The sequence below is a fragment of the Lysinibacillus sp. BF-4 genome (assembly GCF_000743635.1).
In the GTDB taxonomy this organism is placed as follows: Bacteria; Bacillota; Bacilli; order Bacillales_A; family Planococcaceae; genus Metalysinibacillus; species Metalysinibacillus saudimassiliensis.
On sequence record NZ_JPUW01000022.1, the window covers coordinates 1 to 42,540 of the forward strand.

The following is a 42,540-nucleotide window of genomic DNA, read 5'->3' on the forward strand; positions in this document are numbered from 1 at the left end:
ATTTACGTGTCGCTTTCAATCGACCACGCTTATGTTTGATATGGCGACCATTAAAGAATGTTGTTTTGCCTTTACTATCATAGCTAGTGGCTAGAAAATTAATCCCTAAATCAATACCAACAACGTTAGTAACATCTTGCTCCTTTAATAGAGGGATGCCTTTTGTCATGGGGATATGCAAAAACCACTTATTGAACTTGTACACAAGTTTCGCTGTGCCAAATTTCCAATCGTCATTGAAGTATTTTTGCATCCCTTTTAATTCGAAGGGTAATTTAATACGACCAGCTAACGTGTTGACACTAAAAAGTCGCTCGTTTAAAGAATAGTCACGATGCCATACTACATCATAGCTAGGGTGCTTGTAGTGAACAAGCGACCATGCCTCTCCGACTTATGCTTTGCGTTGAAGTCGGAGAGGCATGGTCGCAAATCTGATGAAGATTTGAAGATAGGAAATATAACTTCATGCTTTTTGGCAAACGATTGTAAAAAATAGTGAGCTGTTCGGCAGTATAGTGGTTAAGACTGAGTTTATCTGCAGAGCGCTTTACAAAGTAGTCGCGAATAGGATTAATAAATACTAGCATAAGACCAACGACAAATAATAAAATAATCCCAATATTGATTAATTTGTTTTTCATTTATCGCTAAATAATACACCTGCAACACCGTAATTTTCTTTAGACATTTCTTCGATGAACACCGTAATATTTTCTTTTGGTGCGTTTACGGTTTTAGATACAGCAGCCGTTACTTCTTCTACTAATGCACGCTTTTGTTCGGCTGTGCGGCCCTCAATCATTTTAACTGTAATGTATGGCATTGTTCATTTCCTCCTTAAACGTGTATAGTTTAACTATAGCATGAAATGGAGGAGAAGTGAGAATGACAAACTCAGAAAAACCTAAACAAAAGATGGGCTTTACCATCATTAAAAATAACCCAACAGACGGGCATAAGGGCTTTGGTATTGGCTCATTATCATTAGAAAATATTTCGCCTGTATTTGTTGATGTAGAGGAAGAACGTGCCTTTGTGGATATTGGTGCAATGCATGCGCGTAGTGACGTAGAGCGTGGTATTAAGTTTACTATGGACCGTGCAGACTCTGAGGGAGGCAAGCCTTACTGGTTAGTGTGGGTAACAATTGATCATCGCGAAGTAGGTCCTTATTACGCGGGAGTGACAGCTTGTGAGATGGTTGTAAACCGCGAAAAACGTCGTGGTTATAAGATTTTAGCCGACCATGTTAACCGCATGGATAAATCAATGAAGCGCCACATCATGGTAGACATGATGGATGATTCGTCAAAAAAGGTGCTTGCTGATTTTTTACAAACGCACAATGAACAGCTTTGGCTTAACAGTGAGGCTGAGCTACGTCAAGCGCTATTAAGCGAGTAAATGAACATTATGTGACAAATGAAAAACCGTTCTATATGTAGTTGAAACTACTTCGAAAAAAAAGTAAACTACAAGTAGAGCTTATAATAGTAAGCTAGGACATTTGGCGAAAAAAGCAAAGCGCGAATGCAATCTGGACCATTGCTGGTGCGCTTTGCTTCGTTTGTCAAAAAGAAAAGTCATCTATTCCTATGGAACTTAAGATTCCAAGGAATAGATGACTTTTTTTAATGCATAAAATAATAGGACGTAGTTGTATTAATTAGGTTGCAGCTTACTGCTTTGGTGGTGCACCTAAAATAGAAGACGGTAAGGAATCAAAGAAGCTGTCCCACGTGTTTACATCAAAAATATCAAACTTAATACAACGCTCTGTTGGCACATCATTATTTTTGACGAAAACGGTAGCTTGTTTGTCGCAAGAGCGTGATGCGAGTTTACCTGATTTAATTTCGACTTTTACCTCGCTAATACCTTTTGGCTTTTTAAAACTTTGCTTTTTGCCAGCGTTGACACGCTCCATAAAATCGAGCCAAATGTATTTAGTAACGCCGCCATCTAGATTTTTGCCTTGATCATAGCCATTCCAAACCCCAGCCGTAATGGAAGGTGAGTAACCTACAATCCATTGGTCACTATTTGTAGTACCTGTTTTAGCGGCATAGCTATCTTGTGTTAAGTAAGGTGCAATATCATTACCTGTAACATAGGCATAATCATTGTAATTGGGGTTAAACATAGCTTGCATCATTGTAGTAACTAAAAAGCTATCAGCCTTTGATAGCGCTTGCTCAACTTCTTCTGGTGGCTCGTATTCATAAACGACTTCACCTTTGTTGTTGGTGATGGATAAAATTGTCGTGGGTGTTACGGCTTTACCACTTGAGGCAAGGCGATTATAAGCTGTAGTTAGGCGGTAAAGTGACATTTCTTCGGAGCCAAGCGCAATGCGTGGGCTATTGGCTTTACCAATTGGTAAGTCAAAGCGTTTGCCAATATCACGAAAAGCTTTGTAGCCAATGTCTTCAAGCACTTTAACTGCATAAATATTATCAGAAAGTGCGAGTGCCTGTGTCATGGAAATTTCATGTTCTGCAAATTTGTCGTTGGCATTTTTAGGTGTATACTTTTCGTTGCCATCAAAGGTAAACGTCGTTTGTGGTACATCTAAAAAGGTTAACGGGTTATATCTTTTTTCGAGCGCAGCAGCATATAAAAATGGTTTAAGCGTTGAGCCTGGCTGTCGCTGTGCTTGTGTTGCGCGGTTAAAGGGGCTGTCGCTATAATTGCGCCCACCTACCATAGCAGTTACCGCACCTGTTTTAGGCTCAATGCTAACAAAGCTTACTTGGAGCTCGCCCTCTGGCATGCGGTTAGCTACCGCAAAATCAGCCGCTTCTTGATGCTTTTGGTTAAGTGTAGTTTTTACCACCCAACCGCCTTCACTAATATCCATTTGTTTTTTGCGCAAAATTTCACTTGCTTCTTGCCAAGCTACATCTAAAAAATACGGCGCGCTATTTTTATCTTGAAAGGCATCATTTTTCAATGCGATTTCTTGTGTTTGCGCGGCTGTTTTATCCGCTTCTGTAATTTTTTCATTCTCTACCATTAGTGCAAGTATGATAGCCTGGCGTTCTTTGGATTTATCAATATCTACAATAGGGGAGTAAATACTTGGTCCCTTAGGAACACCCGCCAGTAAACTTGCTTCAGCTAATGTTAAATCTTTAGCGGCTTTACCAAAGTAGTAGCGACTTGCAGCTTCTACACCATACATACCATGACCAAAATATACGGTATTGAGATAGCCCTCTAAAATATCATCCTTACTATAAAAGATTTCGAGACGGTACGCATAAAGCGCCTCGTGTAATTTACGTGTCCACGTTTTTTCGTGAGATAAATAAAGGTTGCGGGCAAACTGTTGCGTAATGGTACTTGCGCCTTGTGCCTTGCCCCCTGATTTAATATTAGCAATGATAGCACCTGCAATACGCTTTACATTAAAGCCGTTATGTTCATAAAAGGTATGGTCCTCAACAGAGAGGAGGGCATCAATCATAAACGGCGAAACATCCTCAAGCTCAACCCAGTAACGTCGCTCATTAGCGAAGTGGTCGCCGATTTTTTCGCCGTCCTTATCAACAAAGGCTGAGGCACTAGGTACTGTAATTGGTGGTGCGCCTGCCACTTGTGCATAAATTCTAACGCCGCCCCATGTTAAGCCGATGGCGGCAATAAAAATAGCGACCAGCAGCAATAGGCGCTTGCCGTGTCGTTTATGTTTTAATTGACGAAGGTGTTTTTTACGTTTCATCGTCATATCACCTCATTATTTGTTAGTGAGCGTACTCTTAATTATACGTTACTCTAATAAGGAAGGTTTCACTACAGGTTCGTCTTGAAACCTACCTGCCACTTATCCTATAATATAAAGGTTATAGATGAAAGGAGCGAGTTGCGATGAAGCCGATTCAAATCCAACTTACATCCGTTATACGCTCATTTGAGGGCGAGACTGATAAATACGAAATGTGGCTTGAGGGGCAATTGACCGAAAAGCGCGATGCCCATTACATCCGCTACACCGAAGAACAACAGGGCGGTAGCATTAAGACAATCATCAAAATTACGGAGGACGCGGCATTAATTATGCGTAGCGGTGCTGTTACAATGCGGCTACCCTTGCATAGGGAAGTTACACAAACAGGGCATTATAATAGCCCAGCAGGTGAGATGCCACTAGACATTCATACAAAGCAACTCACGCATAATAAAGCAGTAGGCGAGTTTAGCACACAGTATGAGCTAGCGATTAGCGGACAAACTGTCGGATTATATACATTAACGATAAATTATACGGAGGTAGGACAATGAACGCAGTAGAACAAGTACAACAAATGATTAAAGACGCCCTGCAACAAGCAATTCAGCAGGCACAATTAGTAGAGGATGCGAGTGCACTTAACATCCAATTATCACAACCAAAGGATAAAGCAAACGGTGACTACGCATCAAACGTAGCGATGCAATTAACAAAATTGGCTCAAAAGCCACCACGCGCTATTGCAGAAGCAATCGTTGCTAACTTAGTAACAGAGGGCACAGATATCGAAAAAGTTGACATTGCAGGCCCAGGCTTTTTAAACATTACTGTGCGCAAAGATTTCCTAGCAGATGTTGTAGAAGCGGCTTTAGCTCAAGGCGAAAAATTTGGTCAATCTACAGCAGGTGCTGGCGAGAAGGTACAAGTTGAGTTTGTATCAGCTAACCCAACAGGTGACTTACACCTTGGTCACGCACGTGGTGCATCTGTAGGTGATTCACTATGTAACGTACTAGCAGCAGCAGGCTACGACGTATCCCGCGAATACTATATTAACGATGCAGGTAACCAAATTAATAACTTAGCGTATTCATTAGAAGCGCGTTATAAACAAGCATTAGGTCAAGAGGCTGCGATGCCTGAGGATGGCTACAATGGTCAAGATATTATTGATATTGCTAAAAAATTAGCAGATGAGTTTGGCACAACGATTTTAGATAAGCCTGAGGAAGAGCGCTTTGCATTTTTCCGTGAGCACGGTTTAAAATTAGAGTTAGACAAGTTAAAAACAGACTTAGCCAACTTCCGCGTTGATTTTGATGTATGGTACTCAGAGACATCACTTTATAACAATGGAAAAATTGATGTAGCACTGACAAAGCTAAAAGAAAACGGTCATGTGTTTGAAGAAGACGGTGCTACTTGGTTCCGCTCAACAACATTTGGTGATGATAAAGACCGTGTGCTTATTAAAAATGACGGTTCATTTACGTATTTAACACCAGATATTGCTTACCACGAAGATAAAATTAATCGCGGCTTTACGAAATTAATTAATATTTGGGGCGCTGACCACCATGGCTACATTCCACGTATGAAAGCGGCAATTGAGGCGCTTGGTTATAATCGTGATACATTAGAAGTAGAAGTTATCCAAATGGTGCAACTGTATAAAGACGGCGAGAAGTTTAAAATGAGTAAACGTACAGGTAACGCAGTGACAATGCGTGAGCTTGTAGAGGAAGTCGGCTTAGATGCTGTACGTTACTTCTTCGTTAAAACAGCGGGTGACTCACATATGGACTTTGACTTAGATTTAGCTGTATCACAATCTAATGAAAACCCTGTGTACTACGCACAGTATGCTTATGCGCGTATTGCTTCAATTTTACGTCAAGCAACTGAGCAAGGCTTTGAGGCTTCAACAGCTAACTTAGATTTATTAGGCGCAGAAAAAGAAATTGATGTATTGAAAAAGGTGGGCGACTTCCCAACAGTTATCGCAGAAGCGGCTAAGCACCGTACACCTCACCGTATTGCAACATACATTCAAGAGTTAGCAGCGGCATTCCATAGCTTCTATAATGCCGAAAAAGTACTAGATGCAACAAATAAAGAGCGCACAGAAGCACGTCTTGCACTCATTACAGCTGTACGTATTACGCTTGCTAACGCGCTTCGTTTAATTGGCGTAGCCGCACCAGAAAAAATGTAATAGGGAGAGATAGCAGTGAACAAATGGTTAAAGCTCGCAGTCTTAACGCTATTTGCAACATTATTATTAGTAGCATGTAGCACAAAGCCCGAGCCAACAACGAGTGAAACACCTGTACAAGATGATAGTGCTTATCCTGTAGCGATTAAAGATGCCACAGGTAAGGAAATAAGTTTTGATAAGGCACCCGAAAAAATCATTACCACAGCACCAAGTATTACAGAAACATTGTTTGCTTTAGGGTTAAATGATGAAGTGATTGGCGTATCTGATAATGATACGTATCCTAAAGAAGCAACAGAAAAAGAAAAAATTGGCGGCATGACGCTTGACGCAGAAAAAATCGTAGCGCTTGCGCCAGATGTTGTTTTTATTCACGAAACATCAGTAGCTTCATCAGAAGCAGCACTACAACAATTACAGGATGCGGGCGTAACAGCTTTTGTCGTACCTGAGTCAAAAAACTTTGACGAAACATACCAAGCAATTGAGCTAATTGGTAAGGTTGTAGATCACGAAGATGCAGCTAAAATGATTGTTACAACAATGCAAGATAAAGTGAAAAAGGTAGCGGATGATGTAAAGGCGCTTGATGTTGAGCGCTCTGTGTTTATCGAAACATCGGATGCACCTTCGATTTATACAGCGGGTAAGGGTAGCTATGTGCAAGAGATGTTTGATTTACTAGGCGCAACTAATGTTGCGAAAGATGGCGGAGACAATTGGTTTGAGATTGATCCAGAAGCTATTGTTAAAGGTAATCCAGATGTAATTATTGTGCAGTATGACTACGTACCTGATATCATCGAAAAAGTAAAAAAACGTGATGGCTTCTCATCAATTGAAGCTGTGAAAAATGACCGTGTGGTTCAAGTTGATGTTGACTCAACAAGCCGTACAGGTCCGCGTTTAGCAGATGGCTTTGAGGAAATCGCGAAAGCCATTTACCCAGAGGCCTTTCAGTAATGAACAAACATCTCGTCGGCTATAGTTTAGCGCTAGTAAGTTTAGTGGTAGTGACATGGCTGGCTGTAAGCATCGGCTCTGTGCGCGTGCCATTGTCAGTACTTTGGCAACCGTCGTCAGCAGACGCCGCTTCAGCGAATATTATATGGAAAATCCGTATGCCACGTGTAATGCTGGCGGGACTTGTAGGGGCAGCACTTGCGATGGCGGGTGCTGCCTTTCAAGGTTTATTAAAGAACCCATTGGCGGATCCATATACGCTAGGTGTGTCTTCGGGCGCAACAGTCGGTGCTGTAATGACAATGTTTTTTGGTTTAACGACAACTACCTTTGGTTTATTTACGCTACCTGTATTTAGTATGCTAGGCGCGCTAGGTGCATTAATTGCAGTGCTTGGCTTTGCGCGATTAGTAGATCGTAGCATGCGTATGGAAACACTGATTTTAACAGGTATTATTGTCAGCGCCTTTTTAAGTTCCGTCATTTCATTAATGATTGCGTTAACAGGTGAGGAGCTTCGTCAAATTTTACACTGGCTAATGGGCAGTGTATCCATGCGTGGCTGGGCTTATGTGCAACTTGTATGGCCATTTTTAGTAATGGGCGGTGGTCTACTATGGTGGAATCGTATGGAGCTCAATGCTTTATTATTTGGCGAAGAACGCGCGCAGCACTTAGGTGTAAATGTTAAACGGAGTAAATGGCAGATTTTAATTGGCGGCTCGATTTTAACAGGTAGTGCTGTAGCCGTCTCAGGCACAATTGGTTTTGTTGGTTTAGTCGTACCTCATATGACGCGCTTATTATTTGGCACAGACCATCGTCACTTATTGCCCTTGTCTATGATTAATGGTGCCACATTATTAATTGGGTGTGATTTAATTGCACGTACAATAATTGCACCTTCCGAATTGCCAATTGGTGTCATTACATCATTTATTGGTGCACCCGTATTTGCCTATATCTTCTTTAAACAACGAAAGCGAGGTCGTGCATAATGCTACGTGTTGAGCAGGTTAGCGGAGGCTATGATAGCAAATTAATTATAGAAAATGTGTCATTTGAAGTGAAGCCTAACACCATGCTTGGCATACTTGGCCCAAATGGTAGTGGCAAATCCACACTTTTAAAAATGATTAGTGGTATTTTGCCAATGACACAAGGTCATGTATATATTGATGGGATAGAGCGCAGTACGTATAAAAGCAAAGCACTCGCACGCAAGATGGCGGTGTTACCACAATTAAATCCACATGCCTTTTCGCATACTGTGCAGGAAACCGTAGCCCTCGGTCGCTACCCGCACCAATCAGGTATCCTTACGACATGGTCGAGTGATGATGAGGAGGCAGTGCAAACAGCAATGGCGCAAACGAGCATTACCCATTATGCTAAACAGTATTTATCCTACTTATCAGGCGGTGAGCAACAGCGCACCTTTATTGCACAAGCACTTGCACAGCAAGCACCGCTCATTTTGCTTGATGAACCAACCAATCATTTAGATTTGGCTCACCAACAACAGGTTATGGAGTTATTGCGCCGTCAAGTGACACAATGTCAACAAAGCGTTGTGAGTATTTTTCATGATATTAATTTAGCTGCATTATATTGCGACGAGTTATTATTATTAAAAGATGGTAAGGTATACGCACACGGTACGCCTAAGCAAGTCATTACGGAGCAAGCCATACAAGCTGTTTACGAGGTGGATGTAGTAAGCTTCACACATCCACTGCGAGATGTACCGCAAATTGCGCTGAAGCCAATTTTATAAAAATTGTGATACACTTTTGACAAAGGAGGGGTTTGCATGAAGCTTTATACAAAGACAGGGGATAAAGGCAAGACAAGTTTAATTGGTGGGCGTGTAGATAAAGATAGCTTGCGCGTGGAGGCCTACGGTACTGTAGACGAATTAAACTCGTTTATTGGCTATGCGGTTACAGATTTAAATGAAGTAACATGTGCCGACATTATTAAAGATTTAGTTATCATTCAGCACGAGCTGTTTGATTGCGGTGGCGACTTAGCTAATGTGATGAAGGAGCGCCACTATAAATTACAAGAGGCATCTATTACGTATTTAGAGGAGCGTATTGATAGTCTATCAGCTGAAGCACCACCACTCGAAAAATTTATTTTACCTGGTGGTACAAAAGGTGCGGCAGCATTGCATATTGCGCGTACAGTAACGCGACGAGCAGAGCGCCAAATGGTCACATTAATGCGTGAAATTGAAGACGTTCATGGATTAATTCAAATTTATTTAAATCGTCTTTCGGATTATTTCTTTGCAGCAGCACGGGCCGTTAATTTCCGTTTACAAGTTGCCGACGTAGAGTATGAGCGTGGCGGACAAGTATTTAAATAAACTGAAAAATCATGCGATGAGCTAAAATCTTTGCATGATTTTTTTTATGCTATACTTCCTTTCGTAAGGATATTTTGTATAATAGAGAAAATAGATACACTTAGCTAACAACTTTCGTTTTGAAAAAATATTCTATATTTTTCGATTGCTTGTTGACTGAATGCTCATTCATCTTTAAAATGAAGATACGGAATAGGAAACACAAAGATTTGGGGGAATATTTACAAAGGGGGAAGAGTGATGAGTCCATTACTTATTGCAAACTGGGTTTTATTCGGCATCGTTGTGTTATACGGTGTTGGACTATTTTTATATTTACTAAAGACGCGCTACCAGTTCGTAAAGTTAGGGAAGAAGGTAGAGTTTGATAATCGTGTGAAAGAACGATTAGCAAGCGTAGTAGAAAACGTCTTCGGTCAAAAGAAATTATTGAAGGATAAAAAGAGTGGTTTAATTCACGTGTTTTTCTTCTATGGTTTCTTACTTGTACAAGTTGGTGCGATTGATTTAATTTGGAAGGGATTAAAGCCAGGCTCTCATTTACCACTGGGTGGCTTATATAATTTCTTCACCTTTTTCCAAGAGCTAGTTGTATTAATGATTTTAGTTGCCGTTGTTTGGGCATTCTATCGTCGTTACGTCGAAAAACTAACACGCTTAAAACGCGGTTGGAAAAATGGTCTCGTATTAATTTTCATTGGTGGTTTAATGGTATCAACATTAATCGCTAATGGTATGGGTATGATTTGGCACGGTCATGAACCGTCATTATATGAGCCAGTTGCATCTGTAATTGCGATGGCATTTAGCTTCTTACCACAAACTGCAGCAGCAACAGTATTTTTTGTAATGTGGTGGGTGCATTTATTAATTTTATTAACATTCCTAGTTTATGTACCGCAATCAAAACACTTCCACTTAATTGCAGGTCCAGTAAATGTATACTTAGGCCGCTTGGATCGTCGTGGCACATTAGAGCCGATTGATTTTTCAGCATTAGAAGAAATGGACGAGGATGCTGAAGAAATGCCGGCAATTGGTGTAGGTAAAATTCAAGACTTCAAGCAAGATCAATTAATTGACCTTTATGCTTGTGTAGAGTGTGGACGTTGTACCAATATGTGTCCAGCAACAGGCACAGGTAAAATGTTGTCACCAATGGATTTAATTATTAAATTACGCGATCACTTAACTAATACAGGTGCAGTTGTAACGAAACAAAAGCCATGGGTGCCTTTTACCGCATTTAAAGGTACAAAAGGTAACCAACTAGCAATGGCAGCAGGTGCTGAAGGTGCAGTGATTGATGATATTTATAGCCCTTCATTAATTGGCGATGTCATTACAGAAGAAGAAATTTGGGCATGTACGACATGCCGTAACTGTGAAGACCAATGTCCTGTAATGAATGAGCATGTGGATAAAATTATTGACCTGCGTCGTTATTTAACGATGACGGAGGGTAAGGTTAACCCAGATGCACAGCGTGCAATGACAAGCATTGAGCGCCAAGGGAATCCATGGGGACTTAACCGCAAAGAAAAAGAAAACTGGCGTGATCTTGACCCAACAGTTTCAATCCCAACAATTAAAGAGCTTAAAAAGTCGGGAGAAGAAATGGAGTACTTATTCTGGGTTGGCTCAATGGGTGCATTTGATAGCCGTTCACAAAAAATCGCTTTAGATTTTGCGCGCTTAATGAATGCAGCAGGCGTAAAGTTTGCGATTTTAGGTAATAAAGAGAAAAACTCTGGCGATACACCGCGCCGCTTAGGTAATGAGTTTTTATTCCAAGAGCTAGCAACTAATAATATTAGTGAGTTTGAGAAGAATGATGTGACAAAAATTGTGACGATTGACCCTCATGCTTATAATATCTTTAAAAATGAGTATAAAGATTTCGGCTGGAGTGGTGAGGTCTATCACCATACCGAGCTATTAGACCAACTTATTTCTGAAGGTCGCTTGCAAATGAACTACGAAGTCAATGAAACGATTGTCTTCCATGATTCGTGTTATTTAGGCCGCTATAATGATGTATATGATCCACCACGCGAAATTTTACGAGGTATTCCAGGGGTTACGCTTGTTGAGATGGATCGAAACCGCGAAACAGGTATGTGCTGTGGCGCAGGTGGTGGTCTAATGTGGATGGAGGAGCATGTTGGTAATCGTATTAACGTAGCGCGTACAGAGCAAGCACTTGAAACAAATGCTTCGGTTATTTCATCAGGCTGTCCATACTGCTTAACAATGTTATCAGATGGTACTAAAGCTAAAGAAGTCGAGGATCAAGTAGGCACATACGATGTAGCAGAGTTACTTGCACGCTCAGTATTTGGTACAGTAAAACCTGTCATTGAAGAAGAAGTAATTGAAGAGGTTCAACCAGTAGAATAAAAGCTAATAAAAAATCGTCCAAGCAATTGGGCGATTTTTTTTATTTACTATTCTCTTTTATCCGTTAATTTGATATGATAATGAAAATCATTATCATTTAAAGGGGAATACTATCAAATGAAACCGTCGATATTTACACGTAGTGTGGCAACAGTAGTTACGAGTGTGATGTTAACAACATCTCTATTACCAATGGCAGCGTCAGCGGAGGGAATTACTGCTCAAGAAACACCGCAACAAGATACTATTCAACAACTCATACAGGCAATTGACAAATTACCTGCGCCTTCAGCTGTACATGTCATTAATGAGCAAGCAATAAATGAAGCTCAGCAACAAGTAGCAATGTTAACAGAGGAACAACGTTTAGCATTGCCTAACTATACTAAATTACAAGCTTTGATTGCAGCACTAGCAACCGTGAAGGTAATGGATAGTATTGATAAGCTACCTGCTGTAAGTTTAGCAAATGCAACAGAAATCCTACAGGTTGAAGCTGCCTATAATGCATTAGCTGATAAGCAAGCTGTGAAAAATGCGGCTAAATTACAAGAAGCGCTAACGCAACTCGCAACAACGCAAAAACCGATTACAGCGTTTGAGCAAGCACTTGCCAAATTTACGGATGCTTCCATTACCAAAGAGGTATTGCTTAAGCTTGAAGAAAGCTACAACGCCTTAAATGAAACGCAACGCCAATATGTTGATCACAACCAGTTAAAACACTGGGCTGAGCTACTTGAGCAAAACCATAAGGCATTAATAACAGCGATTGCAACACTTCCTAAGCCACAGCAAATTACGGTAGCTCATCGTGCACAAATTGAGGAGCTTATGACAACCTTTCATGCATTATCACTCGAACAGCAACAAACGATACCTAATATTTTTATGTTGCTTGCGGCAGATGCAGCGCTAGAAGCAGTAGAGAAATCTTTAGACGTAACAGCCGAACTGGTACAAATGAAAATTGCGCTGTTACCAACTACACCAAGTGTTAAAGACCGTGAGTTGATACTACAAGCGAGAGCATTATATGAGCAATTAACGACGCGTCAAAAGCATGCGGTAAGTAACTACCCAAGATTACTTGAGGCAGAACATGCGTTATTAACACAAGGTGATGCCGTAAGTACATTAGTAGCAGCAATTGCAAAACTTCCAGCTTTAACAAAGCTCAGCATAAAAGAGCAAGCGCTTGTTGAGCAATTAAAGAAAAACTATAATGCATTATCTGCAGCTCAAAAATTAGAGGTAACAAACGCGGCAATTTTATTAGCAGCCGAGCAAAAAATGCAAACGTTAATGGACGCAGATAAAAAAGATAAAATTAAGCCAATCAATGATGCCATTGATAAGATTATTCAAAAAAGCCAACTCACATTAGCTGATGAAGGTAAGATTGCAGATATTCGGAGCGCATTAAGTAGTTTAACGAGCGAACAACTAATACAAGTTAAAAATCTTGATAAATTTAAAAAGCTTGAGGAGCAAATGGTTAGCACTAAAACAAAAATCCGTAAAATTATAGCAGATATTGCGGCACTGCCAGCTGTCGAAAAAATTACAGTGAAAGATGATGCCACAGTACAGGCCATTCGTAAATCACTAGGTGGGCTATCTACTGTACAACGTGAGGATATTTGGAATTATACAAAACTTGTGGCAATTGAAGATGCCATTCATATTTTAAAAATGACACCACAAGCTCAACACGTATTTCAAGCAATTGAAAAACTACCAGTTGTAGGGCAAATTCGTTTGGTGGACGAATCGCAAGTATTAGCAGTTCAATCAGATTATGAGCAACTTGCCTTAGGTGAGCGCATTATGATTACGAACTACCAAAAGCTATTAGAAGCGGGCAAGCAAATTATTACGTTAAAACAACAGCAAGCGCCTAAAGGCTTTGAGCATGCTTTTACGACATCTAAGGGGATTTCGTCTTTAAAGGAAATTGCAGAAACACATACCTTATATTTAACGACGAGCGCTTTAAAAACGATTGATATTGCTTTAGCGCCAGAGTTTATTGCAGCAGTGAAGGCACATAATTATGAGCAAGTAAGCATCACGACAGCAACAGGTGTGGTGATTGATGTGCCACTAGCTGTATTTCGTAGCCAGTTGCGTAAAACATCTACACTATTAATTACTAAAAAAGAAACCGTAGTAGCTAATCGTCCAGCTGTAATGATTGAGTTAAGTGAACGTACACAAAGTGGTAAAGTAGAGCCGCTCAACTTAGCCAATAAAGCGATTAAGGTACGCGTACCATTAGCAGTGTTCCAAACATTTAATCAAAATGGGGCGTTATTAATGGTTAAGGAAGATGGCTTTGTACCTGTTATGCATCGTGTAGTGAATGATGTTGTAGAAATCCAGCTACAAGCAAATGGACATTACATTTATTCGACAGAGTGGGTGAGCTTCCATGATGTAGCGCAACATCCTGATGCGATAGCAGTCGAAAAATTAGCTACGCGTCATATTATTAAAGGTGTAACACCAGCTACCTTTGCACCTAATAAAAAAATTACACGAGCGCAGTTTGGCGCGATGATTGCCAGAGCGCTGCATTTAACAGCCCATGAGCAAACGGTTTATGAAGATGTAAAGGGGCAATGGTATGAGCGTGATATTCAAGCATTATATGAAGCGGGCATTACGAAGTCTACGGGTGATTATCAGCCTAATGCTTTATTAACACGACAACATGCGGCAGTGTTTATGGCGCGTGTATTAGCTTATACAGGGCAACAAATCGAGGCTAAGCAGTCTTCAAGTTATATTGACCAGCAAGCGATTGGTAAAGATTATGTAGCCGCAGTTGCACTATTAAAAGAGTTAAATATTATGGGTGGTCGTCCTGACAATACATTTGGTCCGCAAGAAAACCTCACACGCATTCAAATGGCGAAGATTTTATACCGCACAATGCTAGAGGCAAAACTCTTATAAGTAGTAAGCACAGCACATCATGGATGCTGTGCTTTTTTTGTGCAAATTATTAGAAAATACTATACAAGGTGATTAAAGACGTATAAAATGACGCTAGTGAGAAGTATTTGTATTTAATGAAGAATATTTGCATTGCATTCGTAGAATAACTTCGGTAAAATGAGATATAGGCTAGTTGAGCGAGCGTTCAGTCGTGCTAGCTAACAGCATTATTAATAGACAAGGGGTGGGAGATTTGGGTAAAACAGTTATTGTTGATGGAGCGCGTACAGCATTCGGCAAGATGGGTGGCGCACTAAGCTCTTTAACAGCAAGTGATTTAGGTGCAGCAGCAATTAAAGGGGCATTACATAAAGCAAATGTTGAAGCGAAGGATGTTGGCGAGGTCATTATTGGTACTGTGTTACAGGCAGGGCAAGGGCAAATCCCGTCACGTCAAGCAGCAACAAAGGCGGGTATTCCGTGGGAAGTAAAAACAGAAACAATTAATAAAGTATGTGCATCAGGCTTACGTAGTGTAACGCTAGCAGACCAAATTATTCGTTTAGGCGAAGAAGAAGTTATTGTAGCTGGCGGCATGGAGTCAATGTCAAATGCACCGTACTACTCACTGAATGCGCGTCAAGGCTTACGAATGGGCGATGCAACACTAGTAGACGGCATGATTTATGATGGGCTTTCTTGTTCATTTAGTCCACAACGTGTGCATATGGGCACATATGGCAACTCGACAGCCACAAAATTTGATTTAACTCGTGAAGCACAGGATGAGTGGGCAGTACGTAGTCATAAGTTAGCACATGAGGCGATTACGACAGGTAAATTTGCTGAAGAAATTATTAAAGTAGAAGTGCCACAGCGTAAAGGTGACCCTGTAATTGTAGAGCAGGATGAGGCAGTGCGACCTACAACAACTGTAGAGACGCTAGCAAAATTGCGCCCAGCTTTTGATAAGGACGGCACAATTACAGCGGGTAACGCACCAGGGGTAAATGATGGTGCAGCAGCACTTGTATTAATGAGTGAGGAGCGTGCTAAAGCAGAGGGACGTGCACCACTTGCTTATATTGTAGGGCATGCTGAAGTTGGCGTAGCGCCTGAAGATTTCCCGCAGACGCCAGGTCTTGTTATTAACGAGCTTTTACAAAAGACTGACACTACGATTGAGGACATTGAGCTTGTTGAGATTAATGAGGCTTTTGCGGCAGTAGCGCTTGTAAGTAATCAAATTGCAGGCTTACCAGCAGACAAAGTTAATGTTAACGGCGGCGCAGTAGCACTAGGTCATCCGATTGGTGCATCAGGGGCACGTATTATTTTAACTTTAGCTTATGAGTTACAACGTCGAGGCGGCGGTAAAGGGATCGCAGCCATTTGTTCTGGGGGAGGACAAGGCGACGCAATTATGATTGAAGTACCACAAGGGGGAGCACAATGAATATACAAAAAGTGATGGTTATCGGAGCAGGACAAATGGGGGCAGGTATTGCGCAAGTATGTGCGCAAGCTGGGTTTGATGTGAAGCTGAACGATATGAAACAAGAGTTTTATGAGCGCGGCATTGGCGTTATTACAAAAAACTTAACGCGTGACGTGGAAAAAGGTCGCAAAACTGAGGAAGAAAAAGCGGCCGTATTAGGACGCATCACAATGTCACTTGATATAAAGGATGCACATGATGTGGATATTATTATTGAAGCGGCTGTAGAAAATATGGAGATTAAACAATCCATCTTTAAACAGTTAGATGAAATTGCACCTAAACATGCTATTTTAGCAACAAATACATCGTCATTACCAATTACAGAAATTGCGGCAGTTACGAATCGCCCAGCGCAAGTTATCGGTATGCATTATATGAATCCAGTGCCAGTCATGAAGCTAGTTGAGATTATTCGTGGCTTAGCAACAACAGACGAAGTCTATCAAGCAGTAGAAGATATGACAAAAAAATTAGAGAAGACACCAGTTGAAGTAAATGACTTCCCTGGCTTTATCTCTAACCGTATTTTACTACCTATGATTAATGAGGCAGTTTATGCGTTATATGAGGGCGTAGCAACAAAAGAAGCGATTGATGATGTGATGAAGCTAGGTATGAATCACCCAATGGGACCATTAACATTAGCTGATTTCATTGGCTTAGATACATGTCTTTCTATTATGGAAGTGCTACATGAGGGACTTGGCGATAGCAAATACCGTCCATGCCCATTACTGCGCAAGTACGTAGCAGCAGGTTGGTTAGGTAAAAAATCAGGTCGTGGCTTTTACGTTTACGAATAAGGAGAGAGTACAGTGAATTTACAATTTACAGAAGAACAACGCATGATGCGTGACATGGTACGTAACTTTGCACAAAAGGAAATTGCACCTTTCGTAGAACGTATGGAAGCTGGCGAATTTCCGCGCGAGATTTTAAAGAAAATGGGCGAGCTGGGCTTAATGGGTATTACAGTACCTGAAGCATACGGCGGTACAAATATGGACTTTACTTCATATATTATTGCGATTAATGAGTTATCACGTGTAAGCGCAGTAGTAGGTGTTATTTTATCCGTCCATACATCAGTAGGTACTAACCCTATCCTTTATTTTGGTAATGAAGAACAAAAGCAAAAGTATGTGCCTAAGCTAGCAGCTGGTGAGTACCTTGGCGCATTTTGTTTAACAGAGCCAAGCGCAGGCTCTGACGCAGGTTCCTTAAAATCTAAAGCGGTAAAAGATGGCGATGCTTATATTATTAATGGCTCAAAAGTATTTATTACAAATGGTGGCGAGGCTGATGTGTACATTGTCTTTGCGGTAACAGATCCAACAAAAGGCTCGTATGGCATCTCAGCATTTATTGTTGAAAAGGGTACAGAGGGCTTGGTCATTGGTAAGGACGAAGAAAAAATGGGCTTACATGGCTCACGTACTGTGCAGTTAACGTTTGATAATATGCGTGTACCTGCAGAAAACCTACTAGGTGCAGAAGGTGAAGGATTTAAAATTGCGATGGCTAATCTTGATGTGGGGCGTATTGGTATTGCGGCGCAGTCATTAGGTATTGCAGAGGCAGCACTTGAAGCAGCAACAGGCTATGCTAAGGAGCGCGTACAGTTTGGTAAACCAATTGCTGTACAACAAGGGGTTGGCTTTAAATTAGCAGATATGGCTACAGCTGTAGAGGCATCAAAATTACTTGTTTACCGTGCAGCTAATTTACGTGCAGAAGGTAAAAACTGTGGGCAAGAGGCATCAATGGCTAAGCTATTCGCTTCGAAAACAGCAGTAGATACAGCAATTGAAGCAGTGCAAGTATTTGGTGGGTACGGTTATACAAAAGATTACCCAGTAGAGCGTTACTTCCGTGATGCAAAGGTTACGGAAATCTACGAAGGTACGTCTGAGATTCAACGACTTGTTATTGGTAAACATATGCTTTCAAAATAAAAACAAAAAAAGGGGATAGAACGATGAACTTTCAATTATCAGAAGAACATGAAATGCTACGTAAAATGGTGCGCGAATTTGCACTAGAGCAAGTTGCGCCAACAGCGGCTGAGCGCGATGAAAACGAAACATTTGATATGAACATTTTTAAACAAATGGCTGAACTTGGGTTAACAGGTATCCCTTGGCCAGAGGAGTACGGTGGTGCAGGTATGGACTACCTTGCTTACGTCATTACGATTGAAGAGTTATCACGCGTTTGTGCATCCACAGGCGTTGTATTATCGGCGCACACATCATTAGCGGGCTGGCCGATTTATAAATATGGTAATGAAGAACAAAAGCAAAAATACTTACGTCCAATGGCTGAAGGTGAAAAAGTAGGTGCTTACGGTTTAACAGAGCCAGCATCAGGTAGTGACGCAGGCGGCATGAAAACAACAGCTAAATTAGATGGTGACGATTATGTATTAAATGGCTCGAAAATCTTTATTACAAACGGTGGTATTGCAGACACATATGTAGTATTTGCGGTAACAGACCCAACATCTAAACATAATGGTACAAGTGCATTTATCGTCGAAGCGGATACACCAGGCTTTGCGGTAGGTAAAAAAGAACAGAAACTCGGCATTCGTTCTTCACCAACAACTGAAATTATGTTTGATAATTGCCGCGTACCAAAGGAAAATCTGCTAGGTAAAGAGGGCGAAGGCTTTATTATCGCGATGAAGACGCTAGACGGTGGACGTAATGGTATTGCTGCACAAGCAGTAGGTATTGCACAGGGCGCACTCGACGCAGCTGTGGGCTATGCTAAAGAGCGTGTGCAATTTGGTAAACCAATTGCCGCGCAACAAGGGGTTTCATTTAAGTTAGCAGATATGGCAACACAAACAGAGGCATCACGTTTGTTAACGTATCAAGCAGCTTGGTTAGAATCAAACGATCTTCCTTATGGTAAAGCTTCGGCGATGGCTAAATTATTAGCAGGAGATACGGCGATGAAGGTAACGACTGAGGCAGTACAAGTTTACGGTGGCTATGGCTATACTAAAGACTACCCAGTTGAGCGTTATATGCGCGATGCTAAAATCACACAAATTTATGAAGGAACGCAAGAGATTCAACGCTTAGTTATCTCGCGTATGCTTACAAAGTAATTTATGACAGATAAGCTTAATAAAGTTGTAGTAGAGTCATCTGTTAAAGATGAGAGTTTAATTGCTATTCGCCGTAAGCAAATGATTCAAGGCGCAATCAAGCTCTTTAAAGAAAAGGGCTTTCACCGCGCTACTACGCGAGAAATCGCGAAAGAAGCAGGCTTTAGTATTGGGACGTTGTATGAGTATATTCGGTCGAAGGAAGACGTGCTTTACCTTGTGTGCGACAGCATATTTAACGAGGTAATGACACAACTTGCCGAGTTTCCGACTAGCTCAGGTACGTTAAACGAATTAAAAGGGGCAATTCGTCAATACTTTATGTTAATTGATGGCATGGTGGATGAGTTTACGATTATGTATCAAGAGACAAAGTCGCTAAAAAAAGAAGCATTGGTTTATGTTTTTTCGAAAGAATTTGAAATGGTCGCGATTTTTGAAGGCATTTTGAAAAATTGCGTAGATGCAGGGGAGCTTACATTAAATGAGCAACAAATCCATCTCGCAGCGAATAATATTGTGGTGCAAGGGCAAAGTTGGGCGTTCCGTAAATGGGCGCTCCACCCTCATCACACCATTGATTCGTTTATTGAAATGCAGACAACAATGTTTATTCAGGGGATTAAGGGATTTGCTTAACCATTTATAAAGAGGATGGGGGATATTGTTATGACACAAGAAAAAGTAGTGTATCGTCCGAATAATCACGTACGCTTTGTTACAGCATCAAGTCTTTTTGATGGGCATGATGCTTCTATTAATATTATGCGACGTATTTTACAGGCGAGTGGCTCAGAAGTCATTCACTTAGGGCATAACCGTTCAGTTGAGGAAGTCGTAAATGCAGCAATCCAAGAGGATGCACAGGGCATTGCGATTTCTTCTTATCAAGGGGGGCATATTGAGTACTTTAAGTACATGCATGATTTATTAAATGAGCGAGGTGCACCTCACGTTAAGATTTGGGGTGGCGGTGGTGGTGTTATTTTACCTAAAGAGATTAAAGAGCTAGAGGATTACGGCATCGCGGGTATTTTTTCGCCAGAGGATGGGCGTAAGCTTGGCTTGCAAGGTATGATTAATCACCAAATTGAAGAGAGTGACTTCTCTACAATTGAAGATGCAGATTATATTGGTTTACTCGATAAGCTGACGACAACAACGCCAGAAGTATTGGCTAAACTTATTACAATTGCAGAAGAAGTAAAAAGCGACGAAGCAAAGCAACTGATTGAGGAAGCGCGCCAACGCTCGAAAAACACGCCCGTTTTAGGTATTACAGGTACCGGTGGGGCAGGTAAATCGTCTCTAACAGATGAATTGATTCGTCGATTCCTACGTGAGTTCCCAGATAAAAAGGTTGCCATCCTTTCTGTGGACCCAACAAAACAAAAAACGGGTGGTGCGCTGTTAGGCGACCGTATCCGTATGAATGCTATTTTTAACAATCGCGTATACATGCGTAGCTTGGCTACACGTGGTTCCCGCACGGAACTTTCGTCATCAATTGGTGACGTACTGGATATTGTAAAAACAGCAGGCTATGACTTAATTATCGTTGAAACGAGTGGTATAGGTCAAGGGGATGCAGAAATCACCAACTATACTGATATTTCGATGTATGTTATGACATCAGAGTTCGGTGCGCCGACACAATTAGAGAAAATTGACATGATTGACTACGCAGATTTAATTGCGATTAATAAATTTGAACGTAAGGGTTCGGAGGATGCTAAGCGTCAAGTACAAAAGCAATACCAACGCTCACGAGAGCTATGGGAAGCAGATTTAGATGATATGCCTGTGTATGGTACGATTGCTAGCCAGTTTAATGATAAAGGCACAAACACATTGTTTGCGGCCATTGTTCATGTGTTAAATGAAAAAGCTGGTACAGACTGGGAAACATCCTATGCAGCTTCAGCTAAAACACAAAAGCAAGACGTGATTATTCCAAATGATCGTCGCTATTATTTACGTGAGATTACAGATACTGTGCGTAACTATCATAAAAATTCGGAGCAACAAGTTGTGCTTGCGCGTCGCTTGTTCCAATTAGAGGGTGCGCTTGAGGCAGTAAAAGAAAAAACGCAAGACGATGCATTAATGGCTTCATTAAGTTCACTGGCTGATGGAGTGCGTGACGAATTGTCAGCTGAGTCAAAACGTATTTTAGCTAACTGGGAGACCTTGAAGGAAGCTTATCGTCAAGACGAGTTTGTCATGAAGATTCGTGATAAGGAAATCCGTACAGTGCTGAAGACAAAAAGTTTAGCAGGTACAAAGATTCCAAAAGTGTCACTGCCTAACTACAAAGATTATGGCGAAATTTTGAGCTGGGTATACCGTGAAAACGTTCCTGGGGAGTTTCCTTATACAGGGGGCGTATTCCAATTTAAACGTGAGGGCGAGGATCCTAAGCGCCAATTCGCGGGTGAGGGAACGCCAGAGCGTACGAATCGTCGCTTCCACTACTTGTCTAAGGATGACGATGCGAAACGTTTATCAACAGCGTTTGACTCTGTAACACTTTACGGCGAAGACCCAGACCACCGTCCTGATATTTACGGTAAAGTTGGTGAGTCAGGCGTAAGCATTTGTACGTTAGAGGATATGAAAAAGCTATACGATGGTTTTGATTTATGTGCGCCATCAACATCAGTATCCATGACAATCAACGGTCCAGCGCCAATTATTTTAGCGATGTTTATGAATGCAGCGATTGACCAACAAGTGAAAAAGCAAGAGGACGCACTAGGTCGTACTTTAACGCTAGAGGAGTTTACTAGCGTACGCGAGCAAACACTACAAGTTGTACGTGGTACAGTGCAAGCTGATATTTTAAAAGAAGATCAAGGGCAAAACACATGTATCTTCTCAACAGAATTTGCCCTACGTTTAATGGGCGATATCCAGCAGTATTTTATTGACCATAAAGTACGTAATTATTATTCAGTATCAATTTCGGGCTATCATATTGCCGAAGCGGGCGCAAATCCCATTTCGCAATTAGCCTTTACGCTAGCGAATGGTTTTACGTATGTGGAGTATTATTTAAGCCGTGGCATGAATATTGACGACTTTGCGCCAAACCTATCATTCTTCTTCTCAAATGGTTTAGACCCAGAGTATTCGGTTATTGGTCGTGTGGCTCGTCGTATTTGGGCAGTAGTAATGCGTGATAAGTACGGGGCAAATGAGCGTTCACAAAAATTAAAGTATCACATTCAAACATCAGGTCGAAGCCTGCACGCGCAGGAGATTGACTTTAATGATATTCGTACGACACTTCAAGCTTTAATGGCACTACATGATAACTGTAACTCACTACACACAAATGCGTATGATGAGGCAATTACTACGCCAACAGAAGAGTCTGTCCGTCGTGCAATGGCCATTCAAATGATTATTACGAAAGAGCATGGCTTAACAAAAAATGAAAACCCACTACAAGGTGCATTCATTATTGAAGAGTTAACAGAGTTAGTAGAAAACGCAGTGCTTGAAGAATTTGACCGTATTAATGACCGTGGTGGCGTGTTAGGTGCAATGGAAACGCAGTACCAACGCGGTAAAATCCAAGAGGAGTCGATGCATTACGAAATGCTGAAGCACTCAGGTGAGTTACCAATCATTGGTGTTAATACGTACCTTAATCCTAACCCACCGTCAGATGATGCGATTGATAGCATGGAGATTGCGCGTGCTTCAAAAGAGGAGAAGGAAGCACAAATTACTAATCTGCAAGCCTTCCAAGCGAAGCATCAAACAGAAGCGGAAGCGGCAATTGAACGATTGCAACATGCAGCTGTAACAGGTGGCAATATTTTTGCGGAGCTTATGCAAACTGTACAAGTAGCAAGCTTAGGGCAAATCACGCGCGCACTTTACGAAGTGGGCGGGCAATACCGACGCAATATGTAAACAAGTAAGAGGTCGCTTAGGCGACCTCTGTTTTTTGTGAAAAAAATGTGTGCAGACAGGAAGTTATTTGAATTTGATTAGAAACATTCGCTATACTGAAGCAAAGAGGTGATAGCGTGTTTAAAAAAGTAGTGTCGTACGGCATAATTTTAGTTTTATTAGTCGTAATTACGGCAATTTATAACGACCAGCTTGCATCAATTCCATTATTGGTATTGTCAGCGTATTTATTTTTTTTAGGCACGCGTCAAATGTGGCGTTTAAAAAAACGTAAATTGTAAGTAGCCATTGCGATGAGATATTGTATATAATGAGTATTATGCTTAACCGCGTAAGTAGCAGAGGCTGCTTACAAGTGGGCGAATTGAAAGGACGTGCATGAAAGTGGATTTTCGTAAAATGACAAAACACCAAATCGCAGAAGAATCTTTAGTGGACTTAGCGTTTGCGATTTTAACAGAAAAACATAGTTCAATGAGTTTAGAAGCGTTAACAAGTGAGCTTCAAAAAATAAAAGGTTACACGAATGCAGAAATGAAAGCACGCATTCAACAATTTTATACAGACTTAAACATTGATGGACGCTTCCTACTTAACCAAGAGGATGGCTGGGGCTTACGTGAATGGTATAAAGTAGAGCAAATCGAAGAAGAAACAGCACCATCTGTAAAAATCCGTAAGAAAAAATCAAAAGCTGCTAAAGAAGATGACTTTGATGATGTGGAAGAGCTTGAAGCAGAAGAAGCACTTATCTTTGAAGATGAGCTAGAAGACGAAGAGGACGACGAAGAAGAGGAAGAAAGCTTAGTTGATCCTGTTGGCTTTGGCAAGGACGAAGAAGAGTTAGAAGAAGAGGAAGAGCTTGATGAGGAAGAAGTTGTGGAAGAAGTAATCATCGAGGACGAAGAGTTTGACTTAGGCGAGGAAGATGAAGAAGAGGACGACGAAGACGAAGAATAATTCTTGACATATTTTTCGGTAACGTATACTCTTTTACTTGGGCTCCTAAAAAGGAGATTGACCGTATAAGTGATACGCTTCCCCTGCGCATATGCAGAGGAAGCGTTTTTTATTTTTTATAAATATAAGGAGGCATTTGTAATGACAAAGTATATTTTCGTAACGGGTGGCGTGGTGTCGTCACTTGGTAAAGGTATTGTCGCTGCATCATTAGGACGTTTACTAAAAAATCGTGGGTTAGAGGTAACAATTCAAAAGTTTGATCCTTATATTAATATTGACCCAGGCACAATGAGCCCATACCAACATGGTGAGGTTTTTGTGACAGATGACGGTGCTGAGGCTGACTTAGACTTAGGTCACTACGAGCGCTTCATTGATATTAATTTAGGTAAGCACTCAACGGTAACATCAGGACGTGTATACCAAACCGTATTAAATAAAGAGCGTCGCGGTGATTATAATGGCGGTACAGTACAGGTTATTCCGCATATTACAAACGAAATTAAAGACCGCATCCAACGTGCAGGTCGCGAAACAAATGCTGATGTTGTAATTACAGAAGTTGGCGGTACAGTAGGTGACATCGAGTCACTACCATTCCTAGAGGCCATTCGTCAAATGCGTACGAACTTAGGTCACAACAACGTAATGTACATCCACTGTACATTAATCCCGTACATTAAAGCAGCGGGCGAACTAAAAACAAAACCAACACAACACTCTGTAAAAGAGTTGCGTTCACTTGGTATCCAACCAAACATTATTGTGGTGCGTACAGAGCAAGAAGTACCAGAAGAAATGAAAGAAAAGTTAGCGTTATTCTGTGACGTACAAAAGCACGAAATTATTGAGTCCCGTGACGTTGAGCATTTATATGAAGTACCACTTAACTTACACAAACAAGATTTAGACGATATCGTACTTGACCACTTTGGCCTAAAAGCGCCAGAAGCAGACATGGAAGATTGGAAAAAGCTTGTGGAAGTTGTGAAAAACTTACATGGTAAAACAAAAATCGCACTTGTTGGTAAATACGTTGAGTTACAAGATGCGTATATTTCAGTAGTAGAAGCAATGCGCCATGCAGGCTATGCGTTTGATACAGACGTAGAGATTGACTGGATCAATGCTGAAGAAGTAACAGCAGACAATGTAAAAGAAATGATTGGCGAGGCTGATGGTATTATCGTCCCTGGTGGCTTTGGTGACCGCGGGGTTGAAGGTAAAATCGAAGCAATCCGTTTTGCACGTGAGAACAATGTACCATTCCTAGGCATTTGTTTAGGTATGCAATTAGCTACAGTCGAGTTTGCACGTAATGTGTTAAAATTAGAAGGTGCTCACTCAACAGAGCTAGATAAAGACACAACGTACCCAATTATTGATATTTTACCAGACAAAAAAGAAGACGATGATTTAGGCGGCACACTGCGTCTTGGCTTATACCCATGTAAATTAAAAGACGGCACACAAGCACACGCTTCATACGATAGCGATTTAATCTATGAGCGTCACCGTCACCGTTATGAGTTTAATAATGAATACCGCGAGGCAATGGAAGCAGAGGGCTTAGTATTCTCAGGCGTTAGCCTGACAATAAATTAGTCGAAATCGTAGAAATCCCAACAAATGATTTCTTCGTAGCTGCACAATTCCACCCAGAGTTTGTGTCACGTCCAAATCGTCCACAACCACTATTCCGTGATTTCATCCAAGCAACATTAAAATAAAATTTTGTAGCCTGAAAGTGTAGCAGTACATTTTCGGGCTTTTTTTGAAACTAAATGTTGAGTGAACCGTATAGCAATAAGAGACAATTAATAGAAAAGAGGCTAACTATGAATAATAAAAAGATTTTTGCGATGGCAATGACTGCGGCGCTAGCAACAAGTGCCATTGTAGTTGTACCAGAAGCAAACGCAGCACCTAAGAAGTTTAAAGATGTTGATGCTAAGGCAGAGTACGGACAAGCCATTGCTAATTTAGTAGAGCGCGGTGTTGTTAAAGGTTATGCAGACGGCACATTCCGCCCGCATCAAGCAATTACACGTGGACAATCAGCAAAAATGCTAGCTAATATGTTAGCGCTTGATACAGAGGACGTTGTAAATCCTGAGTATAAAGATGTTGCCGAAACAAATGAATACTACGGCGCAATTGCAGCACTTACAGAGGTAGACGTATTTAGCGGCTATGCGGATGGTTCATTCCGTCCAAACGAAGCGATTACACGTGAGCAACTTGCTAAAATGTTAACGACAGCGTATGCGCTAATGGCACCAAATGGTACAACGTTACCGTTTAAAGATGTGTTAGTACATACAGAGGCGTACGACAATGTTGCAGCGCTTTACCACTATGGTATTACAAAGGGGCAAAGCCCAACAGAGTTTGGTCTGCGTAACAGCGTAACACGCGCGCAATTTGCATTATTTACAACGCGTACTGAACAAATGCTAGAAAACCGTATTCAAGCAAAAATTACTGCGGACGAACTAAACGCAACGATTATCGAAGCAACTTATACAGAAGAAAACCATCCTGAGACAGGTGAAGAAATTTTCGCTCTACATGAGGACGGCGAAACAATTGGTATTGAGGCCATCTCTGAAGGTAAGGGCATGATTATTGTCAGCGGCTCTAACGTAACAGAGGAAGAAGACTATGAAGTAGTTACACAGAAAAAATATATCGTAGAGGTAACGAAAAAAGCAGATAAGCTAGTGGTCACATTAACAGAGTCAACTGAAGTAACACCAACAGAGATTTCAGTTGAAGAAGAAGCGCTTGGCTTTGAACCAAAACATATCGAAATTATGAGCTTAGATGGTAAGGTTTTAGACCCAACAATGTATACGTACGAAAAAAATACATTTGAAGTAATTGAAGGCGAAGAAATCGAAGAACCAGAAACAGCTTCTTATACGCTAACAATGAAAGCGGCAGGCGCTTATATTGCAACATTTAGCGATGATGAGGGCAACTCACGTCGTTTAGGTTTAGCAATTAGCGAAAGCGATTTTTCTTTCGTAGCAATGAATGTTATCGAAAAAAATGAAGTACTTGTCAGCCAAGATGAAATTGGTTTTAATGTACGTGATATGTATGTTGAGCAATTTACAGCAGGTCTTGCGAAAGATAAAATTGTACACACACAATTAGCGAATGACGGTGTTAAAATTACACGCGCTGCAGAGGGTAATGGCTTATTCTCGATTCGCTTAACAGGTAACGACGATGAGAGCATTTATGTGCATGGCTTTATGTATGAGCTTGCTGGTATTACCACAATTGAGTATATGGTAGTAACGAGTGAGGAAATGGATGAGCTACAAAATTTATTACAATCTTTAGGTGGCGGTGACTTAGGCGGTCTTGCTGGCCTTGAAGGATTAATGTAAAATAAAAAATCTCGACATTAGCCATAAGCTGATGTCGAGATTTTTTTATTCACCTGCAAGCATTTCGTCGTAGCTTAGCTTAATAGCTTCATAGGCAAATAATGCAGCAAATAAGTCAGGCTGTACTAAGCGCTCACCTGTTTCACTTGGGATTAGACCACCACGTACATGTAAGTTAACATAGGTGTAGGCTTCTTCGAATAATGTATTCGATGGATTTTTTTTATTTTCACTTGCTACAACAGCAAATGGTACGCTTAATGTAGCAGCTACGGCAATCGCAGCCTCATCCGTTGCAAGTGGTGTAAAAATACAAACGCGGTCAGCCGGCGTTAGCTCGCTAACGTCTGTTAGGTTACGCACTTTAGCGAATGGTTCAAGCTCGTTACTTGCGTGTGTAAGGATAGCTTCAAACTCACCAAAACATGCAAAATACACATGCCCTTCACCAATAGCAGCTTGTGCAAGTAGACGCGCTGTATCTTCAATGTTTTCTTCTTCTGCATTACCAAGGCGTTGAAATAGCCCTTGCAGTTGTGTCGTTAATATTTTTAACATGTTGTCACCTCGCTAACATTATAAGTGAAAACGAAAAGAATGTATTGTATTATGGAGGGAAAGTAAGCAGGTAATTTTAGCAAATACTAGGAGGGATTTTGTGTGCAATTTACTTATCGTGGACGATCAAGAGGGAATTAGATTATTATTGCGCGAAGTTTTTAAGCAAGATGGTTACTGTACGCACCTCGCCGCAAGTGGCGTAGAGGCATTAGCAATTGTAGAAACATACATACCAGATTGTGTTTTACTCGACATGCGTATCCCAGGCATGGATGGCATAACAATATTAAGCAAGTTGCGCGAGTTGTTCCCAAATTTACCAATAATCATGATGACTGCTTACGGAGAAGTCACCGAAATTGAAAAGACGAAGCGGCTCGGAGCAGTCGCACATTTTACAAAACCATTCAATATTTTCGAAATTCGCGCTACTGTTAACAAAATATTACTAGGTTAGTTGTTCAAGCAGTAGCATACATATTCGCTTTTTGTTATGATTAGATGGAATATTTCTCACGAAAAATATCGTTAATCCTAAGGAGGATTTTATTCATGGCATTAGTATCAATGAAAGAAATGTTAATCAAAGCAAAAGAGGAAAAGTACGCAGTAGGGCAATACAATATTAATAACTTAGAATTTACGCAAGCGATTTTATTAGCAGCACAAGAAGAAAAATCACCAGTAATCCTTGGTGTTTCTGAAGGCGCAGCAAAATATATGGGCGGCTTCGTATCAGTTGTTTATATGGTAAAAGGCTTAATTGAGAGCTATGGTATTACAGTGCCTGTTGCTATTCACTTAGACCATGGTTCTAGCTTTGATAAATGTAAAGAAGCAATTGACGCTGGCTTCACTTCAGTAATGATTGATGCTTCTCACCACCCATTTGAAGAAAATATCGAAATCACATCTCAAGTTGTAGAATACGCACACGCTAAAGGCGTTTCTGTAGAAGCAGAGCTTGGCACAGTTGGTGGCGATGAAGATGGTGTAACAGGTGGTATTATTTATGCTGACCCAGAAGAATGCCGTAAAATGGTTGCTGAAACAGCAATCGACTGCCTAGCACCAGCATTAGGTTCAGTACACGGACCATATAAAGGTGAACCAAACCTAGGTTTTAAAGAGATGGAAGAAATCTCAAACTTAGCTGACCTACCATTAGTATTACATGGCGGTACAGGTATCCCGACAAAAGATATCCAACGCTCAATCTCTTTAGGTACAGCAAAAATTAACGTAAATACAGAAAACCAAATCGCAGCAACAAAAGTAGTGCGTGAAGTATTAGCAAACGACACTAAAGTTTACGACCCACGTAAATACTTAGCACCAGCTCGCGAAGCAATCAAAACAACAGTAATCGGTAAAATGCGCGAATTCGGTAGCTCACAAAAGGCATAAAGAAAAGCAGAGGGCACTGTTCTCAAACCAGCACGTTGGAGGGAGTCGGCCTGTGTGCTCGTCACACAGAGCAGTCACCCGAAACGTGACAGGTTTGAAGTGCCAGCCGCTAGCCAAAAAAGAAAAGCAAAATGCGCTGTTCTCACACCGTAAGCGTTGGAGAAGGGCAGCCTGTGTGTTTGTCGCACAGAGCTGACATTCGAAACGCCAAGGAGTGAAGCGCATGTCGCTAGCCAAAAGAAAAGCAGAATGCGCTGTTTTCACACTGAGGCATTATTTACAGTAGTGCCTTTGCTGTGAGAGTAGTGTCATTACATTTACACAGATTCTGAGTGCATACAGGAGAGGCAATACTGCTTCTCTTGTTTTCAAGTGAAATGGAGGTAAGTATAATGAAGTTTTTTATTGATACAGCTAATTTTGACCATATTAAAGAGGCGCATAGCTGGGGTATTATTGATGGTGTTACCACAAACCCGTCACTTGTAGCGAAAGAAAAAGACATTTCATTTCACGAGCGTTTAAAAGATATTGCGACACTCGTTGACGGTTCAGTGAGCGGAGAGGTTATTGCCCTTGACGCACAGGGTATGATTGAAGAAGGACTTGAGCTTTCTAAAATTGCCCCAAATATTACAGTGAAATTGCCAATGACAAAGGCAGGCTTAACAGCATGTCGTTATTTTGCAGACAAAGGCATTTCGACGAATGTCACATTAGTTTTTAGCGCAAACCAAGCACTGCTAGCTGCTCGTGCAGGAGCTACGTATGTGTCACCATTTATTGGACGCCTTGATGATATTGGTCAAGACGGTGCACAATTAATTGAGGATATTGCGACAATGTTTGCCATTCATAACATTGATACACAGATTATTGCAGCATCGATTCGTCATCCGCAGCACATTCAAGCAGCGGCGATGGCAGGTGCGCATATTGCGACAACACCATTTAATGTATTGGAGCAGCTATTTAGCCACCCACTTACAGACAAAGGGATTGCAGCATTTTTATCAGATTGGGATAAGCGTCAAGGGAAATAAGAGGAAGTACATTCCGCTATTGTGGGTGAACTTCCATTGCTAAGGAGAAATAAAATGGATGTATATAAAATTACAGGTGAAAATCGCCTGAAGGGTACCATTAAGGTAAGTGGAGCAAAAAATAGCGCTGTCGCTTTAATACCTGCCACGATTTTAGCCAATTCACCCGTAACAATTGGCGGTATTCCTGAGATTTCAGACGCGTGGGCATTAAAGGATTTACTAGAGGAGTTTGGCGGTAAGGTGCTATTTCAAAATGGCGTAATGACCGTCGACCCGACAGACATGGTTGCGCTACCACTACCTAATGGTAACGTCAAACGCTTACGTGCCTCGTATTATTTAATGGGCGCGATGTTAGGGCGCTTTAAAAAAGCTGTAATTGGTTTACCAGGCGGTTGTTTTTTAGGGCCACGCCCAATTGATCAGCACATTAAAGGTTTTGAGGCGCTAGGTGCAAAAGTTACAAATGAACACGGTGCGATTTATTTGCGTGCAGACGAGTTAATTGGCGCTAAAATTTATTTAGATGTGGCGAGTGTTGGTGCTACAATTAATATTATGTTAGCGGCTGTTCGTGCAAAAGGTAAAACAGTTATCGAAAACGCAGCAAAAGAACCAGAAATTATTGATGTAGCTACATTGCTTACAAATATGGGCGCAAGCATTAAGGGCGCAGGTACGAGCGTAATTCGTATTGAGGGTGTTGAGGAGCTTCATGGTACACAACACACAATTATCCCTGACCGTATTGAGGCAGCAACATTTATGATTATGGCAGCAGCTATTGGTGATGGTGTGACAATTGATAACGTTATTCCGTTGCATTTAGAGGCAGTGACGGCAAAATTACGTGAAATGGGTGTAAAGGTACAAACCGACGAGGAAAGTATCTTTATTCCAAAAACGGATTTAACTACATTGCAAGCCGTAGATATTAAAACACTAGTGTATCCAGGCTTCCCTACAGATGTACAACAACCTTTATCTGTGTTAATGACACAGGCAGATGGTGCATCAAAGGTGACGGATACGATTTACCCAGCACGCTTTAAGCATATTGACGAGTTAAATCGTATGAGCGCAAAAGCACGAGTAGAAGGCAATACAGCCATGATATCTGGACCAACTACCTTGCAGGGTTCTACTGTAACAGCAACGGATTTACGCGCAGGTGCAGCACTTGTGCTTGCAGGGCTGATTGCAGAGGGCGAAACAGAAATTCGCGATATTTATCATATTGAACGAGGATATAGCAGTATAATAGACAAGCTGTGCGAAATTGGTGCAGATATTAGAAGAGAAACAATTTCGCTCGAAGTAGCGGACAAATAACAGGAGGCATAAACTCATGGAACGTAGTTTATCAATGGAAGTAGTACGTGTAACAGAGGCAGCAGCAATTGAATCAGCAAAATGGATGGGACGCGGTGACAAAATTTCTGCAGATGATGCAGCAACAACAGCAATGCGTACAATGTTCGACACAATCCCAATGCACGGTACAGTAGTAATTGGTGAAGGTGAAATGGACGAAGCACCAATGCTTTATATTGGTGAAGAACTTGGCTTACGCAACGGTGGCCCAGATGTTGATATCGCAGTTGACCCACTTGAAGGTACAAATATTGTTGCTAAAGGTAGTAACGGTGCATTAACAGTGCTTGCTATCGCAGATAAAGGCAACTTATTAAATGCTCCTGATATGTATATGGAAAAAATCGCTGTTGGTCCTGAGGCAGCAGGTATGGTAGATATTAATGCATCGGTTACAGATAACTTAAAAGCTGTAGCGAAAGCAAAAAACAAAGACGTTTCAGATGTGGTAGCTACACTACTTGACCGCGAACGTCACGCAGCAATCGTTGAAGAAATTCGTGCAGCAGGCGCTAGTATTAAATTTATCCAAGATGGCGACGTTGCAGCAGCAATTAATACAGCATTTGACCAAACAGGTGTTGATATTATGTTCGGTATTGGCGGCGCACCAGAAGGCGTAATTTCTGCAGCGGCATTAAAATGTTTAGGCGGCGACTTCCAGGGACGTTTAGTACCAGAAGACGACGAGCAACGCGCGCGTTGCGAAAAAATGGGCATTGACGTTAATAAAGTATACCAACTAGAGGACTTAGTTAAAGGCGACGATGCAATTTTCGCTGCAACAGGTGTGACAGATGGTGGACTATTACGCGGTGTTCAATACAAAGGTGATTACTGCTTAACAGAGTCAGTTGTTATGCGTGCTAAATCAGGTACGGTTCGTTTTGTTGAAGGGCGTCACCGTTTAGAAAAAAAACCACAGTACGATAAATAATGCTTCATTTATGAAGGAGGTGCGCTATGTACCTCCTTTATTTTACACTATAGAGAACTGGAGCTGTGTTTATGGCTAGTTTGACAATATCTCAATTAGAAAATATGACATTAAAAGATTTATATGCCTTAGCGCGTGAGTATAAAATTTCGTATTATAGCAAGCTCACCAAGAAGGAATTAATTTTTGCGATTTTAAAATCACGCTCTGAGCAAGAGGGCTTCTTCTTTATGGAAGGTGTATTAGATATTGTGTCACAAGAGGGCTTTGGCTTCCTTCGACCGATTAACTACTCACCAAGTAAGGAAGACATTTATATTTCAGCTTCACAAATTCGCCGCTTTGATTTACGTAATGGCGATAAGGTTTCGGGTAAAGTACGTCCACCAAAGGAAAACGAACGTTATTATGGTTTATTGCAGGTTGAGGCAGTGAACGGGGTAGACCCTGAACAAGCTAAAGACCGCGTGCATTTCCCCGCTCTTACTCCGCTCTACCCAGACCGACAAATTAAACTCGAAACAACATCAAATCGTGTATCAACACGCATTATGGATTTAGTTGCACCCGTAGGCTTTGGTCAACGTGGTTTAATTGTAGCCCCACCAAAGGCAGGTAAAACTTCTTTATTAAAAGAGATTGCCAACGCAATTACAACAAATTATCCTGATGCGGATTTAATTGTGCTATTAATTGATGAGCGTCCAGAGGAAGTTACTGATATTGAGCGTTCAGTCAATGCCGATGTTGTTAGCTCGACGTTTGATGAGGTACCAGAAAATCACGTTAAGGTAGCAGAGATTGTACTAGAGCGAGCGCGACGTTTAGTAGAACAAAAGCGCGATGTTATCATTTTAATGGACTCTATTACACGTCTTGCGCGTGCGTATAACTTAGTAATCCCACCAAGTGGTCGTACATTATCAGGCGGTATTGATCCAGCAGCCTTCCATCGACCAAAACGCTTCTTTGGCTCGGCACGTAATATTGAGGAGGGTGGTAGCTTAACAATTTTAGCTACTGCATTAATTGATACAGGTTCGCGTATGGACGAAGTGATTTATGAGGAGTTTAAGGGTACAGGTAACTTAGAGTTACATTTAGATCGTCATTTAGCTGAGCGTCGTATTTTCCCAGCGATTGATATTCGTCGTTCAGGTACACGTAAGGAAGAATTATTAATCCCGAAAGAGCGTCTTGAAAAGTTATGGGCCATCCGCAAAACATTTTCAGATGCTTCAGACTTCACAGAGCGCTTTTTACGTAAACTACGCACAACGGAAACAAACGAAGAGTTCTTTGACAAGTTAAATAGCGAAATGAAAAAAGCAACGAATGGCAAAGGATTAGTAGATAAAAAGTAAATGGTTGCAAGGTCAAAAAGATTTTGCTATACTATTTTCTGTAAAGAAACGCATTGCATATGGAACTGACATATTCGGGTGCTGTAAGGCAATGGTTCGAAAACAAAACTCTGACCTAGCAAATAGTTCAGGGCGAGAGGAGAAAACGAATATGAAACCAGGTATTCATCCAGATTACAAACAAGCAACGGTTACTTGCTCATGCGGTAACACATTCACTACAGGTTCAGTAGAAGAGAAAATCACTGTTGAATTATGTAACGAATGCCACCCATTCTATACGGGTCGTCAAAAATTCGCGGCTGCTGATGGTCGTGTGGATCGTTTCAACAAAAAATACGGTCTTAAAAACTAATTGTAGTTTCATACCTGCCAAGCGCTTCGCTTGGCAGGTATTTTTTTCAGCATAAATAAGGGGAGTTGTAGGCAGTGGCACAACTTTATTTTAAGCACGGAGCTATGAACAGTGGTAAATCAATTGAAATTTTAAAAGTGGCACACAATTACCAAGAGCAAAATAAGCCCGTAGTATTATTTACACCGGCGGTTGATACACGCGATGAAGAAGGCTATGTATCAAGTCGTGTTGGCTTAAGACAAAAGGCAATTGTGATTTTTGCGCATACCGATATTTTTTCAATCGTTAAAAATTGTGAGCAAAAGCCCTATTGTGTACTTATTGATGAAGTACAATTTTTAGACAAGGCTCAAGTGCTACAACTTGTACGTATTGTAGATGAGCTTGATATTCCTGTTATGGGTTTTGGTTTAAAAAATGATTTTCGTAATGAATTATTTGAAGGTAGCCGCTATATGTTAACGTATGCGGATAAAATAGAAGAAATGAAAACGATTTGCTGGTTCTGTGAGCGTAAAGCAACAATGAACCTACGTGTAGACGGGCAAGGAAAGCCAGTTTATACGGGTGAGCAAATTCAAATTGGTGGTAATGAGGCATATTATCCAGTATGTCGTAAATGCCATAGCAATCCCCCCCTACACTAATAGAAGAGGTGAACAACAATGTTTGATCGTTTACAAGCAGTTGAAGATCGCTATGATCGCTTAAATGAATTATTAAGTGACCCAGATATCGTCAACGATAGCAAAAAACTACGCGAGTACTCAAAGGAACAATCGGATTTACAAGATACGGTTGATGCTTACCGAGAGTATAAGGATGTTAAGCAGCAACAAGCGGATGCGCGCGAAATGCTAGATGAAAAGTTAGATGCAGATATGCGTGAGATGGTGAAGGAAGAGTTTAATGACTTAAATCATCAAGTTGAGGTTTTAGAGGAACGCCTTCGTGTATTATTAATCCCTAAAGACCCAAATGATAACAAAAACGTAATCATGGAAATCCGCGGAGCAGCGGGCGGCGATGAAGCAGCACTATTTGCGGGTAACTTATTCCGTATGTACTCACGCTACGCTGAAACACAAGGATGGAAAATCGAAGTTATGGACGCTAATGCGACAGGTATGGGCGGCTATAAAGAGATTGTCTTTATGATTAATGGGCAAGGTGCGTTTTCTAAATTTAAATACGAGAACGGGGCACACCGTGTACAACGTGTACCAGAGACGGAGTCATCAGGTCGTATTCATACGTCAACAGCAACCGTTGCCTGCTTACCAGAAGTAGAAGAAGTAGACGTAGAAATTCATGAAAAAGATATCCGTGTCGATACTTTTGCTTCATCAGGAGCAGGTGGACAGTCTGTAAATACCACGATGTCTGCTGTGCGTATGACCCACTTACCAACAGGTGTAGTAGTGTCGATGCAAGATGAGCGTTCACAAATTAAAAACCGCGAAAAAGCGATGAAGATTTTACGTGCGCGTGTAGCGGATAAATATTTACAAGAAGCACAAAGCGAGTATGATTCAGTTCGTAAATCAGCTGTTGGTACAGGTGACCGCTCTGAGCGTATTCGTACGTATAACTATCCACAAAATCGTGTTACCGACCACCGCATTGGCTTAACGATTCAAAAGCTCGACCAAATCATGGAGGGCAAATTGGACGAAATTATTGATGCACTAACATTAGAAGAGCAAGCATCAAAACTTGAGCGATTAAATGAAAACGCCTAGGCAAGCGTATGATGCGCTAGTTTGGGCATCAGCTTTTTTAAAGGAGTATGGACGTGAAGAAAATGCGGCACGTCTTATTTTGCAACATGTATTAGGCTGCTCTTATTCAGCGTTAATGCAACATATGTATGATGAGCTAAGCCATGCACAAAGTGTGGAGTTTGACGCACTTGTTAAGGAGCACGCGGTTGGTAGACCTGTACAATACTGCATTGGCTACGAAGAATTTTATGGTCGTAAGTTTACGGTTAATGAGTCTGTGTTAATTCCAAGACCTGAAACTGAGGAGCTTGTCTATTATGCATTGCAAAAAATAGAGAAGCTTTTTGGCAATCAGCCTGTCAAACTAGCGGATATTGGTACGGGTAGTGGAGCAATTGGTTTAACGATGAAACTTGAGCGCCCTAGCCTAGATGTAACCGTAACGGATTTATCTGAGCGTGCGATGGAAGTTGCCGTTTATAATGCTAAAAAAATGGATGCCTCTGTGCGTTTTGCCTTAGGTGATTTAACAGAGCCTATCGCAGGCGAAACATGGGATGTTATTTTATCCAACCCGCCTTATATTGCGTTTGATGAGCTACCGTTAATGTCAGAGATTGTACTAGAGCATGAGCCACATACCGCATTATTTGCTGCGGAGGATGGGTTGAAATTATACCGTCGTCTAGCAGAGGAGAGCGCAACAATAATGAAGCGCCCTGCGTTAATCGGTGTAGAAATTGGCTATGCCCAAGGTGAGGCAGTGAGTGGCTTCTTTACACAGCACTTTCCGGAGGCAACGGTTTCTGTTGTTAAGGATATTAATGGTAAAGATCGTATGGTTTTTTGTGAAATTGTATAGTTATACACAATTTTCTGATAAGTTATGCACTGAAGTTGTGGATAACTTTATGGACACTAAAGGAGTTTTGTAACGTGGAGACACATATCGCAGCTGTAAATAGTATAAAGGCTTATGAGCAAGCAGCGACACTATTACAGGACGGTCAGCTAGTAGCATTCCCTACAGAAACCGTGTACGGCTTAGGCGCAATTGCTACAAACGCTAAAGCAGTCGCTGCTATTTTTGAGGCGAAGGGGCGACCTTCAGATAATCCGCTAATTGTACATATTGGTACAAAGCAAGCAGTTGAGCAATATTGTACAAATGTCTCAACGCTAGCTAAGCAATGTATGGCGAGCTTTTGGCCAGGGCCACTTACACTAGTTATGCAGGCCAAGCCTAATACGCTTGCGACAAATGTAACGGCAGGTCTATCAACTGTTGGTGTACGTATGCCAGACCATCCTGTTGCACTTCAACTTTTACAAACGGTAAATGCGCCTGTTGCAGCGCCAAGTGCTAATCGTAGTGGTAAGCCGAGCCCAACACGTGCTAGCCATGTGTATGATGATTTAGTGGGACGTATACCATTAATTTTAGATGGTGGACGCACAGGTATTGGGCTAGAGTCGACTGTACTAGATGTGACGCAACATCCACCGGTGATTTTACGTCCAGGTGGCGTAACAAAAGAAATGCTTGAGCAGGTCATTGGTGAGGTCAAGGAAGCTAAGCTAACTGATGCACCTGAGGCACCACGCGCACCAGGTATGAAGTATACGCATTATGCGCCAAATGCGCCTGTATATTTAATAGAAGAAAGTACCGAAAAAATTACAGCTGCTTTAACTGAATTAGCACATGAACGCGTGGCACTTATTGCACCAGCAAGCTGTACTGTGCAAGCTCCGATTCGTATTTCGTTAGGAGAGAGTGCAGACATCGCTGTTAATTTATATGATGCTTTGCGTGAATGTGATAAAACGGATGCTACGATTATTTTAGTAACGGCTACAACAACAGAGGGTGTAGGTACTGCTATTATGAATCGTCTAGAAAAGGCCGCTGGTGGTCGTTGGTACAAAACTACTGTGTAGAGCACAGTAGTTTTTTTGTGGGCATTTTGCTATGCTAAAAATAAAGGAGCGATAAATGATGAACCTTTATTTTATTTGTACTGGTAACACATGTCGCAGCGCAATGGCTGAGGCAATTGTACGTGCTAAACATATAACGAATATTGAAGTTAAGTCAGCGGGCATTTTTGCTGCTAGCCAAGCACCAATGAGTCCTAATGCAAAGCGCGTGTTAGAGGAGCAACAAATTACAGAGCAACATAGCGCTAGTCAAGTGGATGAAGCAACACTTGAATGGGCAGATTATATTATTACAATGACAGAGGGACATCGAGCAAATTTACTTGCCGCATACCCACAGCATGCTAATAAAATAATAAGGCTACATGAGTTTGCAACGGGCGAGTCACGCGATGTGTTTGATCCATATGGTGGTGATGTCGAAGTATACCGCAAGACCTTTAACGAACTGCAACAAGCAATTGAACAAATCATCCGAAAGATATAGGAGTGTTGTTAATGCATCAGCAGAAGGCGAAAATAGGTATCGCAAAAAAATTAGTATTTTTTGTTGGCGCATTAGCGCTAGTTACATACTCAACAAGTTTTATTTTTATGGAATATATTCATCCCATGTTTTTTCCGCAAGTTAATGTAGTGCTGTTTCAAGCAATTACGTATGCTCTTGGGATTATGTGGTCATGTATTTTAGCTGCCGTTTTTAGTGGGGTACTTGTTAAGCCATTACTTAAACTAGAGCGAGCTGTAAGTGAGGCAGCTGAAGGTAAGATTAGTAAAGACTTGGCTGTGCCAAATACGCAGGATGAGTTAAATGCTGTTGGGACTGCTTTTAATGGGATGCTTAGTAATTTACGCACGATTATTAAAGGAATCGAAATTAATTACGACGCTACGCATGAAGTCATTGATGGGTTAGCCAAGCAAACAACGACAGCTAAAGCTAATGCAGAGGGCATTTCGGCTACGATTAACCAAATTTCGGACGGGGCTGAGGCTTCTGCAATGGCTGTACAGCATACAGCAGAGGCAATGGAAGATGCGCGTGATGTTGCGACGACGGTTACAGATGAAGTAACAACTACTACACACCAAGCACAACAATTGGTGCAGGAGTTAAGTGTAGCTATTGCAGCAATTGACGAATTAACATCTGGCATTGAACAGATTGCTATGCGTAGCACGGCTGTACTTACTAATGTTGAAGGGCTAGAGTCAAATGCTACAGCTATTGGTAGTGTGACAGAGCTTGTTGGCGCGATTGCTGAGCAAACTAATTTACTTGCGTTAAATGCCTCTATTGAAGCTGCAAGAGCAGGAGAGCATGGCAAAGGCTTTGCTGTTGTAGCGGATGAGGTGCGTGCACTAGCTGACCAAAGTGCTACTGCGGTACGTGACAGTAATGAGCTAATTCGTGGCATGCAACAAAATGTTGGCGTTGTTGGTGAGGCGATTCGTGAGCAAGTGCAATTTGCGCGTGCGGAAGCGGCACGTGTGTCTATGACAACGCAGGCGGTACAAACAGTGGAGGCTGCTATTCATACAATCGCGCATGCAACCGAAAATATTGCGCGTATGATGGAGCAACAAATGACAAGTATTGAGGAAACAGCCAAGCAGTCACAAGAGGTAGCAGCCATTGCTGAGCAAACATCAGCAGGAGCAGAGGAAGTACGTGCGCGTGCAGAAGAACAAATGTATGCAATGGCTACGATTGAAGCCTCAACAGCGCAGTTAGAGCAACATGCACAAAAACTTTATGAGATGATTCATAGATTTAGCTAATAGAGACGAAGTAGACACGAAGTTGTTTACTTCGTCTTTTTTGTGACAAACAACAAGAAAGTGGATTGTAACAGCATGTATTAGTGTATAAAAGTGAACAATAAAAGTTTATCTAGACAAATCATTCGCTTTTAGGTATCATTCGTTACGTAAAGATAAATAAAAATCGTGTTTTTCTACTTGATAAAATGGTAAACTTAAAGGGACTATAAAAGCGAAAAGAGGGAGCCAGTTTTGAAAGTAGCAATTTCTTCAGACCACGGCGGAAATAATTTACGTAAGGAGATCATGTCATTATTAGACGAGTTAAAAATCGACTATACTGACTTTGGTCCACAGACAGATGATTCAGTAGACTATCCAGATTATGCAAAACCAATAGCAGATGGCGTTGCCAAAGGCGATTTTGACCGTGGGATTTTAATTTGCGGTACAGGCATTGGTATGTCAATTGCAGCAAACAAGGTGCGCGGCATTCGCTGTGCGCTAGTACATGATGTATTTAGTGCAGAGGCAACTCGTCAGCACAATGATACAAATATTTTAGCAATGGGTGAGCGCGTTGTAGGCGCAGGACTTGCACGCATGGTAGCAAAAACATGGTTAGAAACAGAGTTTGAGGGCGGTCGTCATGAGCGTCGCGTAAATAAAATTTGTAGCTTAGATTTAGCGAGAGGTGAATAATTTGCTAGAAGTTCAACTTCAGCAACTATTGACCGAGTTAGAGGAGCAAACCACATTACAAGCAAATACCTTGTTTGTAGTGGGGTGCTCAACCTCTGAAGTTATTGGTCAGAAAATTGGAACAGCGGGTGCGGGCAATGTAGCCGAAGCGCTATACGAACCGCTCAAGCAATTTGCTGATAAACACAAACTGTATTTAGCGTTCCAAGGTTGCGAACACATTAATCGCGCGCTCACTTTAGAGCGTGCAGCAGCACAGCAATTCAATTTACCTGAGGTGTCAGTCATTCCTGTACAGTCAGCGGGTGGTTCGATGTCAGCCTATGCCTATAAACAATTGCAAGACCCTGTCGTTGTAGAGCATATTACAGCAACAGCGGGGATTGATATTGGGCAAACGTTAATTGGCATGCATTTAAAGCATGTTGCAGTCCCTATTCGTACGAGCGTAAAGCAAATCGGCGAAGCAATTGTAACAGTAGCGACCACGCGACCGAAATTAATCGGCGGCGAGCGCGCAGTATATTCTATTTAAACTTAGGAGGAAGTAAATTATGTCATTAGAAAAATTAGCAGCACAAGATAAAGCCGTATTAGATGGTATTTTAGCAGAGAAAAAACGCCAACAAGATAATATTGAGTTAATCGCCTCAGAAAACTTCGTATCAGAAGCAGTAATGGAAGCACAGGGCTCAGTATTAACAAACAAATATGCAGAAGGTTACCCAGGCAAACGCTACTATGGTGGTTGTGAGCATGTTGACGTTGTAGAGGATATCGCACGCGACCGTGTTAAAGAAATTTTTGGTGCTGAGTATGCTAACGTACAACCTCACTCAGGTGCACAAGCAAACATGGCTGTTTACCACACAATTTTACAACCAGGTGACACAGTATTAGGTATGAACCTTTCTCACGGTGGTCACTTAACACATGGTTCACCAGTTAACTTCTCTGGCGTACTTTACAACTTTGTGGAGTATGGTGTAACTGAAGATACACACGTAATTGACTACGAAGATGTACGTCAAAAAGCATTAGCTAACAAACCAAAATTAATCGTTGCAGGTGCATCAGCATACCCACGTGAAATCGATTTTGCTAAATTCCGCGAAATCGCAGACGAAGTAGGCGCGTACTTTATGGTTGATATGGCACATATCGCAGGTTTAGTAGCAGCTGGCGAACATCCATCACCAGTACCACACGCTGACTTTGTAACATCAACAACACATAAAACATTACGTGGCCCACGCGGTGGTTTAATTTTATCAAGCGCGAAATGGGAAAAAGAATTAAATAAATCAGTATTCCCTGGTATCCAAGGTGGTCCTTTAATGCACGTAATCGCAGCTAAAGCTGTAGCATTTGGCGAAACACTACAACCAGAATTTAAAGACTACGCTAAACAAATTAAAGCTAACGCTAAAGCATTAGCTGAAACATTAATGGCTGAGGGCGTTGATATTGTATCAGGCGGTACAGACAACCACTTACTATTATTAAACGTTAAATCATTAGGCTTAACAGGTAAAGTAGCAGAGCATGCACTTGACGCTGTAGGCATTACAACAAATAAAAACACAATTCCTTACGATACAGAGTCACCATTTGTAACTTCAGGTATCCGTATTGGTACACCAGCAGTAACTTCTCGTGGCTTCAAAGAGGAAGACATGAAAGAAGTAGGCGCAATCATTGCGTTAGTATTAAAAAACCCAGAAGACGAAGCAACACAAAAAGAAGCGAAAGAGCGCGTTGCAGCACTTGCAGCTAAGCACCCTCTTTACGCATAAGACAAAAAGTCTCCACTCAAATTTT

General features: G+C 41.4%; 37 protein-coding genes and 2 pseudogenes. 35 read left to right on the plus strand and 4 right to left on the minus strand.

The genetic code is table 11. The features are described 5' to 3' along the window. Both CH76_RS13500 and CH76_RS08300 read right to left on the minus strand, forming a co-directional pair. Positions 1-391: pseudogene (locus CH76_RS13500) on the minus strand (transposase); the annotation flags it as partial. 249 nt (positions 392-640) lie between these two features. Beyond that, complete coding sequence (locus CH76_RS08300; RefSeq protein WP_036145044.1) at positions 641-826, minus strand: 2-hydroxymuconate tautomerase; 186 nt, start codon at positions 824-826, stop codon at positions 641-643. A gap of 62 nt (positions 827-888) precedes the next feature. Here CH76_RS08300 and CH76_RS08305 point away from each other — a divergent pair, with 62 nt between their 5' ends. Next, positions 889-1,407, plus strand: coding sequence for a YwhD family protein (locus tag CH76_RS08305; protein WP_036145045.1), 519 nt, complete (start codon positions 889-891; stop codon positions 1,405-1,407). A gap of 274 nt (positions 1,408-1,681) precedes the next feature. Here CH76_RS08305 and CH76_RS08310 read toward each other — a convergent pair whose 3' ends face one another. Further along, positions 1,682-3,727 (minus strand): transglycosylase domain-containing protein, encoded by a 2,046-nt coding sequence (locus CH76_RS08310; protein ID WP_036145046.1) that lies wholly within the window; start codon positions 3,725-3,727, stop codon positions 1,682-1,684. A gap of 146 nt (positions 3,728-3,873) precedes the next feature. On the opposite strand from CH76_RS08310, the gene CH76_RS08315 reads away from it, so the two are divergent. From CH76_RS08315 to CH76_RS13505, 18 genes and pseudogenes are all read left to right on the plus strand, one after another. Then, positions 3,874-4,287 (plus strand): DUF1934 domain-containing protein, encoded by a 414-nt coding sequence (locus tag CH76_RS08315; protein WP_036145047.1) that lies wholly within the window; start codon positions 3,874-3,876, stop codon positions 4,285-4,287. Then, positions 4,284-5,951 (plus strand): arginine--tRNA ligase, encoded by a 1,668-nt coding sequence (gene argS / locus CH76_RS08320; protein ID WP_036145048.1) that lies wholly within the window; start codon positions 4,284-4,286, stop codon positions 5,949-5,951. The genes CH76_RS08315 and argS overlap by 4 nt, the downstream gene beginning before the upstream one ends. A 15-nt stretch (positions 5,952-5,966) precedes the next feature. Further along, on the plus strand, positions 5,967-6,917 hold the full coding sequence (locus tag CH76_RS08325) for an ABC transporter substrate-binding protein (protein WP_036145049.1): 951 nt from the start codon (positions 5,967-5,969) through the stop codon (positions 6,915-6,917). Continuing rightward, entirely contained in the window at positions 6,917-7,915 is a 999-nt protein-coding gene (locus tag CH76_RS08330) for an iron ABC transporter permease (protein ID WP_036145050.1), read from the plus strand. The genes CH76_RS08325 and CH76_RS08330 overlap by 1 nt, the downstream gene beginning before the upstream one ends. Further along, on the plus strand, positions 7,915-8,694 hold the full coding sequence (locus tag CH76_RS08335; RefSeq protein ID WP_051910292.1) for an ABC transporter ATP-binding protein: 780 nt from the start codon (positions 7,915-7,917) through the stop codon (positions 8,692-8,694). The genes CH76_RS08330 and CH76_RS08335 overlap by 1 nt, the downstream gene beginning before the upstream one ends. Before the next feature lie 36 nt (positions 8,695-8,730). Beyond that, entirely contained in the window at positions 8,731-9,291 is a 561-nt protein-coding gene (locus tag CH76_RS08340; protein WP_036145051.1) for a cob(I)yrinic acid a,c-diamide adenosyltransferase, read from the plus strand. A 240-nt stretch (positions 9,292-9,531) separates the two neighbouring features. Next, a complete protein-coding gene (locus CH76_RS08345) occupies positions 9,532-11,691 on the plus strand; it encodes a (Fe-S)-binding protein (RefSeq protein ID WP_036145053.1) in 2,160 nt (719 codons plus the stop codon). Between the two features lie 117 nt (positions 11,692-11,808). After that, on the plus strand, positions 11,809-14,652 hold the full coding sequence (locus CH76_RS08350; RefSeq protein WP_036145054.1) for an S-layer homology domain-containing protein: 2,844 nt from the start codon (positions 11,809-11,811) through the stop codon (positions 14,650-14,652). A gap of 235 nt (positions 14,653-14,887) precedes the next feature. After that, the gene (locus CH76_RS08355) at positions 14,888-16,090 is read left to right on the plus strand and encodes an acetyl-CoA C-acetyltransferase (RefSeq protein ID WP_036145055.1); all 1,203 of its coding nucleotides are present in this window, start codon (positions 14,888-14,890) and stop codon (positions 16,088-16,090) included. Continuing rightward, positions 16,087-16,938: a 3-hydroxybutyryl-CoA dehydrogenase gene (locus tag CH76_RS08360; RefSeq protein WP_036145056.1), complete on the plus strand. Its 852-nt coding sequence runs from the start codon at positions 16,087-16,089 to the stop codon at positions 16,936-16,938. Before CH76_RS08355 ends, CH76_RS08360 begins: the two co-directional genes overlap by 4 nt. A gap of 12 nt (positions 16,939-16,950) precedes the next feature. After that, the gene (locus tag CH76_RS08365) at positions 16,951-18,090 is read left to right on the plus strand and encodes an acyl-CoA dehydrogenase (protein ID WP_036145057.1); all 1,140 of its coding nucleotides are present in this window, start codon (positions 16,951-16,953) and stop codon (positions 18,088-18,090) included. 23 nt (positions 18,091-18,113) lie between these two features. After that, positions 18,114-19,253, plus strand: coding sequence for an acyl-CoA dehydrogenase (locus CH76_RS08370; RefSeq protein WP_036145058.1), 1,140 nt, complete (start codon positions 18,114-18,116; stop codon positions 19,251-19,253). Between the two features lie 3 nt (positions 19,254-19,256). Continuing rightward, positions 19,257-19,892, plus strand: a complete 636-nt coding sequence (locus CH76_RS08375; RefSeq protein ID WP_036145061.1) for a TetR/AcrR family transcriptional regulator — start codon at positions 19,257-19,259, stop codon at positions 19,890-19,892. 30 nt (positions 19,893-19,922) lie between these two features. Next, positions 19,923-23,177 carry a fused isobutyryl-CoA mutase/GTPase IcmF gene (icmF, locus tag CH76_RS08380; RefSeq protein WP_036145062.1) on the plus strand — a complete coding sequence of 1,085 codons (3,255 nt, stop codon included), beginning with the start codon at positions 19,923-19,925 and terminating at the stop codon, positions 23,175-23,177. A 116-nt stretch (positions 23,178-23,293) separates the two neighbouring features. Continuing rightward, positions 23,294-23,458: a hypothetical protein gene (locus CH76_RS13915; protein ID WP_161769882.1), complete on the plus strand. Its 165-nt coding sequence runs from the start codon at positions 23,294-23,296 to the stop codon at positions 23,456-23,458. A gap of 97 nt (positions 23,459-23,555) precedes the next feature. Continuing rightward, positions 23,556-24,137: a DNA-directed RNA polymerase subunit delta gene (gene rpoE / locus CH76_RS08385; protein WP_036145064.1), complete on the plus strand. Its 582-nt coding sequence runs from the start codon at positions 23,556-23,558 to the stop codon at positions 24,135-24,137. A 141-nt stretch (positions 24,138-24,278) separates the two neighbouring features. After that, positions 24,279-25,870: pseudogene (locus CH76_RS08390) on the plus strand (CTP synthase). Between the two features lie 108 nt (positions 25,871-25,978). Continuing rightward, positions 25,979-27,541: an S-layer homology domain-containing protein gene (locus CH76_RS13505; RefSeq protein WP_051910293.1), complete on the plus strand. Its 1,563-nt coding sequence runs from the start codon at positions 25,979-25,981 to the stop codon at positions 27,539-27,541. A 45-nt stretch (positions 27,542-27,586) separates the two neighbouring features. Here the strand turns inward: CH76_RS13505 and CH76_RS08400 are convergent, their stop codons facing one another. Then, positions 27,587-28,099 (minus strand): DUF2529 family protein, encoded by a 513-nt coding sequence (locus CH76_RS08400; protein WP_036145066.1) that lies wholly within the window; start codon positions 28,097-28,099, stop codon positions 27,587-27,589. A gap of 100 nt (positions 28,100-28,199) precedes the next feature. On the opposite strand from CH76_RS08400, the gene CH76_RS08405 reads away from it, so the two are divergent. From CH76_RS08405 to glyA, 16 genes are all read left to right on the plus strand, one after another. Beyond that, entirely contained in the window at positions 28,200-28,559 is a 360-nt protein-coding gene (locus CH76_RS08405; protein WP_036145067.1) for a response regulator, read from the plus strand. Between the two features lie 95 nt (positions 28,560-28,654). Then, positions 28,655-29,509 (plus strand): class II fructose-bisphosphate aldolase, encoded by an 855-nt coding sequence (locus CH76_RS08410; RefSeq protein WP_036145068.1) that lies wholly within the window; start codon positions 28,655-28,657, stop codon positions 29,507-29,509. A 392-nt stretch (positions 29,510-29,901) separates the two neighbouring features. Then, positions 29,902-30,552: a fructose-6-phosphate aldolase gene (gene fsa / locus CH76_RS08415; protein WP_036145069.1), complete on the plus strand. Its 651-nt coding sequence runs from the start codon at positions 29,902-29,904 to the stop codon at positions 30,550-30,552. A gap of 54 nt (positions 30,553-30,606) precedes the next feature. Further along, positions 30,607-31,887, plus strand: coding sequence for a UDP-N-acetylglucosamine 1-carboxyvinyltransferase (locus CH76_RS08420; protein WP_036145071.1), 1,281 nt, complete (start codon positions 30,607-30,609; stop codon positions 31,885-31,887). 16 nt (positions 31,888-31,903) lie between these two features. After that, entirely contained in the window at positions 31,904-32,866 is a 963-nt protein-coding gene (gene glpX, locus CH76_RS08425) for a class II fructose-bisphosphatase (RefSeq protein WP_036145072.1), read from the plus strand. A 71-nt stretch (positions 32,867-32,937) separates the two neighbouring features. Then, a complete protein-coding gene (rho, locus tag CH76_RS08430; RefSeq protein ID WP_036145073.1) occupies positions 32,938-34,230 on the plus strand; it encodes a transcription termination factor Rho in 1,293 nt (430 codons plus the stop codon). Positions 34,231-34,381: 151 nt separating this feature from the next. After that, complete coding sequence (gene rpmE / locus CH76_RS08435) at positions 34,382-34,585, plus strand: 50S ribosomal protein L31 (protein ID WP_036145074.1); 204 nt, start codon at positions 34,382-34,384, stop codon at positions 34,583-34,585. Positions 34,586-34,659: 74 nt separating this feature from the next. Beyond that, the gene (locus tag CH76_RS08440; RefSeq protein WP_036145076.1) at positions 34,660-35,235 is read left to right on the plus strand and encodes a thymidine kinase; all 576 of its coding nucleotides are present in this window, start codon (positions 34,660-34,662) and stop codon (positions 35,233-35,235) included. A gap of 18 nt (positions 35,236-35,253) precedes the next feature. Beyond that, positions 35,254-36,330, plus strand: coding sequence for a peptide chain release factor 1 (prfA, locus tag CH76_RS08445; RefSeq protein WP_036145077.1), 1,077 nt, complete (start codon positions 35,254-35,256; stop codon positions 36,328-36,330). Beyond that, positions 36,317-37,174 carry a peptide chain release factor N(5)-glutamine methyltransferase gene (gene prmC / locus CH76_RS08450; RefSeq protein WP_036145078.1) on the plus strand — a complete coding sequence of 286 codons (858 nt, stop codon included), beginning with the start codon at positions 36,317-36,319 and terminating at the stop codon, positions 37,172-37,174. Before prfA ends, prmC begins: the two co-directional genes overlap by 14 nt. 74 nt (positions 37,175-37,248) lie before the next feature. Continuing rightward, the gene (locus CH76_RS08455) at positions 37,249-38,253 is read left to right on the plus strand and encodes an L-threonylcarbamoyladenylate synthase (RefSeq protein ID WP_036145079.1); all 1,005 of its coding nucleotides are present in this window, start codon (positions 37,249-37,251) and stop codon (positions 38,251-38,253) included. Positions 38,254-38,308: 55 nt separating this feature from the next. After that, a complete protein-coding gene (locus tag CH76_RS08460) occupies positions 38,309-38,740 on the plus strand; it encodes a low molecular weight protein arginine phosphatase (RefSeq protein WP_235190378.1) in 432 nt (143 codons plus the stop codon). Positions 38,741-38,751: 11 nt separating this feature from the next. Further along, positions 38,752-40,035: a methyl-accepting chemotaxis protein gene (locus CH76_RS08465; RefSeq protein ID WP_036145081.1), complete on the plus strand. Its 1,284-nt coding sequence runs from the start codon at positions 38,752-38,754 to the stop codon at positions 40,033-40,035. A 234-nt stretch (positions 40,036-40,269) separates the two neighbouring features. Continuing rightward, on the plus strand, positions 40,270-40,719 hold the full coding sequence (gene rpiB / locus CH76_RS08470) for a ribose 5-phosphate isomerase B (RefSeq protein ID WP_036145082.1): 450 nt from the start codon (positions 40,270-40,272) through the stop codon (positions 40,717-40,719). Continuing rightward, positions 40,712-41,254: a TIGR01440 family protein gene (locus CH76_RS08475; RefSeq protein ID WP_036145083.1), complete on the plus strand. Its 543-nt coding sequence runs from the start codon at positions 40,712-40,714 to the stop codon at positions 41,252-41,254. Before rpiB ends, CH76_RS08475 begins: the two co-directional genes overlap by 8 nt. A 19-nt stretch (positions 41,255-41,273) precedes the next feature. After that, positions 41,274-42,515 (plus strand): serine hydroxymethyltransferase, encoded by a 1,242-nt coding sequence (gene glyA, locus CH76_RS08480; protein WP_036145084.1) that lies wholly within the window; start codon positions 41,274-41,276, stop codon positions 42,513-42,515. The last annotated feature ends 25 nt before the right edge of the window (positions 42,516-42,540 follow it).

What these genes read in the sequence shown, in the direction of transcription:
- CH76_RS08300 (WP_036145044.1), bottom strand. Translation starts at nt 826, where the DNA reads ATGCCATACATTACAGTTAAAATGATTGAGGGCCGCACAGCCGAACAA.
- CH76_RS08305 (WP_036145045.1), top strand. Translation starts at nt 889, where the DNA reads ATGACAAACTCAGAAAAACCTAAACAAAAGATGGGCTTTACCATCATT.
- CH76_RS08310 (WP_036145046.1), bottom strand. Translation starts at nt 3,727, where the DNA reads ATGAAACGTAAAAAACACCTTCGTCAATTAAAACATAAACGACACGGC.
- CH76_RS08315 (WP_036145047.1), top strand. Translation starts at nt 3,874, where the DNA reads ATGAAGCCGATTCAAATCCAACTTACATCCGTTATACGCTCATTTGAG.
- argS (WP_036145048.1), top strand. Translation starts at nt 4,284, where the DNA reads ATGAACGCAGTAGAACAAGTACAACAAATGATTAAAGACGCCCTGCAA.
- CH76_RS08330 (WP_036145050.1), top strand. Translation starts at nt 6,917, where the DNA reads ATGAACAAACATCTCGTCGGCTATAGTTTAGCGCTAGTAAGTTTAGTG.
- CH76_RS08335 (WP_051910292.1), top strand. Translation starts at nt 7,915, where the DNA reads ATGCTACGTGTTGAGCAGGTTAGCGGAGGCTATGATAGCAAATTAATT.
- CH76_RS08340 (WP_036145051.1), top strand. Translation starts at nt 8,731, where the DNA reads ATGAAGCTTTATACAAAGACAGGGGATAAAGGCAAGACAAGTTTAATT.
- CH76_RS08345 (WP_036145053.1), top strand. Translation starts at nt 9,532, where the DNA reads ATGAGTCCATTACTTATTGCAAACTGGGTTTTATTCGGCATCGTTGTG.
- CH76_RS08350 (WP_036145054.1), top strand. Translation starts at nt 11,809, where the DNA reads ATGAAACCGTCGATATTTACACGTAGTGTGGCAACAGTAGTTACGAGT.
- CH76_RS08360 (WP_036145056.1), top strand. Translation starts at nt 16,087, where the DNA reads ATGAATATACAAAAAGTGATGGTTATCGGAGCAGGACAAATGGGGGCA.
- CH76_RS08370 (WP_036145058.1), top strand. Translation starts at nt 18,114, where the DNA reads ATGAACTTTCAATTATCAGAAGAACATGAAATGCTACGTAAAATGGTG.
- CH76_RS08375 (WP_036145061.1), top strand. Translation starts at nt 19,257, where the DNA reads ATGACAGATAAGCTTAATAAAGTTGTAGTAGAGTCATCTGTTAAAGAT.
- icmF (WP_036145062.1), top strand. Translation starts at nt 19,923, where the DNA reads ATGACACAAGAAAAAGTAGTGTATCGTCCGAATAATCACGTACGCTTT.
- rpoE (WP_036145064.1), top strand. Translation starts at nt 23,556, where the DNA reads ATGAAAGTGGATTTTCGTAAAATGACAAAACACCAAATCGCAGAAGAA.
- CH76_RS13505 (WP_051910293.1), top strand. Translation starts at nt 25,979, where the DNA reads ATGAATAATAAAAAGATTTTTGCGATGGCAATGACTGCGGCGCTAGCA.
- CH76_RS08400 (WP_036145066.1), bottom strand. Translation starts at nt 28,099, where the DNA reads ATGTTAAAAATATTAACGACACAACTGCAAGGGCTATTTCAACGCCTT.
- CH76_RS08410 (WP_036145068.1), top strand. Translation starts at nt 28,655, where the DNA reads ATGGCATTAGTATCAATGAAAGAAATGTTAATCAAAGCAAAAGAGGAA.
- fsa (WP_036145069.1), top strand. Translation starts at nt 29,902, where the DNA reads ATGAAGTTTTTTATTGATACAGCTAATTTTGACCATATTAAAGAGGCG.
- CH76_RS08420 (WP_036145071.1), top strand. Translation starts at nt 30,607, where the DNA reads ATGGATGTATATAAAATTACAGGTGAAAATCGCCTGAAGGGTACCATT.
- glpX (WP_036145072.1), top strand. Translation starts at nt 31,904, where the DNA reads ATGGAACGTAGTTTATCAATGGAAGTAGTACGTGTAACAGAGGCAGCA.
- rho (WP_036145073.1), top strand. Translation starts at nt 32,938, where the DNA reads ATGGCTAGTTTGACAATATCTCAATTAGAAAATATGACATTAAAAGAT.
- rpmE (WP_036145074.1), top strand. Translation starts at nt 34,382, where the DNA reads ATGAAACCAGGTATTCATCCAGATTACAAACAAGCAACGGTTACTTGC.
- prfA (WP_036145077.1), top strand. Translation starts at nt 35,254, where the DNA reads ATGTTTGATCGTTTACAAGCAGTTGAAGATCGCTATGATCGCTTAAAT.
- prmC (WP_036145078.1), top strand. Translation starts at nt 36,317, where the DNA reads ATGAAAACGCCTAGGCAAGCGTATGATGCGCTAGTTTGGGCATCAGCT.
- CH76_RS08460 (WP_235190378.1), top strand. Translation starts at nt 38,309, where the DNA reads ATGATGAACCTTTATTTTATTTGTACTGGTAACACATGTCGCAGCGCA.
- CH76_RS08465 (WP_036145081.1), top strand. Translation starts at nt 38,752, where the DNA reads ATGCATCAGCAGAAGGCGAAAATAGGTATCGCAAAAAAATTAGTATTT.
- glyA (WP_036145084.1), top strand. Translation starts at nt 41,274, where the DNA reads ATGTCATTAGAAAAATTAGCAGCACAAGATAAAGCCGTATTAGATGGT.